This is a genomic window from Virgibacillus sp. Bac332 (assembly GCF_003667785.1).
GTDB classification, from domain to species: Bacteria; Bacillota; Bacilli; order Bacillales; family Amphibacillaceae; genus Virgibacillus; species Virgibacillus salarius.
The window spans coordinates 4497302-4554972 of the sequence record NZ_CP033046.1; the positions used below are offsets into that span (position 1 = coordinate 4497302).

The 57671-nt window shown below is 37.7% G+C and carries 50 protein-coding genes and 1 pseudogene (2 of these 51 running past the window's edge); 14 read left to right on the plus strand and 37 right to left on the minus strand.

Translation table 11 applies throughout. From position 1 onward, the window contains the following. The 8 genes from D9782_RS21960 to D9782_RS21995 all read right to left on the minus strand — a co-directional run. Window positions 1-496: the 5' portion of an ATP-binding protein gene (locus D9782_RS21960; RefSeq protein ID WP_121605743.1), read on the minus strand. Its footprint begins 1091 nt before the window's first position; only the first 496 of its 1587 coding nucleotides appear in the window; it begins with the start codon at window positions 494-496; the stop codon falls past the left edge of the window. A 474-nt stretch (window positions 497-970) separates the two neighbouring features. Then, a complete protein-coding gene (locus D9782_RS21965) occupies window positions 971-1921 on the minus strand; it encodes a threonine ammonia-lyase (RefSeq protein WP_121605744.1) in 951 nt (316 codons plus the stop codon). A gap of 147 nt (window positions 1922-2068) precedes the next feature. Continuing rightward, window positions 2069-2449: a dihydroxyacetone kinase phosphoryl donor subunit DhaM gene (gene dhaM / locus D9782_RS21970; protein WP_026680087.1), complete on the minus strand. Its 381-nt coding sequence runs from the start codon at window positions 2447-2449 to the stop codon at window positions 2069-2071. Beyond that, the gene (dhaL, locus tag D9782_RS21975; RefSeq protein ID WP_121605745.1) at window positions 2449-3072 is read right to left on the minus strand and encodes a dihydroxyacetone kinase subunit DhaL; all 624 of its coding nucleotides are present in this window, start codon (window positions 3070-3072) and stop codon (window positions 2449-2451) included. The genes dhaM and dhaL overlap by 1 nt, the downstream gene beginning before the upstream one ends. 12 nt (window positions 3073-3084) lie before the next feature. After that, window positions 3085-4080, minus strand: coding sequence for a dihydroxyacetone kinase subunit DhaK (gene dhaK, locus D9782_RS21980; RefSeq protein ID WP_121605746.1), 996 nt, complete (start codon window positions 4078-4080; stop codon window positions 3085-3087). Window positions 4081-4223: 143 nt separating this feature from the next. Beyond that, on the minus strand, window positions 4224-5717 hold the full coding sequence (gene glpK, locus D9782_RS21985) for a glycerol kinase GlpK (protein ID WP_121605747.1): 1494 nt from the start codon (window positions 5715-5717) through the stop codon (window positions 4224-4226). A gap of 12 nt (window positions 5718-5729) precedes the next feature. Next, window positions 5730-6560 (minus strand): MIP/aquaporin family protein, encoded by an 831-nt coding sequence (locus D9782_RS21990; protein WP_026680091.1) that lies wholly within the window; start codon window positions 6558-6560, stop codon window positions 5730-5732. Between the two features lie 587 nt (window positions 6561-7147). Continuing rightward, on the minus strand, window positions 7148-9511 hold the full coding sequence (locus D9782_RS21995) for a penicillin acylase family protein (protein ID WP_121605949.1): 2364 nt from the start codon (window positions 9509-9511) through the stop codon (window positions 7148-7150). 231 nt (window positions 9512-9742) lie between these two features. On the opposite strand from D9782_RS21995, the gene D9782_RS22000 reads away from it, so the two are divergent. After that, the gene (locus D9782_RS22000) at window positions 9743-10552 is read left to right on the plus strand and encodes a MurR/RpiR family transcriptional regulator (protein ID WP_026680093.1); all 810 of its coding nucleotides are present in this window, start codon (window positions 9743-9745) and stop codon (window positions 10550-10552) included. A gap of 29 nt (window positions 10553-10581) precedes the next feature. Here D9782_RS22000 and D9782_RS22005 read toward each other — a convergent pair whose 3' ends face one another. Then, complete coding sequence (locus D9782_RS22005; protein WP_026680094.1) at window positions 10582-11271, minus strand: N-acetylmannosamine-6-phosphate 2-epimerase; 690 nt, start codon at window positions 11269-11271, stop codon at window positions 10582-10584. Further along, window positions 11271-12812 (minus strand): PTS transporter subunit EIIC, encoded by a 1542-nt coding sequence (locus D9782_RS22010; protein ID WP_026680095.1) that lies wholly within the window; start codon window positions 12810-12812, stop codon window positions 11271-11273. The genes D9782_RS22005 and D9782_RS22010 overlap by 1 nt, the downstream gene beginning before the upstream one ends. Window positions 12813-12987: 175 nt before the next feature. On the opposite strand from D9782_RS22010, the gene D9782_RS22015 reads away from it, so the two are divergent. Beyond that, window positions 12988-13458 (plus strand): PTS sugar transporter subunit IIA, encoded by a 471-nt coding sequence (locus D9782_RS22015; protein WP_121605748.1) that lies wholly within the window; start codon window positions 12988-12990, stop codon window positions 13456-13458. Between the two features lie 498 nt (window positions 13459-13956). Here D9782_RS22015 and asnB read toward each other — a convergent pair whose 3' ends face one another. The 6 genes from asnB to D9782_RS22045 all read right to left on the minus strand — a co-directional run bounded on the left by asnB (window position 13957) and on the right by D9782_RS22045 (window position 21599). Further along, window positions 13957-15804, minus strand: a complete 1848-nt coding sequence (gene asnB, locus D9782_RS22020) for an asparagine synthase (glutamine-hydrolyzing) (protein ID WP_121605749.1) — start codon at window positions 15802-15804, stop codon at window positions 13957-13959. Window positions 15805-15915: 111 nt separating this feature from the next. Further along, entirely contained in the window at window positions 15916-16809 is an 894-nt protein-coding gene (gene opp4C / locus D9782_RS22025; protein ID WP_026680098.1) for an oligopeptide ABC transporter permease, read from the minus strand. Window positions 16810-16824: 15 nt separating this feature from the next. Continuing rightward, entirely contained in the window at window positions 16825-17790 is a 966-nt protein-coding gene (gene opp4B, locus D9782_RS22030) for an oligopeptide ABC transporter permease (RefSeq protein WP_121605750.1), read from the minus strand. Window positions 17791-17832: 42 nt separating this feature from the next. Continuing rightward, window positions 17833-19554 carry an oligopeptide ABC transporter substrate-binding protein gene (gene opp4A / locus D9782_RS22035; protein WP_226983547.1) on the minus strand — a complete coding sequence of 574 codons (1722 nt, stop codon included), beginning with the start codon at window positions 19552-19554 and terminating at the stop codon, window positions 17833-17835. A 27-nt stretch (window positions 19555-19581) separates the two neighbouring features. Next, complete coding sequence (locus tag D9782_RS22040; RefSeq protein ID WP_121605751.1) at window positions 19582-20577, minus strand: ABC transporter ATP-binding protein; 996 nt, start codon at window positions 20575-20577, stop codon at window positions 19582-19584. Beyond that, window positions 20574-21599: an ABC transporter ATP-binding protein gene (locus D9782_RS22045; RefSeq protein ID WP_121605951.1), complete on the minus strand. Its 1026-nt coding sequence runs from the start codon at window positions 21597-21599 to the stop codon at window positions 20574-20576. Before D9782_RS22045 ends, D9782_RS22040 begins: the two co-directional genes overlap by 4 nt. A gap of 314 nt (window positions 21600-21913) precedes the next feature. On the opposite strand from D9782_RS22045, the gene D9782_RS22050 reads away from it, so the two are divergent. The 8 genes from D9782_RS22050 (at window position 21914) to D9782_RS22085 (ending at window position 30315) form a co-directional block, all read left to right on the plus strand. Then, the gene (locus tag D9782_RS22050; protein ID WP_121605752.1) at window positions 21914-23077 is read left to right on the plus strand and encodes an acyl-CoA dehydrogenase family protein; all 1164 of its coding nucleotides are present in this window, start codon (window positions 21914-21916) and stop codon (window positions 23075-23077) included. A gap of 485 nt (window positions 23078-23562) precedes the next feature. Next, window positions 23563-24489 carry a glucose-1-phosphate thymidylyltransferase RfbA gene (gene rfbA / locus D9782_RS22055; RefSeq protein ID WP_121605753.1) on the plus strand — a complete coding sequence of 309 codons (927 nt, stop codon included), beginning with the start codon at window positions 23563-23565 and terminating at the stop codon, window positions 24487-24489. After that, entirely contained in the window at window positions 24489-25526 is a 1038-nt protein-coding gene (gene rfbB / locus D9782_RS22060; RefSeq protein WP_026680105.1) for a dTDP-glucose 4,6-dehydratase, read from the plus strand. Before rfbA ends, rfbB begins: the two co-directional genes overlap by 1 nt. Next, complete coding sequence (locus D9782_RS22065; RefSeq protein ID WP_121605754.1) at window positions 25487-26467, plus strand: glycosyltransferase family 2 protein; 981 nt, start codon at window positions 25487-25489, stop codon at window positions 26465-26467. Before rfbB ends, D9782_RS22065 begins: the two co-directional genes overlap by 40 nt. A 4-nt stretch (window positions 26468-26471) precedes the next feature. Next, window positions 26472-27161 carry a GNAT family N-acetyltransferase gene (locus D9782_RS22070; protein WP_121605952.1) on the plus strand — a complete coding sequence of 230 codons (690 nt, stop codon included), beginning with the start codon at window positions 26472-26474 and terminating at the stop codon, window positions 27159-27161. Window positions 27162-27163: 2 nt separating this feature from the next. After that, complete coding sequence (locus tag D9782_RS22075) at window positions 27164-27520, plus strand: EamA family transporter (protein WP_121605755.1); 357 nt, start codon at window positions 27164-27166, stop codon at window positions 27518-27520. Window positions 27521-27524: 4 nt separating this feature from the next. Beyond that, window positions 27525-28655, plus strand: a complete 1131-nt coding sequence (gene rffA / locus D9782_RS22080; RefSeq protein WP_121605756.1) for a dTDP-4-amino-4,6-dideoxygalactose transaminase — start codon at window positions 27525-27527, stop codon at window positions 28653-28655. Further along, window positions 28615-30315 carry a DUF6044 family protein gene (locus D9782_RS22085; RefSeq protein WP_371413978.1) on the plus strand — a complete coding sequence of 567 codons (1701 nt, stop codon included), beginning with the start codon at window positions 28615-28617 and terminating at the stop codon, window positions 30313-30315. Before rffA ends, D9782_RS22085 begins: the two co-directional genes overlap by 41 nt. Window positions 30316-30416: 101 nt before the next feature. Here the strand turns inward: D9782_RS22085 and D9782_RS22090 are convergent, their stop codons facing one another. The 3 genes from D9782_RS22090 to D9782_RS22100 all read right to left on the minus strand — a co-directional run bounded on the left by D9782_RS22090 (window position 30417) and on the right by D9782_RS22100 (window position 33477). Continuing rightward, a complete protein-coding gene (locus D9782_RS22090) occupies window positions 30417-30872 on the minus strand; it encodes a hypothetical protein (protein WP_121605758.1) in 456 nt (151 codons plus the stop codon). Between the two features lie 354 nt (window positions 30873-31226). Continuing rightward, window positions 31227-32807 (minus strand): esterase/lipase family protein, encoded by a 1581-nt coding sequence (locus D9782_RS22095; protein ID WP_121605759.1) that lies wholly within the window; start codon window positions 32805-32807, stop codon window positions 31227-31229. A 220-nt stretch (window positions 32808-33027) separates the two neighbouring features. Next, window positions 33028-33477, minus strand: coding sequence for a hypothetical protein (locus tag D9782_RS22100; RefSeq protein ID WP_162986488.1), 450 nt, complete (start codon window positions 33475-33477; stop codon window positions 33028-33030). Window positions 33478-33601: 124 nt separating this feature from the next. Here D9782_RS22100 and D9782_RS23850 point away from each other — a divergent pair, with 124 nt between their 5' ends. Continuing rightward, window positions 33602-33736, plus strand: coding sequence for a hypothetical protein (locus D9782_RS23850; RefSeq protein WP_256365760.1), 135 nt, complete (start codon window positions 33602-33604; stop codon window positions 33734-33736). Here the strand turns inward: D9782_RS23850 and D9782_RS22105 are convergent. The 9 genes and pseudogenes from D9782_RS22105 to D9782_RS22140 form a co-directional block, all read right to left on the minus strand. Further along, a complete protein-coding gene (locus tag D9782_RS22105; RefSeq protein WP_121604194.1) occupies window positions 33726-33923 on the minus strand; it encodes a hypothetical protein in 198 nt (65 codons plus the stop codon). The two genes, D9782_RS23850 and D9782_RS22105, sit on opposite strands and share 11 nt — an antisense overlap. Window positions 33924-34188: 265 nt before the next feature. Next, window positions 34189-35007 (minus strand): hypothetical protein, encoded by an 819-nt coding sequence (locus D9782_RS22110; protein ID WP_121605761.1) that lies wholly within the window; start codon window positions 35005-35007, stop codon window positions 34189-34191. Between the two features lie 375 nt (window positions 35008-35382). Next, complete coding sequence (locus D9782_RS22115; protein WP_121605762.1) at window positions 35383-36282, minus strand: ROK family protein; 900 nt, start codon at window positions 36280-36282, stop codon at window positions 35383-35385. A 207-nt stretch (window positions 36283-36489) separates the two neighbouring features. Further along, window positions 36490-36687: a hypothetical protein gene (locus tag D9782_RS22120; RefSeq protein WP_121603995.1), complete on the minus strand. Its 198-nt coding sequence runs from the start codon at window positions 36685-36687 to the stop codon at window positions 36490-36492. A 545-nt stretch (window positions 36688-37232) separates the two neighbouring features. After that, complete coding sequence (locus tag D9782_RS23255; protein ID WP_162986489.1) at window positions 37233-37400, minus strand: DUF6903 family protein; 168 nt, start codon at window positions 37398-37400, stop codon at window positions 37233-37235. Continuing rightward, entirely contained in the window at window positions 37390-39561 is a 2172-nt protein-coding gene (gene gnpA / locus D9782_RS22125) for a 1,3-beta-galactosyl-N-acetylhexosamine phosphorylase (protein WP_121605953.1), read from the minus strand. Before gnpA ends, D9782_RS23255 begins: the two co-directional genes overlap by 11 nt. Window positions 39562-39570: 9 nt before the next feature. Next, window positions 39571-40452, minus strand: coding sequence for a carbohydrate ABC transporter permease (locus D9782_RS22130; RefSeq protein ID WP_026679853.1), 882 nt, complete (start codon window positions 40450-40452; stop codon window positions 39571-39573). Between the two features lie 17 nt (window positions 40453-40469). After that, window positions 40470-41296, minus strand: a pseudogene (locus D9782_RS22135) (carbohydrate ABC transporter permease). A 430-nt stretch (window positions 41297-41726) separates the two neighbouring features. After that, the gene (locus tag D9782_RS22140; RefSeq protein ID WP_121605763.1) at window positions 41727-43076 is read right to left on the minus strand and encodes a carbohydrate ABC transporter substrate-binding protein; all 1350 of its coding nucleotides are present in this window, start codon (window positions 43074-43076) and stop codon (window positions 41727-41729) included. 168 nt (window positions 43077-43244) lie between these two features. Between D9782_RS22140 and D9782_RS22145 the strand changes: the two genes are divergently transcribed. The 3 genes from D9782_RS22145 (at window position 43245) to D9782_RS22155 (ending at window position 46172) form a co-directional block, all read left to right on the plus strand. Further along, entirely contained in the window at window positions 43245-44090 is an 846-nt protein-coding gene (locus D9782_RS22145) for an AraC family transcriptional regulator (RefSeq protein ID WP_026679850.1), read from the plus strand. A gap of 89 nt (window positions 44091-44179) precedes the next feature. Further along, window positions 44180-44686, plus strand: a complete 507-nt coding sequence (locus tag D9782_RS22150) for an SRPBCC family protein (protein ID WP_162986490.1) — start codon at window positions 44180-44182, stop codon at window positions 44684-44686. A 613-nt stretch (window positions 44687-45299) separates the two neighbouring features. Beyond that, window positions 45300-46172: a YitT family protein gene (locus tag D9782_RS22155; RefSeq protein WP_121605765.1), complete on the plus strand. Its 873-nt coding sequence runs from the start codon at window positions 45300-45302 to the stop codon at window positions 46170-46172. Between the two features lie 823 nt (window positions 46173-46995). On the opposite strand, the gene ilvA is transcribed toward D9782_RS22155, so the two are convergent. The 9 genes from ilvA to ilvD form a co-directional block, all read right to left on the minus strand. Next, window positions 46996-47955, minus strand: a complete 960-nt coding sequence (gene ilvA, locus D9782_RS22160) for a threonine ammonia-lyase (RefSeq protein WP_121605766.1) — start codon at window positions 47953-47955, stop codon at window positions 46996-46998. A 75-nt stretch (window positions 47956-48030) separates the two neighbouring features. Beyond that, window positions 48031-48612 carry a 3-isopropylmalate dehydratase small subunit gene (leuD, locus tag D9782_RS22165; protein WP_121605767.1) on the minus strand — a complete coding sequence of 194 codons (582 nt, stop codon included), beginning with the start codon at window positions 48610-48612 and terminating at the stop codon, window positions 48031-48033. A gap of 12 nt (window positions 48613-48624) precedes the next feature. Next, a complete protein-coding gene (gene leuC, locus D9782_RS22170; protein ID WP_121605768.1) occupies window positions 48625-50031 on the minus strand; it encodes a 3-isopropylmalate dehydratase large subunit in 1407 nt (468 codons plus the stop codon). Between the two features lie 17 nt (window positions 50032-50048). After that, complete coding sequence (leuB, locus tag D9782_RS22175) at window positions 50049-51155, minus strand: 3-isopropylmalate dehydrogenase (RefSeq protein WP_121605769.1); 1107 nt, start codon at window positions 51153-51155, stop codon at window positions 50049-50051. Between the two features lie 27 nt (window positions 51156-51182). Then, window positions 51183-52727: a 2-isopropylmalate synthase gene (locus D9782_RS22180; protein ID WP_026679843.1), complete on the minus strand. Its 1545-nt coding sequence runs from the start codon at window positions 52725-52727 to the stop codon at window positions 51183-51185. Continuing rightward, window positions 52714-53757 carry a ketol-acid reductoisomerase gene (gene ilvC, locus D9782_RS22185; protein ID WP_026679842.1) on the minus strand — a complete coding sequence of 348 codons (1044 nt, stop codon included), beginning with the start codon at window positions 53755-53757 and terminating at the stop codon, window positions 52714-52716. The genes D9782_RS22180 and ilvC overlap by 14 nt, the downstream gene beginning before the upstream one ends. 18 nt (window positions 53758-53775) lie before the next feature. Next, entirely contained in the window at window positions 53776-54294 is a 519-nt protein-coding gene (ilvN, locus tag D9782_RS22190; protein ID WP_121605770.1) for an acetolactate synthase small subunit, read from the minus strand. Further along, window positions 54291-56012 carry an acetolactate synthase large subunit gene (gene ilvB / locus D9782_RS22195; RefSeq protein WP_121605771.1) on the minus strand — a complete coding sequence of 574 codons (1722 nt, stop codon included), beginning with the start codon at window positions 56010-56012 and terminating at the stop codon, window positions 54291-54293. Before ilvB ends, ilvN begins: the two co-directional genes overlap by 4 nt. 1280 nt (window positions 56013-57292) lie before the next feature. Beyond that, window positions 57293-57671: the end of a dihydroxy-acid dehydratase gene (gene ilvD, locus D9782_RS22200; RefSeq protein ID WP_121605772.1), read on the minus strand. Its footprint extends 1307 nt past the window's final position; the window shows 379 of its 1686 coding nt (coding positions 1308-1686); its start codon lies beyond the right edge, outside the window; it ends in the stop codon at window positions 57293-57295.

Consider the following 57671-nt stretch of genomic DNA (forward strand, 5'->3'; position numbering starts at 1 on the left):
CAATCGACTTAATATCTTCAACCATAAACCCAACAGAAACGATCCCAATTATGTCACCATCTTTATTAAAAATAGGCGCTTTTCCACGTAACGAATAGCCTAGGCTTCCTACAGCTTTTGATGTATAATATTCACCATGTTTTAATGCTCTATCATTATCTCCCCCAACCATATGTTTTCCGATTTTCTTTGTATCAGGATGAGCTACACGTATACTATCCTTATTTCCTACTACAATAAATTCTGCACCAATGTATTCTCGAACCTCCTCAGCAATTGGTTGAATCGTTTTTTCTGGATGTGCCTCATCAAAAGCACTCCTTACCGAAGGCATATGAGAAAATGTAATAGCTACATTTAAAGCTCTTTCCCCTATTTGTTTTTCAATATCTTGCGATTCAAAATAAGCATTTATCCCAGTCAGTAGTATAGTTATACAAATAATTAATCCACAGATTAGGACAAGTATCTTTGTTTGTAATGAAACACGAAGCATATCTCCCCTCCTTAAACACAGAACACAACGGAATGAATGGGATAGTACTATTAGCTGCCTTTAGGAAGAGCATAAATAATTGCAAATAATAAAAGTGAAACTTCAATCAGTTGGGGGTTTTTGTTTAGCCCCACGGATGGTTAGTACCACTAAGGGTATGACCTAAAGGCCCTCGAACCAATCGGACATTTATTGCAGTCGCCCCCACTCATTCCAGAACGGTTCACTTTATTGCCGGAGTGGGGACTTACTGCAAAATTATATGCGGAATCAATCGAAGTGGTAGAGAAACGTAATTTTTATATTAACAGACGGTACAAATAATTAAAAATATCAAATTATTGTAACATAAAAGAATGGATAGATTTATTAATTTATGGAGGAATTGGATAATAGATTAAAAACATCCATCGATCCTTTTACGACGAAGAAATCGATGGATAAATAGATTTTTATCTATACATATATAGGTGACTACTGGACAATGAATGCATTCAACAGCTGGATGTCAACATTCCCTCCAGATAATACACAGACCACATTTTTATCATAGACACCAAGTTTATCAAACATAGCTGCTGCAACCGTTACAGCACTAGAAGGCTCGATCAACTGCTTCATACGCTGTAAAACAAAGGTCATCGCCTGTTTAATTTGTACTTCACTTACAAGAACAATATCATCTATAAATCGCTTCACAATGGGGAAGGTAAGGGTTCCTGGGTGCGTTGTACGTAAGCCATCCGCTATTGTTATCGTTGGTGGTATACTCGTTATTTTTCCTTCCTGTAAGGAAATAAAAGTATCTTTAGCAGTTTCAGGCTCCACTCCAATAACTTTAATCGATGGCTTCGTTTCTTTAATAGCAGTTAGTATCCCGGAAATTAATCCACCACCACCAATTGGTACTACGACAACGTCAACATGATCTATTTGTTCTAATATCTCTAATCCAACTGTACCTTGGCCAGCAATGATTAATGGATCATCATAAGGAGGAATAATCATACCATTATTTTCTTTTGCGACTTCCACTGCACGTGGAAGCCGTTCAGAGGAAGTCATTCCACATTTTTCAATTTTCCCCTTATATGAACGAATTGCATTTACCTTACTTTCATTAGCATCCTCAGGAACGACAATCGTAGCTGGTATTCCTAACTGATTTGCAATATAGGCTACTGCCTGGCCGTGATTTCCTGATGATGCTGCCGTAACAAATGATGACCCTTCTTGAGCCGCACGTTTAACCTTGTTCGTGGCACCTCTAATCTTAAAAGACCCTGTTTGTTGTAGGTGCTCAGCTTTAAAAAACATTTGATTCTTACAGATAGAAGATAGCTGTGTAGATTCTAAAATGGGCGTATTATTTATTGTATCTGTAATAGTTTCTCTCGCATTGTAAATATCATTTACCGTAATCATATAAATCCTCCCATCATGCCTTGTACTTTCAAGTATAACAGACAGCATAGCAATAGTTTCCTCTACTTTGCTGATAATCCAAGTTATATACTAACACCAGATTGAAAAAACCCTTTACGGAGTATTTCAAACCGTAAAGGGTTTTTTCTATTTATGTTCGAAAGCTTGTATTACCGAGTCGTATACATCTTCTAAATTTTTGCCCATACCAGCTTCTACTGCTGCTACATAAGCACCTTCTACAATAGGAGCTTCTACTAACTTTATCGCTTTAAGATCTGTCATTTCGATTGCCATTTCAGCGTTCATCTTTGCACTACCTAAATCATAAAATAACAACACACCATTACCTTGATTAGCTTGCTCAATGGCAGCATTAATCTTTTCTATACTTGTTCCAATCTCTAAATCCTCTGTACCTCCAGCTGTTTCAATTGGTACGTCCTTTATTACTTGTCGGATAAGCTCCTTTGCTCCTTCAGCGATTTTTGAGCTATGGGAAATAAGTACAATACCTACATAAGCCATTACTTAGATGCTCCTTTCCATACTTCAGCCAATGCTTCAAAAATATAGTATGATGACACAGCTCCTGGATCCAAATGTCCAATCGACTTTTCTTTAAAATAGGAGGCCCGTCCTTTTGTGGCCATCATATCTTTTACTTTTTCTAAAGCATTGCTTGCAGTCTGTAAAATGGAAGAATGATCGACTTCCTCATTTGTCTGAAATAAATCAGCAATGGGGGACCATACATCAACCATTGTTTTCTCTCCCTCTGTTGCTTTACCACGTTGCTTTAATCCACTAACAGCTTCATTTAATCCTATTGCAAACTGCTTCTGATTAATAATTTGTTCACCCTTTAAAGCATTCGTTAATTTCAAGAAGACTGTTGCAAATAAAGGACCAGATGCACCACCTACCTTTGACATGATGGTCATCGCTACATCCTTTAAAACGTCAGATACCTCTTGATAATCCTCTTCATCCAACTTAGTTACCACAGCTTGAAATCCTCTAGCCATATTAATTCCATGGTCACCATCGCCAATAGGTTGATCCAGTGTAGTTAAGTAATCTTTATTCATTTGTATTTTTTCATTTGCAAGTTTTATCCATTTTATAGTACGTGATACATCCAATTCCATATTAAATCCCTCCTAGCTGCGAAAAGCGGGTGCTTCTGATCCAGCATCTAATAATGTCTTTAGTTCATCATCTAATTTCAATAAAGTTATGGAAATACCAGCCATCTCCAATGATGTCATATATTCTCCGACAAATGTTCGATATACATGAATGCCATTATCATGAAGTATTCCCTGAACTTTCTCGTTTACTATATACAATTCCATTTCTGGAGTAGCTCCTAAACCATTAATCATTACAACAATATTATTTCCTTTTGATATTTCGATATCTTCGAGAATTCTATTTGTTAATTCTGTTGCAATTTCATCAGCAGAAGTAATTGGCTTCCTCTCAATTCCCGGTTCTCCATGAATTCCGATCCCAATCTCCATCTCATCCTCTTTCAATGTAAAGCTTGGCTTTCCAGCAGCTGGTACTGTACATGAGGTGAGTGCCATTCCCATCGAGCGTACATTTGCTACAACCTTGTCCGCTACTTGCTTGATTTCCTTCAGTGATCCACCGCTTTCTGCCTTAGCTCCAGCTATTTTGTGAACCAATACTGTCCCAGCTATCCCTCTTCGACCAGTAGTGAAGGAGCTATCTTCAACTGCAACATCGTCATTAACAATTACCTTTTCGACTTGGATACCTTCAGCTTCAGCCATTTCTGCAGCCATTTCAAAGTTTAATACATCACCCGTATAGTTTTTAATGATTAAAAAAACCCCTTCACCTCCATCTACAGCTTTTATCGCTTCGAGCACTTGATCTGGAGTTGGTGAAGTAAATACTTCACCAGCAACTGCTGCATCAAGCATACCTTTTCCAACATATCCTGCATGAGCAGGCTCATGTCCACTACCACCACCACTTACTAATCCTACTTTACCTTTAATTGGCGCTTCCTTTCTTGCTAACACTAACGTATTAGGTATTAACCTAACTTTCTCAGGGTAAGCAGCAATATACCCATTCACCATATCTTGAACAACTTGATCTGGATCGTTAATAATTTTTTTCATTTTACTACCCCTTTCATCTTCTTATTATAAAAATACCCTGTTTATAGCCTAATCACACAAATAAATACTATTTCTTAGAAATTTTTTATAAAAAAGGGCCATTCTTATCCTTAGATAGTCATGACCCCTTTCTTGCTAAAGCTTTATTTAAATGCTCGAGTTGCTTCAACAGCTTTCTTCCAGCCGCCATATAGAGCTTTACGCTTCTCTTCCTCCATATTATCCGTAAATGTTTTCTCTATATTCCACTGTTTTGCAATTTCATCCTTATCCTTCCAGTAACCAACGGCTAACCCAGCTAGATATGCAGATCCTAAAGCAGTTGTTTCTTGAACAACTGGTCTCTCTACAGGGACACCGATGATGTCACTTTGAAATTGCATTAAGAAATTATTTTTGACTGCACCACCGTCCACACGTAATGTCTTTAGATCTATTTTTGAATCCGCAATCATTGCATTTAAAACATCTTTTGTTTGATATGCTAATGATTCTAGTGTAGCCCGGATAAAGTGACCCTTTGTTGTACCACGGGTAAGTCCAAATACAGCACCTCTTGCCTCACTATCCCAATACGGTGTGCCTAAACCGACAAACGCAGGTACCATGTATACACCATCTGTGCCCTCTACTTTTGTTGCATAGCTCTCACTTTCTGGAGCAGTTTCTATTAATCTTAAGCCATCTCGTAACCATTGGATAGCAGAGCCTGCTACGAAAATACTTCCTTCTAATGCATATTCAACTTTACCATCGACTCCCCATGCGAGTGTTGTTAATAATCCATGCTCAGAGGCAACTCCTTCTTCACCTGTATTCATTAACATAAAACATCCAGTACCATAAGTATTTTTCGCCATACCCTTCTCAAAGCAAGCTTGCCCAAATAACGCTGCTTGTTGGTCCCCAGCAATACCGGCAATTGGTACTTCTTCTCCAAAGAAATGATAAGAAACCGTATGAGCATAAACCTCTGAGGATTGTTTTACTTCTGGTAGCATGCTTTTCGGAATAGTTAGTATATCTAATAACTCGTCATCCCATTTTAAATCGTAAATATTAAACATTAATGTTCGAGAAGCATTGGAATAATCAGTAATATGCGTTTTACCACCAGACAGACGGTATACTAGCCAACTATCTATTGTGCCAAACATTAAGTCACCGTTGTCTGCTTTTTCTCTTGCACCTTCCACATTATCCAAAATCCATTTAACCTTCGTACCAGAGAAATAAGGGTCAAGCAGCAATCCTGTCTTCTCTCTAAATAGTTCATTGTAGCCAGCTTCTCTTAGCTCTTTACAAATAGCCTCCGTTTGTCTAGACTGCCAGACAATCGCTTTGTATACTGGTTTCCCCGTATTTCTATCCCATACTACCGTTGTTTCCCGTTGATTTGTAATACCAATACCAGCAATTTGATTTGGTTCTAGATCAGCCTTGCGTAATACCTCTGCAATACAAGCTAGAACGGAGGTCCAAATTTCATTGGCATCATGTTCAACCCAACCAGGCTGTGGAAAGAATTGTTCAAACTCTTTTTGCGCTGTCTGGACAATTTCTCCTTTGTGGTTAAAAATAATCGCTCGAGAACTTGTAGTACCTTGATCAATAGATAAAATAAATTGGTTATTCATCATCCATTCCTCCTATATAGCTTTATTTTCCATTTTATCAGCAAGCGTTTCCTTTTTCTTTAATTCCGCACTAACTGCACCTATTATGATGACAGCCATCATTACACTCATAATCCAAAAACCAGTCGAGAAACTACCTGTGAAGAAAGCATTGTAGAATAACGCACCATAAATTCCACCGATAATTGGGCCAAGCACTGGAATCCAGGAATATCCCCAGTCAGATCCACCTTTGCCTGGTATAGGAAGTAAAGCGTGTGCAATTCTTGGACCTAAATCACGCGCAGGATTAATTGCATATCCAGTTGCTCCACCAAGCGACATACCGATAGCAATAATTAAAGCGCCAACAATAATAGGGTTTAAGCCTTCTGTGAATTCGTTTGCACCTATAAATAAAAGTCCCATTACAAGAACAAAAGTACCAACAATTTCACTTAACAAGTTAGAAAAAGGACTACGTATGGCAGGGTCAGTAGCAAAAACACCTAACTTAGCACCTTGATCTTTTGTTTCTTTCCAATGTGGTAAATAATTTAAAAATACAATTACTGCTCCAATAATTGCTCCAATCATCTGTGCCGTTATATACAAAGGAACCTTGGACCATGGAAATTCGCCAATCGCAGCAAATCCTAATGTAACTGCTGGGTTAATATGTGCTCCGGAAAAGTTACCAACTGCGTATACCCCCATTGCTACAGCAAGTCCCCAGCCGATCGTAATGACTACCCAGCCAGCACCTTCAGCTTTGGTTTGTTTTAGAACAACGCCTCCAACAACACCGCCACCAAAGATAATTAATATCATTGTTCCAATAAGTTCTGCTAAAAATTCAGACATGTATAACACCCCTTATTCTATTATTCTATAAGTTAATCATGGAAAACCGAAGATTTGGCCAACTGATGCTGATTCAACCTCTCCCATCAAAATAACTAGCAATTCATCAATAGCTAAACCACATGGTATGCAGATTGAGAAATAAAAGAAAGCAATTGACACGAAAAGATCCACACTTTAATAGACATACTTTCCCCAAGGAAGTTGCAATTAAAGTGTGGATCTCCTATTCTCCGCCACATAATTAACTTGTAGTTTTATTCTACTTTAGTATGGAAACGCTGTCAACAACATTTTAAAATTGTCTCTGAATATACTGTGGTTTCTCCAGTTAACCAATTCATGGTAATATTACCCATTTACCATATAGCTTTATCCCGTATACAACTGGCAGTGAAGGTCCAGTTGGTTCTAGGGCCTTTAAATCATACCCTTGTGGTACTAACAATCAGTGAGGGATCATCACCTCTCCACTGATTGAAGTTTCACTTTATTGCGTTTACATTTTATCGTATTGATCACAGTAATTCTTATTTATTTCCCGGGTAATAAATTTGTCCTATTTTATCGAATTATGTTTATAAAACTCAGTCATTTTTGACCGACTGCAGTATTAGTGTTTTACCTTTTACATCATCTAACTGCGTTTTGTGATAATTTCCTGTCACCCAGTCATCCACCTGATCATGATACCAATCGCTTTTGAAATGTCCAGATTGTCCAGGGCCAACAATATGATACCCGGATTTCGGGGATGCCATATCGATGACAAATCTCCATGATGCTCCATGATCAACTAGGCCGTTTTCTTCATAACTAGCTGCCATTGGAGTTACTGCACTTCCATCCACAGGGACAGGATCTTGATTATTAAAGAAAAATTCTAAGACGGGATGAATTCCTGATAATGGATGAACAAATTGTACTTGATGATAATCTCCCCACTGCCAATTTTTCATATCACTTCCATAATCCTCATTTAATTTTTTCAACGTTTTACGTAAGGATTCTTGTAATAAACGCTCCATTCCACCTTGTTCATCAATCCAAAAAGTAGACTCACCATGTAAAGCTTTTCTAAGCAATTGATCAGTCGTTTGGCCACGTGAGCCAAACAAATCCATCATTTCTTCAGGAATATCCTGATAAATGATTGCTTCGATTTTATCCATCCAATAATGAAATAGTAGCGGTTGTGCGGCAGTAGAATCATCCTGATAATCCCAATTACGAAGTATTTCTAAAGCTTTTTCCTCTTGCGTAGTTAATTCTAATTGGTTTAAAGCCTCTAAAAAAAGAGGTAAAAATTCTTTTGCTTGCAAATTCATATCATCCATTTGCAGCCCTTTCATATCTTCCACTGTCAGTGAATGACTAGCATCTAGTACTTCTGCAATTCGTTCATAACGATAAGGTTGTGCCCACACATTACTAATATGATACGGATAGTCATCTGTAGTTATTTTATTATTAGCTGTTGCTATATAGCCCTTTTTGGGGTTGATCATAATTGGAAGCTCATCAAATGGAATATAGCCCTTCCATTCATAAGATTCCTTCCATCCAGGTAGAGGTAATAAAGCATCATTGCCATTCTGATAAATTGGTATATTACCATTTGCTTTATAAGCTATTGTTCCATCCGTTGAGGCAAACACAAAATTCTGAGCTGGAACAAGAAATTTTTCTAAGCCCTGTTCAAAGGATTTCCAATCATTTGCACGGTTTATTTCAAGGATTGCTTCTAATTCTGTCGTAGGCTCTAAAGCAGTCCATTTTAATGATAATACGTTATCTTTTCCACTATCTTTAGCAAACTCTGAAACTACTGGACCATGCCTTGTTTCAATTACTTGATAATCGATCGTTTCACCATCTTTTACTTTAATTGGTTCATCAATAATTTTAGCTTGCTCCCATTCCTCCTCATATAAAAATTCTGTAGTATCTTCAGGGTTTCTTTTTTCAAGATATAGTTGTTGGACATCTGGACCTGTATTAGTAACCCCCCATGCAATCTGATCGTTATGACCTAATATGATACCGGGTACACCAGCAAAAATGACGCCACTAACATTCTGACTTTCCGTTTCTAAATGCATTTGCAACCAAATAGACGGTGTTGCTAATCCTAAATGAGGATCATCAGCTAATAATGGTAATCCTGATTCTGTTTTTTCACCGCTTACAACCCAATTATTACTACCATTAAACGCATGAGGTATAATTGCATTCTCGAAACTATCGATAACAGAAACAGGTTGTTCATTCATAATAACTGGTTTTCCAGATGGATAGCTTGGAAATAATTCATATGCTTCTTCTTTATTATAATTCTGTAATAAATAATAATTAAACGCTTGCCGCTCCCAATGTCCTCCTAAGTCAAAAGCCATATATTTACCTATTGTAAGTGAATCTATCGGCGTCCATTTTTCCGGTTTAAAGCCCATTAATGTAAATTCAATAGGCAAACTGTTCGTTTCTATCGCTTCTGTCAAATACGCGTTGACCCCAGCAGCAAATGCATCAAGTACCTGCTTGGCCTCAGTACTATATACATCATAAGACTTAGTAGCTGCTCTTCGCAGACCTAAAGTACGAAAATATTTATCATGATCTATTGCTGACTCTCCAGCTACTTCACTTAATGTACCAGATGCTTGTCTTCTCGACATCTCCATTTGGAATAAACGATGCTGTGCTTGTACATAACCCTGTGCCATGTATAAATCATGCTCATTAGCAGCTTGAATATGCGGAACTCCGTTATCATCCGTACGTACAAGAACATCCTTTTTCAGCATTGGCAACTCAATCTTCCCCTCCACCAGAGCCAATGACCGATTTATGTATGCGTTTACAAACAAAAATAAAAATATACTCACTATTAATAGCACACTAAAACTAAATAAGACAATTTTCTTCTTATTCCTTTTTTTTCTTTTCATTGGTTGTTCTTTAGGTATTCTTTCTTCCACTATTAACCACCTTCCTTTATGTAATACTATTCGCCAAGCATGGATTATTATCCTCTCTCCAAATAATTACAGCCACTCTTTTTACGGGAGGAATATCGAAAAACACCTTTCCCAAGCATTGTTATATTTTCATTTATTTATTTCTTCTATATAATAAAATTAGTATATATTAGAAGTGGGGAAAAATGCTGGAGGTAGAAAATGAGGTCAATTTTAGATGAAATTCAACTAAAGTACCAAACACTAAGTAAAACAGAAAAGAAAATAGCTGATTATATAATACACCATAGTGAAACATTATTAAATATACATATACAGGAATTAGCCGATAGAATCAATGTGTCCATCGCTACTATTACCCGTTTTTGTAAAAAAATAGGTGCAACTAGCTTTGTTGAATTTAAAATCTTACTTAGAGACGCCGTAGAGGAAACTTTAGAAACTCATAATGCGGTTGAGAAAGTAGATCAAATTTATCACTCCGTCATTAAATCTACAAACTCTCTTACATCTATACAGAAGTATGAAACGGCTTGTGATTGGATTGTTTCTTCAAAAGCTATCCATATCTATGGACTAGGGAGCTCAGGATTATCAGCACAGGAATTAAAGCTTCGGCTGGCGAGAATGGGTTTTACAGTAGATACACACACGGACTCACATGATATGATTATTAATGCTTCTATTCTTACAAGTGAGGATCTAGTCATTGCGATTTCCAGTTCAGGAAAAACGCAGGAAGTTATTGATGGTGTAAAGCTCGCCCAAAAAAACAATGCAAAAATTATAGCTGTTACAAATTTTTCCAAAACAAAATTAGCAAACAGTTCCGACCTTATATTATATACTTCAAACTTAAAAACATATCAGGAAATTGGTTTTATGAATAGCCAACTATCCATTCTACTCTCATTAGATATATTAAGCATGCTACTTCTCTTACATAAAGAAGATGCACAAGAAAAACATGACTTAACATTACATGCCTTAAATGAGTATAAAAAAATATAGGGCCGGCGATTACCGGTCCTATGTCTTGATTAACCTTTTTTTAAAGCATCTGTGAAAGTCTTGGTAATTATTTGTGGCCTTGTAATCGCACTTCCCACCACAACAAAATGGGCGCCATTTTCCAATGCTTTTACCGCCTTCAATGGCGTATCGACCTTTCCTTCAGCAATTACAGGGATTGAAACTGACCGAATCATTTGCTTTAATAACGCAAAATTATCATCGGCAATATTCGCTCCTTGAGTGGCCTCGGTATACCCTACTAGTGTTGTCGATATACAATCGAATCCTAGCTTTTCAGCTTGAATTGCCTCTGCAACTGTAGAAATATCTGCCATGAGAGTTACATTTGCAGATTGAGACTTCACCAGTTGTATAATATCAGCTAGCTTTTCATTCTTTGGTCTTTTACGATTTGTTGCATCCATTGCAATAATGTCTACTCCCGCTGCCAATAATGCCTCTGCTTCCTTTCGTGTAGGAGTAATATAGACGTTACTATCTGCATACTCCTGCTTAATAATCCCTATAACTGGAAGGTCTACCAGACTTTTAATTTCTAAGATATCCGCTACGGAATTAGCACGTATCCCTTTAGCACCTCCTTCTAGAGCAGCGATAGCCATCTTTCCCATGATTTTTGAAGAATGAAGTGGCTCTTCCTCTAAAGCTTGACATGATACAATTAATTGTTTTTCTAGTTGGTTTAAAACATTCATTACTCAATTTCTCCTAACGCTTCTTCTACTTGATTTTTAATGGTGGATACTTCAGGGCCATAAATAACTTGCACACCATTTCCGCTAGCTACGACACCTTTGGCACCAGTTTTCATTAAGTCGTCTTTCTTCACTAAATCCGCTTTAAATACACTAACTCTTAAGCGAGTAGCACAATTATCTACATCTTTAATATTTGCTTCGCCACCTAATCCTGAAATAATAGCCTCTGCTCTTTCACTTTTTGTATAAGTCTGTGTTTCTGTATTTTCATCTTCACGTCCAGGTGTTTTATAATTAAATTTTTTAATCATAAACTTAAACGTAAAGTAATATAGGAAGAACCAAACTATACCAATGATAGGAACGATAATCCAGTTTGTTTTTTCATTTCCTTGCAGCACTCCAAATAATAGGAAATCAATAAAACCTCCCGAGAATGTTTGGCCAATCGTTATTTCAAAAATATGTGCTAGCATAAATGCTAGTCCATCAAAAAACGCATGGATAACATATAAAACTGGAGCTATAAATAAAAATGAAAATTCTATCGGTTCGGTTATACCGGTTAAGAAAGAAGTTAACCCCGCTGATAGCATTAGACCAAGGACTTTCTTCTTGTTCTTCGGTTTTGCAGTATGATAAATTGCTAAACATGCTCCAATAAGTCCAAACATCATAGTAATATGTCTACCAGCCATAAATCGAGCTGTTCCAATAAAAAATTGTTCGACATCCGGTTGTGCGAGCTGTGCAAAGAAAATCCGCTGTGTTCCTTCTACCAGTGAACCATCTATAACCATTGATCCACCTAAACTCGTTGTCCAAAATGGAATGTAAAATATATGGTGTAACCCAAAAGGTCCAAGTAGTCTAAGAATGAATCCGTATATAAATGTACCTATATATCCTGTTACTTCTACAAGTCCACCGAGAGAGAAAATTCCTGATTGGATAACTGGCCAACCATAAAATAAGATGACACCTAATATAATTGACATAAATGCAGTGATAATTGGAATAAATCGTGATCCTCCAAAAAATCCGAGAAATTTTGGTAATTCTACCTTATTATATTTTTGATGCAACCAATACGTCATCAAGCCTAAAATTACACCACCAAATACACCCGTTTCCAATGATTGAATACCAAGCACCATTCCTTGCCCTACTTCTGCAAGGTTTTCCTCAGCTAGCTTTCCAGTAATCGTTAACATTGCGTTAATCGTTGCATTCATTACTAAATAACCTAATACTGCAGCTAGGCCAGCTGTACCTTTATCAGATCTAGCCAGTCCAATAGCTACCCCTACCGCAAAAATTAATGCTAAGTTGGCAAAAACTATATTTCCAGCAGAGCTCATAATTGTAAAAATTGCTTGTAGCCATGCATGATTAAGAATTGGATATGCTTGAATGGTTGCAGGATTACTAAATGCCCCACCTATTCCAAGTAGCAGCCCAGCAGCTGGAAGAACGGCAATTGGTAGCATGAATGACTTACCAAACCGTTGTGCCTTTTCAAAAAAAGCATTCTTCATACGATCCACCTCATTTCTTTGATATGAAAATAATTTACATTTTAATTTTAATTGTGTAAACTATTTTTATCAAGTGTTTTTTACCGCTTACAGACAGCTTTTTCAAAAAAGTTAGCTAATTTTGTGGTTGAATTTTTATAGAAGGTAGGGAATTATATGTTTCAAAAACTTTTTAATGAGTAGCCAATTGAAATTAGTTGCTCCAACTGATGGTAATTTAATAAAGTTAGCAGATGTTCCAGATCCTGTATTTTCTGAGAAGATGATAGGAGATGGTGTCGCTATTAAGCCAAGTAACGGGATATTAGTTTCACCAGTGGATGCGAAGGTTATACAGGTTTTTCCTACTAAACATGCAATTGGTCTTAAAAGCGTGAATAATATAGAAATCCTCATACATATAGGTCTTGAGACTGTTAGCTTAAAAGGAGAAGGCTTTAAGGTTTTTGTCAAAGAAGGAGATAACGTGCAATTAGGAGAGAAATTAATTTCCTTTGATGTCGACTTAATTAAAGAAAAAGCCGCAAGTGCCATTACTCCAATTATTATTACGAATACCGCTGATATGCAGCGAATTTCGCAAATGGAATCACGATTTGTTTCCGCAGGTAAAGATGAAATTCTATCCATAGAGAAACAAGGATAATGTTTGACAATTGGCTTGATTGACTTTAACTAGACAACAAGCTGAACTTGACTTGAAGAGAAAGTAAATAAATTGGGGAAACCATTCGATGGCACGAATAATGGAAGATCCTATAAGGCAAAGTTTTGGTTCCTAATAGAAAAAGCGTTAACCACAGTAGCAAAGCCTCTAATTTAATAAAATAATTGTTAATACGAAGCGCAGCCAAAATACGTAGACTCCTTGAAAAAGAAGAACGCTTTTTCTGCGTATGATGTATCGTTGCCGAAGCTTTCCTTATCCTACGGCAAAAAGTTCGACCTGAAGATGTGCCCAGACGTGCCCGCGGAAAGCGAAGCATGTTGACTAAGCGATGAATGAACTACCTATCTCCAAAATAATAACCCAAACCTATCTAAAATATTTCAGATAAGGTTTGGGTTTTACATTGCTAAAAATTCTTTTGTCCCAGTCTCTAGAAAGCTGTTTTCCATTAACAAAGCCTTATATCTCTATTACTTATTCACTTACCGTTATATCGTATGTTCGCAACCAATAATCAATTTGACAAAGATGAGCGATTAATTGTGGTCCTTTCATTAATTGACCATACCACGGGGCCTTGAATTCACGCCCTTCGCTTTGTAAAATAGCTTCTACTTTATCACGATTTAAAAATTCAAATAAACGGGCATCTTTATCTGATAATATTTGCTCCATCCATGCTTTTACTGCCTTCGTATATTCTGGTTGAAACGTTTTAGGATACGGACTTTTCTTTCGGTATAGCACTTCATCAGGAAGAATCCCTTCCATTGCCTTCCTAAGAATACCTTTTTCTCTTCCTTCAAGCATTTTCATATCCCATGGAATATTCCATACATATTCTACTAATTTATGGTCTGCATAGGGTACACGAACTTCTAAACTTGCTCCCATGCTCATTCGATCCTTACGATCGAGGAGTTGTGCCATAAACCAATGCATATTTAAATAGAATAACTCTCTTCTACGTGCATCAATTTCTGATTCACCGTCCAATCGAGGTGTTTCTTCAATCGTTTCCTGATATTGTTGGAAAACATAATCCTTTAGATTTAATTTTTCTTGCCACTCAGGATGGAGAAGGTCAATACGTGAATCTAATGAACGCATCCATGGAAACCCTGCTCCACTGGCTGTAGTCGGATCATGGAACCAAGGATACCCACCAAAAATTTCATCCGCACATTCTCCAGAAAGACTTACCGTTGTACGCTTCTTTATTCGCCTACAAAACCATAGCATGGAGGAGTCAATATCTGCCATCCCCGGCTGATCACGTAAATAAACAGACTCCTTGAGATGATCAGCAAGTTCTCGGCCAGAAATCACCTCATCATGATGGTCTGTTTTAAACGTAGCCGCCATTTTATCGATCCACGGCTGATCCATCGCAGGTTGAAATTTACTTGCTTCAAAATAGTCTGCATTTCCTTCATAATCAATAGAAAACGTTGTTAACGGTGCTTTTCCTTGCTTTGTAAAATGGTTCGAAGCAATAGCGGTAATTGCACTTGAGTCTAGACCACCAGATAAAAACGTGGATACAGGTACATCTGCAACAAGCTGTCGTTCTACCGCATCAACAAATAATTCCCTTACCTTCTGTGTCGTTTCTTCAATAGAATCTGTATGTTCTTGACTTTTTACATTCCAGTATCTCCATATGTTTAAACCATTCGTTGAGAAGGTAAGCGCATGCGCGGAACGTAATTCCTTCATATTTTTAAATATGCCATGCCCAGGTGTTCGAGACGGACCTAATCCAAAAACTTCCGCCAAACCTGATAGATCAACCTCTGATTTCACATCGTTATGTGCTAGTATCGCTTTTAACTCTGAACCAAAAATAAACTGACCTTCGGATTCATAAAAAAACAATGGCTTAACCCCAAGTCGATCTCTTGCCATGTATAACTGTTCCTTTTTTCCATCCCATATGCCAAAAGCATAAATTCCATTCAAGTAATCAACACAAGCTTCTTCCCATTCGATATAAGCTGTAAGCAAAACCTCCGTATCGGACATCGTACGGAACACATATCCTTTTTTCCGTAATTCCTGCCGTAATTCCTCCGTATTATATAACTCGCCATTATAAACAATTGTGTAAGAATAGTTATCTTTAGCTTTTTGCATCGGCTGTTTCCCCCCTATGAGGTCAACAACGGAAAGCCGCTTATGTCCAAAGGCAACGTGCTGATCCAACCATATGTTTGACTCATCTGGTCCACGTAATGACAATGTTTCCGTCATATTCTTAAGCATTTCGCTATCTTCTCTAACGTCTTTTTGCCAATCGATATAACCTGTAATTCCACACAAAATAATGTCCCCCTCTCTTGATGCTTTACATTTACCTAGCCATTATATGCAAATTCATAATTGGCAATTACAAAACTTCCGTTATGGATAAGTTTTTCTCAAGAAAAACAATCACCTCGTGGACTTTGGATTTAGTGCGTCCTTTAATCCTTCTCCAATAAAATTAATGGATAAAATCGTAACTATTAACGCAAGTGCAGGTGGGATCCAAATCCATGGTTTTCCTTGTAGTACATCTGGTTCATTAGCTGATGAAAGCATATTCCCCCAGCTAGGAACTGTTTGTGGCACTCCAAAATTTAAGTAGCTCAAGGCAGCCTCAACGGCAATCATGCCTGCAAATAATAATGTTGCTTGCACAATGATTGCCGAAATAACATTTGGTAATAAATGTCGAATGATAACCTTTGCAGATGAAGTTCCGATTGATTGAGCTGCTATAATATATTCATTTTCTTTCTCAGCAAGAATTTTACTTCGCACAATTCTTGCTGTTCCTCCCCAGCTTAGAAGGCTAATAACAATAATTAACACCCATACGCCAGAAACTGTACCAAATAATATTGCATTTAATACAATAACGAATACTAGAAAAGGAAAATTCAGGACAAAATCTGTAAAGCGCATAAGTAGATTATCAACAACACCACCGAAGTAGCCTGCAATAGATCCAATTAAAGAACCAAAACTTATAACAATGAAAGTAACGGATATGCCTACCATTAAAGAAACCCTTCCACCGTAAAGTAAACGTGTGTATACATCTCTTCCACTCTTATCAGTACCTAACCAGTGATCGGAGGAGGGTGGTAACGAAGTTTCACCAATATTAACTCTAGTTATATCCGTAGTAGTTATATAAGGTGCAAGAAAAGAAATAACAATCACAAACAATAAGAAGCATGTGCTTACCATAGCAAGTTTATTTTTCATAAATTTCTTTCTTGCCATTGCCCATGGTGACATTTTCTTACTATATTTCAAATGCTTTGGAGAATTGATCATGACAAACTCCCCCTCCTAATCTAATCGAATTCTTGGATCGACGACTCCATATAGAATATCTGCTACTAAATTACCAACTAAAACTAAACATGAAAACATCATTGTTAATGCCATTAATACCGCATAGTCATTCGTTTGAACAGATTGTACAAATAGTTGTCCTATTCCAGGATAGGTAAAAATAGTTTCGGTTATGATAGCACCACTAACTAAGGAAACAATATCAAAACCTAAAAACGTGATGAGCGGAATAATAGAATTCCTCAAAATATGTACATGATAGATTTTTCTATTACTTGTTCCCTTAGCACGCGCGGTCCGTACAAAATCCTTTCGGCTATTTTCAATAATGTCATTTCGTAAAAATTGTGTATAGCTCGCAGTACTCAATAATCCTAAAACGAGTGCAGGTAAAATAACATGATGTAGTTTACTAAGCCAGTATTCCATTGTTCCATTTTGTAAGGTTATGTCAACAGAACCATTGGAAGGAAATATACCTAAATGAAAAGAAAAGAAATAAATAGCAAACACTCCGGCAACAAACGATGGAATTGCCATTCCAAAATAATTAGCAGCACCAATAATATGATCACCTATTGTATAAGGTTTCCTACCAGCGAAAATCCCCATCGTAAAGGATAGGAAATACGTAATAATTAATGCGCTTATTCCTAAAAAAATAGTATTTTCTAATTTTTCACCTATTAAATCTGATACCGGCATTTTATAACGTACTGAACGACCAAAGTCACCCTGAATAAAATCAGAAATCCAACGACCATATTGGATATGATACGGATCATTATACCCAAGCTTTTCTCTCATATCTTCAATATAAACTGGATCTGTATTAAGCGGATCTATTTCTCCAGAGAGGGCATCCCCTGGCATCATTTTTGCCAGGGTAAATACCACAATGGAGATAAGGAACAACATTGGAATCATACCTAATATTCTTCTTAAGCAATACTTCCACATAGTGCCATACTCCTTATCTATTACAGATTAAAAATCTAGCCTTTAGTTAGGTTTAATCCACCATTCATGGGAACTATTTAATCCTGATACATCCATCTCAACACCTTGTACTCTTGTATTAACAGCCATTACCTCTTCCAATTCAGCAATCGTTATCATTGGAACTTCTTCACTTACATTTTTTTGCCATTCCATATAGATTTGCTTTCTTTTCTCTTGATCTTGACCCACTACATTGATATCAATTGCATCTGCAAGCAATTGATCATTTTTTTCGTTTACCCAACGTGGGTAATTCCATAATTGGTCACTGCCCCATAAGGCTGTCGGATCTGGATCTGTCCCCGTACTCCATCCTCCAAAGAATACTTCCATAGATTCATCTGCTTCTTCAAGTTGCTCATAATAAAGGTTCGCTTCTGGCATTTCTAACTTTGTAGCTAATCCGACATCATTCCAATATTGTGTTAGTGCTTTTGCACGAGCTTCAAACGTCGGATTCTGTGTAGCATAATGACTGAACTTGACTTTAAATTCTTCACCATTTGGATCTTCTCGAATACCATCGTCATTTACATCCACATATCCTGCCTCATCTAATAATTCCTTTGCCTTTTCAGGGTCATAATTGTACACTGTTACATCAGAATCATCCGCTGAAATCCAGTGAGCAGTTGGAATTGGTCGATTTACAGGCTGACCTAAACCAAAGAAAAATTCGTTAATCCACGACTCCCGATCAATAGCATAAGCCATCGCCTTCCGAAGTTGCTTATCATGATACTTCTCATAATCCATGACATTTTTTTCTCCATCCCACGTTCCTAATCGAAACCCAACATAGTAATAAGAGAGTCCTGGTGCTCTTATTACATCCGTATTATCAAGTGCTTGAATAGACTCAAAATTACTTGGGTGAAAAGCTGTCATATCCAATTGATTATTCTCCAGCTCGCCAACTACTAAGCTTGGGTCAATAACTTTTAACACGATACTATCTAAATGAGGCTTCCCTTGCCAATAATCGTCAAACGACTCAAACTGAATAGATTCACCAGGAATAATCTCTTTTACTTTAAAAGGTCCAATTCCGATAGGTTTTTGACGCACTTGCGGAGATTCCGACATTTCGGCTACTGGAATACCCTCAAATTCCTTTCTAGAGAGAGGATATGTCCACAAGTTTTCTAGGTTATTAACACGAGCTTTATCAAATGTAATCTCGATTTCATAATCATTGACTACATGTATTCCCTCGATTTCATCAGCTTCTCCGGCTTTAAATTCTGGTACACCCTTTATGGTTTGGACATTAGTATATCGTGGTCCATCATAATCAGGGTGTGCTAGTGTTTCTATCGCAAAAACCCAATCATGTACAGTTAATTCTTCGCCGTTATGCCACTTCACCCCTTTTTGGAAGGTAAATGTATAATGCTGATTATCTTCTGTTTTCCAATCCGCCACATTTGGTTGTGGTTTTAGTTCCTCATCATACGTAATTAATCCATCATCTAAAAAATCGATCACCTCGGCATCAACTGCTATTCCATAGAAATTAATGTTGAATAATCCCTCAGGAGCCGAATCAAGTGCATAAACTAATGTCCCACCATCAACTGGACCTGTAGCTTCTTCCTTATCCCCTTCCTCCGATTGCGTCTCATTATTTTCCTTTTCCTTATCGCCCTCCTCTTCTGAACAAGCCACTAATAACATTGTTAACATAAGCAATAACATGAATGAAAACCAATATTTCTTCAAATTAGCTCCCCCCTAAAATAAGAAAGTCTATCTATCATATAAAAGACATGCGACCTGATGATTCGGCCTCACCTCCTTCAATTCAGGAACTACCTTTTTGCAGGCCTCCATCGCCATTGGACAACGTGTATGGAAAACACAACCACTTGGCGGATGTTGGGGGCTAGGTACATCTCCTTTTAAGATAATTCGCTCCTTTCTACGAAGTGGATTCGGATTAGGTATAGCTGACGTTAACGCTTGTGTATAGGGATGCATTGGATTTTTATACATGTCTTGTTTTGTAGCTACTTCTACTAAATTCCCTAAATACATAACACCGATTCGATCACTCATATGTTTCACAACACTTAGATCATGCGCAATAAAAAGATAAGTTAGATCAAATACTTCTTGGATATCCTTTAATAAATTTAAAACCTGTGATTGAATGGAAACGTCCAATGCACTGACTGGTTCATCTGCTACAATTAATTTTGGATTTAAAGCCAATGCTCTAGCAATACCTATTCGCTGTCTTTGGCCTCCAGAAAACTCATGGGGATATTTATAATAATCTTCTTCCCGAAGGCCAACCTTATTTAAAAGTTGTTTCACTTTTGGCCGTATGTCACGGTGATTGTTCGAACTATAGTTCCGTATTGGCTCATCAACAATATGACCAACCATCATTTTGGGATTTAGGGATGCATAAGGGTCCTGAAAAACCATTTGAAAATGCCGACGAACTTCTCTAAGCTTTCTACCTCTTAACCTTGTAATATCTTGGTTATCAAAAATAATTTCGCCGTCTGTTGCATTTGTCAAACGTAGTATGGTCCTACCAGCAGTTGATTTTCCGCAGCCTGATTCACCTACAAGCCCAAAAGTCTCGCCTTTCTTTAATGTTAAGGAGATTCTGTCAACCGCTTTTACATCACCAATCTTCCGTTTAAAGAATCCTCCATGAATTGGATAATATTTTTTTAGATTCTTGACTCGCAGTAGTTCATGGTCCTCTTCTATTTTTTTTAGCTCCTTCATTTTTCAACTCCCTCCTCTGCTGTTCTATGCTGCTTTGGATAGCATGAATGATAAAGGAGACATCTGGCCAAATGACCATCACCTACAGGAGCGAGCTTTGGTGTTATAGACCTACAATCCGCAAAAGCCTTTGGACATCTGTCACGAAATCGACAGCCGACTTGCGGCATACTCGTTAACGAAGGCACTATTCCTCCAATTGTATGGAGACGTTCAACATCTTCTTCCATTTTAGGAATGCTATGTAATAAGGCTTCTGTATAAGGGTGTTTTGGGCTAGAAAATAATTCTACTGTAGTACTCGTTTCTACAATCTGCCCTGCATACATAACCATTACGCTATCTGCCATCTCAGCTACAACTCCTAAATCATGTGTAATTAACATAATTGCTGTATTCGCTTCTTGCTGAATGGATGTAAGCAATTCTAATATTTGTGCTTGAACAGTTACATCTAGCGCAGTTGTAGGTTCATCAGCTATCAATAATTTCGGATTTAAAGCAATGGCGATCGCTATCATCACACGCTGTCTCATTCCCCCAGATAATTGATGGGGATATTCATCTACTACCTTCTCTGGTCTAGAAATTCCAACCTGCTTCATCAATGCAATCGATTTTTTACGTGCTGCTTGTTTAGAGATATCTAAGTGATTATGTAGTACCTCTTGTATTTGTGAACCAATTGTAAAAACCGGATTAAGCGCTGTCATAGGCTCTTGGAAGATCATACTTATTTCTTTTCCGCGGACGTTATTCATCTCTTTATCCGTTTTATTTGTTAATGGCATCCCATTAAACCTTATTTCTCCTTTTGTAATTTTTGCATTTTCTTGCGGAAGTAATTGCATAATGGATAAGGACATCACACTCTTTCCACAGCCAGATTCACCAACAACACAAATAACTTCCTTCTCTTGAATCTCAAAGCTCACATCATCAACAGCATGATATATTTGTCCATTATTTGAAAAACCAGTATGTAAATTTTTTATTTCTAGTAGTGTTTTATTATTTTTCATCAATGATATTGCCCCCTTTTTGCTGTTATGGAAATGTAACGTAATTGTAATAGTTGACTATGATATATATTATTTAAAAATTTAAATAATATTACCTTTCTTTATTTTCGTTTATATCTAATAGTAAATGGAAGCTTCCTTTCTAAATCCTTACTATTCTGATTGCTTTACAGGATGTTTTGATTAATGGAATAATAAAGATAAGCACAAAAATCAACCATTGAATGCTAATAAGTGAAAATAGCCCATGAATTTTAACGGAACTATACAATGTAAAGGCAGTTCCAGGCAACAAAACATGAGGAGGCATTATAATGAAGCTTGCAGATTTTAAAACGGCAGAGGAAAGGGTAGCAATCTTACAAGATAAGGTAAGCGTGTTTGCTGAGCGTGCATACCAACTGGATAAGGATGATGTATTTCCTTTCGAAAACTTCCGCGATTTAAAAGAAATTGGCTACCCTTCACTAACCATTCCAAAAAAGTATGGAGGATTAGGCATTTCACTAACTGAAATGCTCAAGATGCAAGAAATCATTGCTAAAATGGATGGCTCAACGGCTTTAGGAATAGGTTGGCATATGGGAATTACGAAGCATTTAGGAGAAACAGACGCTTGGGAACCTCAAAAGTATGAATCCGTTATGAAAGATGTATTGACAAATAGTGCATTATTAAATAATGCAGCGTCTGAACGAGCCACTGGTAGTCCTACTAGGGGTGGGCGACCAGAAACTACAGCAGAACGAACCAATGACGGCTGGCTTGTTAATGGAAGAAAAACATTTACAACATTAGCACCAGTGCTTTCATATTTTATAGTAAGTGCTTCTATAAAGGGAACGGATAAGACAGGGAATTTTTTAGTAGAACGCGAACGTGACGGTGTATCTATTGATGAGACTTGGGACTCTATTGCGATGAAAGGTACAGGAAGTCACGACTTAGTTTTAGATCAAGTGAAATTGGACGACAGCGATTTTGTCGAGGAGCTTTCATCAGAGAAAAAACCAGCAGCTGGTTGGCTGCTCCATATTCCTGCATGTTATTTAGGTATTGCTAGAGCAGCCCAGGAAACTGCCCTACAATTTGCTTCTAGCTACTCTCCAAATAGCATTAAGGGGACCATCTCCGACATACCAAACGTACAGCAAAAACTAGGAGAAATGGAACTTCTATTAATGGAAAGCGAATACTTTCTCTATGGTGTATCAGAAAAATGGGACCATGCTACGATAGATCAGCGCTCAGAAATGAAACCTCTGTTAGGCGCAGTAAAACTATCCGTTGTTAATAAAGCCATTGAAGTAGTTGATTTAGCGATGCGAATTAACGGAGCGCGTAGCCTATCTAGCAGTAACCCACTTCAACGATACTATAGAGATGTTCGTGCTGGATTGCATAATCCACCAATGGATGATATGACCATTATACAATTAGCATCAAAAAGTATAAGCGAATTTAGAAACAACCTATAATTATTTTAAAAGTCATTCGTACACTAGCAAAGAACATGTTTATTTTACGATTCTTTCAGAGCTTCTGTTTTTCTATTTTTAGATAAACTATTTCTATGCCACGCTTATAGCAATTTACGAGATACATGAAAAGATTGCCCCTCTCTTGACCTTCTAGGCTAGATGAGAGGCAATCTTTTCTAGTTTTCAACGACTTCATAACAGACTACTACGTATAGAAAATGAACCATTTAAAACAATTTAGCTTTCACTTGTAGATATGTGATACTAGTTTGTTGTTCGAAATAAAAACTTAAAATCTAGCTAATTATCAAATGATATACTTATTTCTCTACTTCTTCAACTCCTTCATTCCCCCTTTTTTATCTTTGACATACTTTTGAAATAAAAATGTAAGATTAGAATGAAGACATTTGAGGTAATACTATATAAGATACTATTGTTAAAATATGGATGCATTGATATCGAGATAAGGGGTGTCGTACATGAAGGGAATCATTTTAGCTGGGGGAAGTGGTTCAAGACTTTCTCCTAGCACAGACAGTATCAATAAGCACTTGCTAGCAGTCTATGACAAGCCAATGATCTACTATCCATTATCTGTTCTCATGCTTGGGGGTATTAAGGAAATCATGATTATTAGTACACCCGAAGCTAAGCCAAGATTTGAAGAACTGCTCGGAGATGGTTCATCACTAGGTATTACCTTGAAGTATAGTGAACAAAAACAACCTAATGGCATTCCAGAAGCTTTAACACTTTCTAAACATTTTTTAAAGAATGACGCTGTCACGTTAATTCTAGGAGATAATATATTCTACGGACAAGGGTTTACAACACTACTTCGCCATGCGCTTAGAAATCATAAGCATGCAACTATTTTTGGTTACCGTGTAAAGGACCCAGGTCGTTTCGGTGTCGTAGAATTTGACCATCGACAAAAGGCAATATCACTCGAAGAAAAACCGGAGGAGCCAAGATCTGACTTTGCCGTGACTGGACTTTATATATACGACAATCAAGCTGTGAAACTAGCAAATACATTAAAACCATCAGCAAGAGGAGAACTCGAAATCACAGATTTAAATAAAGCATATTTAAGACGAGGGCAGCTAGATGTAGAACTGCTTGGCAGAGGATTTGCTTGGATGGATGCTGGAACCCATGAATCACTGTTTGACGCATCGGAATTTGTTAAAATTACTCAACAACGTCAAGGGTTTAAGTTAGCTTGTCTCGAGGAAATCGCCTATTACCTAGGGTATATTTCTAGGGAGCAATTATATAAAAAAGGAAAAGCGATGAAAAAAAACGATTATGGAGCCTATCTATTAGAAATCGCTGACCGTAAACACACACAACAATATTGGGATACTATTGATCGTAATCCAATGCTAGGGCTGGTTGAATAATGAAAACAAATAAATCTACTATCTTAATTACTGGCGGCGCAGGGTTTATCGGTGCTAATTTCATTCCATATTTCATGAAAAAACACCCAGACTATACTATTATCAATCTCGATAAACTGACGTATGCAGGTAATCTATTACATTTAACCGAGGTAAGTGATTCACCTAACTACCATTTTATTCATGGAGATATTACGGATGAACAACTTGTTACAACTATATTCAATCGCTATGATATCGGTGGTGTTATTCATTTTGCAGCTGAATCACATGTAGATAGATCTATTGAAGATGCTAACCATTTTATTCAAACAAATGTGCTTGGAACCATGGTGTTACTACAAATTGCCAAAAATGATTGGCAAAGAAAGCGGCAATTACAACACAGACGATTCCATCATATCTCTACAGATGAAGTTTACGGTTCATTAGGTGAAAAAGGGAAATTTACGGAGACAACACCTTATAATCCTCGAAATCCCTATAGTGCATCAAAAGCTGGGGCAAATATGCTCGTTAAAAGCTTTGGATACACGTACGGAATGGATGTAGTGGTGACGAGTAGTTCAAATAATTACGGTCCAAAACAGCATGATGAAAAATTAATTCCAACCATTATTCGAAAAGCACTAAAAGGGGAAGCAATTCCTATTTATGGTGACGGATCTAATATTCGTGATTGGTTATATGTGTCAGACCACTGTGGTGCACTCGATCTTGTTTTTCATCATGGGAAATCTTTGGAAAAATATAATATTGGTGGTTCCAATGAACAGACAAACATAGCAATTGCTAAGAAGGTTTGTCACATTTTAGATGAGCTAACTCCTGAGTCTAAAAGGGAAAATGGCCTTTCTTCGCATGGGGAGCTTATCACGTATACAAAAGATCGCCCTGGACATGATCAACGTTATGCCGTTGACGATCAAAAAATACGAACAGAATTGGGCTGGAAACCGGTAGAGGACTTTCATACCGGCCTTCAGAAGACTATAAAATGGTATATAAGGCAATGGGCGAAAAGCAAAGTCCATTAATTTCTGTCGTTATTCCGGTCTACGGCTGTACACAATGCCTCCGTGAATTATGCAGTCGAATCAAAACTACGATAGAAGAGATTCCAGCCCAATACGAAATCATTCTAGTTAATGATGCTAGTCCGGATAATGCTTGGCAGACCATTAAAGATTTGAATAATAAAGATAAACAAATTAGAGGATTGAACTTAGCTCGAAATTTTGGACAACACCATGCAATAACGGCAGGACTTGATTACACAAACGGAGACTGGGTTGTCGTCATGGATTGTGATTTACAAGATCGACCAGAAGAAATAAAAAAATTGTATGAAAAGAGTCAAGAAGGTTATGAGGTGGTTTTCGGAAAACGTATGGAACGCAGAGATAATTGGTTGAAGAAGAAGTCATCACAATTTTTCTACCGCATCTATGATTATTTTTCTGGTGGGACATCTGATTATACAATTGCCAATTACAGTATCGTATCTCAAAAAGTAGTAGTAGGCTATCGACAAATGCGAGAACAAAATCGTTTTTTTCCCTTGTTTTTGCATTGGATGGGATATGAAAGCACCTCTATTCCAATTGAACATGACGCACGAAAAGAAGGGAAATCTTCCTATAATCTAAAGAAATTAATTACGTTAGCAACGGATGCGATTATTTCCCAATCTAATAAGCCATTGAGGCTATCCATTCAATTCGGATTTCTTATTTCTTCTGTATCCTTTATTTACGGTATGTACTTATTTGGTAGATATTTTTTCCTTGCTGAACCTGTACAAGATTGGACAAGTGTCATGGTTTCTATCTATTTCATTGGTGGATTGATTTTCTTTAATTTTGGAATTCTAGGATTATATATCGGAAAGGTATTTAATGAAACAAAAGATCGGCCGCTTTATTTGATAAGAGAAACAACAGACAGTAAAGAATATGAAACAAACAAACGGAGCTGATAGCATGGACACATACTTAAAACCAACCCCTTGGGATAAACGGAATTTTCATATTAATACGTATGAGCTCACCAGCGCTTCAGAGGAAGCCTTACAGGAAACGAATCAAATAGAAGGACATTTCACTCTAAAGATTGATCCAACTATCAATACAGAGAAGTTGTATAAATACGGCTTTTATTATACAGATACGTTAATAGAACCAGTATGCCAAAAAAGCAAATTGAAATTATTCAAACAAGATGGTATGGAGCTTTCTAGAGATTATGATAAAGCACATATTTTAGAAATCGCTGGTGAAGTCTTTACAAATGGACGATTTCATCGTGACTTTAATATTCCTAATTTCATGGCTGATCATCGCTATAAAAACTGGGTAAATGATTTAATTCAAGCAGATAAAATTGTTGCGCTAATCTACGGAAATCATTTAGCTGGCTTCTTTGCTTATGATTCTAATAAAGTCCTTCTACTAGCGATGGATAAATCCTATCGCGGGAGAGGTCTTGCAAAATCGTTTACCAGCCATTGTGTTGATGAATTGTTTCGTATTGGCAATTATGAGGAAGTCAGAACATCGATTTCTCCTTCGAATCCGGCATCATTAAATGTTTTTATTTCATTAGGCTTCCGATTAAATGGTACTGTAGATGTCTATCATAAATTAAATGGCTCTTTACCAGTTGGGGTGTAACAATGGGATATCTGTATATTCTTGGGACCATTGGGTTCACAGTTTATGGCCAATTAATTCTAAAATGGAAAATTGATCAATATGGAAGTTTACCAAATGCATTTATGGGGAAAATCAATTTCCTACTACAGTTATTACTAAATCCATGGATTCTATCTGGCTTGTTTTCTGCTTTTCTAGCAGCGCTATGCTGGATGGCAGCGATGACTAAGTTTGATATTAGCTATGCATATCCTTTTATGAGTCTTTCTTTTGTACTTGTATTTATACTTTCTGCTGTACTATTTGGGGAACCAGTATCTCCTCCAAAAATAGTCGGATTTTCCCTTGTAATTGCAGGTATTATTATAATGAGGTGATTCTATGATTCCGTTTAATAAACCTTGTGTGATTGGTTCAGAGATGACCGCTATCCAACAAGCTATCACGTCCAACAAAATTTCGGGTAATGGTTCATTTGGAAAAAAATGTACGAACTGGTTAGAGAACCAGTTAACTTGTGATAAAGCATTACTGACCCCTTCCTGTACCGCAGCATTAGAGATGACCGCTTTATTATTGAATGTTCAACCAGATGATGAAGTTATTATGCCTTCTTATACATTTGTTTCTACTGCCAATGCCTATGCATTACGCGGTGCTTCGATTCGATTTGTTGATATTGATCCAGGCACCATGAATATTGATCCAAAGGAAGTGGCACGGGCGATTACCGATCAAACCAAAGCCATTGTGGTCGTTCACTATGCTGGTGTAAGCTGTGATATGGATGAAATATTAACGTTAGCAAACAGCCATAATTTATGGGTTATTGAAGATGCCGCACAAGGCTTAATGAGTACATATAAAGGAAAAGCACTTGGTTCGATTGGACACATGGGAACACTTAGCTTTCATGATACTAAGAATTATACGTGTGGTGAGGGCGGTGCATTACTCATTAACGATCCTTCCCTTAGCGAACGGGCAGAGATGATCCAGGAAAAAGGAACGAATCGTTCTCAATTTATTCGTGGAGAGATCGACAAATATACATGGAGAGATGTTGGTTCATCCTATTTATTAAGTGAAATTAATGCTGCCTATTTATCCGTACAGCTTGAACACGCTAGTAAGATCCATCACGATCGTCTACATAGTTGGAACCAATACAATCACGGTTTACTAAACTTACAGCTGGCTGGAAAGATTGATTTACCAACCGTTCCCAATCCATGTGAACATAATGCACATATGTATTATATTAAAATGAAAAACCAGTCAGAAAGATATCAATTGCAACAGTTTTTAGACGAACATGAGATTGTGACAGCTACTCATTATGTTCCCTTACATAGCGCACATGCTGGGAAACAATTCGGTGCATTTATTGGTGAGGATACGCATACAACAACGGAAAGTAATCGCTTATTACGCTTACCGCTTTACTATGGGATAGGAGAAGAGGCAATTAATGATGTGGTCAACAAAATACAACTGTTTTTCCAACCATAAGCTTCTGGTAGGCATTGCTTGTCTAGTTATCGTTGCCTACCTGATGCCGTATTACATTCTAGGTGAAGACACACATATTCGTGTACACGATAATTTAGACTCCAATATCGTATGGTATCACTTGCTTGTAGAAAGTGGCCAAATTTTTAGCTTAACGGATACGATATTTCCCAACATCATTAATGGGTTACCAAGAAGTTCCCTACCTTCTGGATTAGATGCAATGGTATGGCTATATACCATGTTTGAACCCATGACAGCGTACAGCATTGGGCAAACTATCATGCGGTTCGTGGCTTTTTTCGGTATGTATCTATTATTAAAGCATTTCACTTCGTTTGGTAGGAAGATACCAATCATTACTGTTGGTTCCTCGTTAGGGTTTGCTTTATTACCCTATTGGCCATCAGGTATGCTATCGATTGCTGGATTACCACTAGCCTTGTTCTTATTTTTATCCATTCGGAAATATGGGAAAGCAACACCTTGGTATTATTGGCTAACCCTATTGCTTATCCCATTTCTGTCTAGTTTTGTGCTAACCTTTGTTTTCTTTTTAACCATCATGGGTCTAATTTGGCTTATCGATTGGATTCGCTTGAAGCAGTTTCATTGGCCGTTTTTTGGGGCAATTGCAGCAATGACAAGTATTTATGTACTAAAAAATTACCTATTAATCACGTCCATGTTTTTTAGTTCGGGATTCACTTCTCATCGCGACGCATTAAATTTAGGGCATAATTCCTTGCAACGAAGTGTAGAGTTATCATTTGAAAATTTCCTCTATGGTCATACCCATGATATGGCACAGCATTACTGGATTATTATACCGGTAATTGGGTTTGCCTTTATCATTGCAGGCTATCGGTCTATTAAACCAACATGGTTATTAGGATTATTTTTTATTAATTTTTCCCTTTCCATCTGGTATGCATTTTGGTATTGGGACGGATGGCGTGTAGTGAAGGATAATTTTATGATTGCCAACACCTTCAATTTTGCCCGGATTCACTTTTTCGATCCAGCTATTTGGTACATCTGCTTTGCTTTAGCATTGGCAATTATTTGGAAACACCTTCGCTTTGGTAGATTCATTGCTGTTATTTTAATTATTGCTCAATGCGGGCTGGTTTTATTTCCATTAAATGAGGAAAGTAAATATAATTCTATTGGCACACCGACATTTAAAGAATTTTATTCTGAAGAATTGTTTACAGAAATTCAGTTATATATTGGTAAGAATCTCGAAGATTACCGAGTGGTAAGTATTGGAATGCATCCAACTATCGCACAGTACAATGGGTTTTATACGCTGGATACATACAATAACAGTTTTCCTTTGGGTTATAAACAAGCGTTTAGGAGAATTATTGCGGACGAACTTGAAAAAAATCCAGTGTTAGAGAATTATTTTGATACGTGGGGCGGTAGATTATATATGTATGTAGCTGAACACGGTGAAAATTATCTCTATACCAAAAATCGGAATGACCCAATTGAAGATCTGGATATAAATACGAAGGCATTGAAAGATCTGGGAGGAGAGTATATCTTAGCAGCTGTACCTATTAATAATGCAGAGGAACTTCATCTCACACTAGAGAAGACATTCGAACACCCTAATGCTGCATGGAAGATTTGGCTTTATCATGTAGATTAGTGGAATCGTGCAAGCTCAACGGCAGAGCTGCGCGACCTTTTATGAAATGTGTGATTTCTAGTGAGCAGTATATATACAGGACTATTCTCCATTTCCATGCATTAACTATCCATATTTTGATAATCCCATAGCAACTTCCATTCTCCATCAACCTCTGCCATATAAACATCCTGTATTAAGGTAGAATTACCGTATTTCCCGTTAAAATGTTGAGAGACGGTGATTCGATAAACGGTCGGAATTGGTTCTCCCTCTACTGTAGGAAGCCAATTCTTCATTTCCTCGATATCTCCAAAGCTATATGTGAAATGGAGTACTCCAAAATAATTCATAATGACATCTGATCGATCCTGAATATACGTTCCTTTTGGAAATTTTTCTTTCATCATTGGATGCAACATTTCCCAGGACTTAGAAAAAGCTCCTCTTTGCTCATAGGCGTAAAATTCCTCGGCAGCCTCCTCTGCTTGATGCTCTGGTGATGATGCAACAACAAAATATATGGTGCCCGCAACAGCAATAGCAAGTATAAAAAGCAATAGTAATAGTTTATGCAAAGTTTCATCTCCTTTTTATGCTTGCTACCATATTATTCATAGCTACAACAAATTATTATTAGAACGACTAGTAACATTCATCTTCAACTAATTCATTAGCTTAACTCGAAAAATATTACAGAAAACCGAGAAAGATACACCTCTTAAATAAACAATTTATAGGGACTGGTATAGAAAAGGCTATGGGAGAAGAAAATTTTGTGAAGCCCCAGGAGTCAGTATGCTTTACTAGAGACAAAACCTCGCCCGCGGAAATCATAGTATTTTAATGGTGCGACGATAGAACCTATTTTAAGTAATGAAACCGTTCGGGTTAGGATCTGGATAAAATTCGTCTCTCCCAGCCTCCTTGCATCAATCCTCAATATATACAGAATCGATAATGGTTCGTTCGAAAGTAGAACCTTTCTTTGTTTTTCCACTAATGTCTACGGTAATATTATAAGCTTGATTTTTCTTTGGAAATGTTAGATTTGTAGACATATCTACATTTCCTTTCGTTGAAAATGACTTTACTTCGTTCATCGTTCCAGACTCCACTATTTTATAGCTGGCTTTTAAGCTATCTTCTTGAATGAAGGAATCATCAGTCTTTAATTGATAATAAAATGATTTATTTTTACTATTCTTATTCATATTCGATACTAGATTCCACTTCCTTGGAGTATCATAATTGACAACAAGCAAATAGGCACTATCCTGTTTACTCCCTAGTTCAACCATCCATTCTCCAGAGACAGGATTTTTTACTGGAATTGTATATGCAGTAGCTCCTGTAAATATCCCTCCGGATTCTTGAGTTGTTGCTTGCGTAGCTATATACGATTTGCCCGATGGATCTATTAATGCAAGCTGATGTAATTCATGAGCCGCATAAACTTGCACTGTTATCTCGTCTACACCATCTTCAATCGGTAGAGAAAGCTGATCGCTCTTATTTTGAACTAGCGAATTACCACGTACTAAATGGTCTGAGGTGGGTAATGGCATTCTATAGGAGCTTGGTGAGAAGCTTCTTCCAGGCACCGATTCATCCGCTATGAAGCTCTCAAAGACAGGAAATATGACTTCACTGCGAACTGAAGTATGATTCCAGTCTCCTATAGCAATTTCTTGACCACCCGGTAAATTACTACTAACAGCTGTTACTACACCATCATTATCTCCATAACTAGAGAGATAGACGCCACCATACCAAGTAGCAGAGAATATGGACCCCCAATCCGTTCCTCCAAGCGTATAAATATCGTTGTAGTATGCATATGGTTCAGAATCAGTGATGGAGCGAAAATGCTCCATATATCCTGTCTCCACTGCAGTAGTGCCTTCCCCTTGCATACCGAGTAAATCTGCCAGCCAACCAGCCCAGGAGCTATTTGCCAAATCTGCTAGCTGTGAGCCATGATGTGGACTAGAAAGCGTAATAATATTATCTACATATTGCCATGCATCATAATATGTTACTGCAGCCTGAGCATCAACTCCTCCTTTACTATAGGCAACTAATGTAATTGGCTGGCCATTAAAATGCGCGGCTATTTCTTCAATTTTGTCAGCAAGTAGTCTTCCGTTATCCCACATATCAGCCGAAGCCCCACCAGCATCGTATAGCTGAACAAATGCCGTATGATAGCCTGCCTCATAGGCTGCCTCATACAAACCATTGTCTTCCCAAAAGATCTGAGCCACATTATTTAATCCTGGGACAAATAGTAAGACAGGTGCTCCCTCTTGTGGATGTTCAGGTGTCTCCCCAACAAACCATTCTCCTGGTGTTTCATCGTTACCGTTATTTCCTTTTCCAAATACCGTTATGTCGTCACCCTTGCCTACAAGTCGTGGACTAGCTATACCTTTTGCTTGTGCTGCTACATAACACGGAATGGATATTACAAGTAAACCGAAAAGAAACATAACGAGCAGTCGAATCGTCATCTCTTCTCCCCCATTCAGAATATTAGTGGTAGTTACTATATAAACATCATTGTAAAATGATGGAACTGAAAAGGGCTTTTACTCCTTTATATTTATGAAAAACAGGGCTTCTTTAATAACTAACTAAAGTAAAGAAGTTATAAAGCGATGATTATTTAAAACACTACAGCCTTTTATTTTAAAAACTGCTGAATTCGTAGCCAACGAATTCAGCAGTTGTTCACCATAGATGTATCATCGTTTGTACATAAATCTGTACCATAATATAAAATACGATTGCATATTTAAAATTAAAGCGAATCCCATTTTTAAAACCATTTAAACCGTTCGAGGCACTTAAAATAATTACTGGCATTATCAGAGGTGAAATTAAAATAGAGATGACGCTACCAGATGTGACTGCTAATACAATTAACTCAGGAGGATATGGTAGAGCGATATTTTCTAATATTCCTGCTACTAAAACCATCACGGTTAATGGTCCCATTCCAATAAACCCAAGGAAAATCACAATAAATGGAAGAAGATATAGGATATTAATAAATGGTAGCATCTCTTGCAACGCATAAACACCATCCACTACATAATTACCAAAATTTGTTTGATTTAACGCATAAATTAATACTCCTGCACCGAACATAATGCTAAGCTGATATGATTGATTTGTCATATTTTGCTGAAAGTAAATTTTCGCTTCTTCTACAAATTTTTTCGGTTTCTTTTTGACCACGTAATAGAAGCAAGTCCAGATTATCACTGTTAGAGGAATTACCATCATTAGATCCGCGGAAAAAATGGCATGGATAATAAAGATTGATCCAAATAAACTAATTAAGAAAAACGGAGCAAAATTCGCTCAGTCCTTATCACTACATGCTCCGATTTACGCTTCCTCTAGTAGCTATTATGAAATAATAGCTACTGCTTGACCACCACTCCGGCTGCCCACTTCCCTTTCCGTGGGGTTTGTCCTTCAGCTAACTTTTTTAGCAAAACCCGCTCAAAAAAGTGGATCTTCAGGTCAAACATTTCCCACAGGAGTTGAAGTAGCCGGCCTTCGCTATTATCAGGCTCTACAACGCTAGCATGAAGTAACACAGCTGCTTTTATACTCACGGATAGCGATTTTCACTTTACCCATTGTAAAAAAAGTCAACCTATTACTTATGACAAGAATTGTTGCACCTTCTCATAGCGGAGACTAATTATGTAGACTCCTCCGGGATTAGCGCGAGCCGAAAATCCACTTTGCAACGTGTTCTTCTTTGCAAAGTTAGTTGAGGTCGAGCCCGCGGAAAGCGAAGTAATTAGTCGGAGCATTGCCAATATACATCTAACATTCAAAATAACTACTTGGCTTAACGCAGTCATTGCACTGATTTTATACTTTCTTAACTTGAAATAAAAAAATAAATTCGATCACTTTTTTCTTTCTTTCCTCAATTGGATCAGCATGAAGTAATATTTCAGCAATCTCATCCTGTAGCCCGTATGTCAAATTTACACCATAATGCTTTTCTTGAAAATACGAAAATAGTACCGCAATCATTGTCCCACAAACGGAAATACCAAATCCTTGTAAAATACAAATCCACAGCGAGGCATTCATCGTTTCCACTGCAAAAATGAAGCTAGGAATACTCACTACCCACATCGTAGATAAAGCAAAAGACCGTAAGAGGGCTGTTCCTTTATAGTTTTCCCATGCTTCAGTTTTTTTCTTATACAGGATTTGATTAATGAATTGATACATCATCGGTATTGCACCGAATAAAAGAAAATAAGAAAAAACCTGCGTTAATGACATCATCCCTAGATAAAACTTTCTACTTGTATTCAAAGATTTATGCGCCATTCCCATGATGTCCTCGATATAAGGCTCTTCACGAAGTACCCAACTGATCATTGGTACAATGACTAAAAGTCCAACGATGCTTCGCATTTGCAATAGTCCACTATATAGTCCCTCCCCAATAGAGACTTTAGAAAATAGGAGGATAATAAAGCCGGTGATAAATAGGAAAAAGGGGAGTTTAAATTGTCTTAACGTCTTTGATAAACTAGCAAATATTAGTATAAATAAACCACAACATGCTAAAGCATACAGCAATAATCTCTTTTCAAAAAAGTAAGTTACAAGGTGTAGAAACGTATAGGATACAATGGAAATTCTTAATCCCCACGTTATGACAGACTGCATACATTCCATCTCCCATGTCATAGTTGTTTGTTTACCTTTAATAGCATAGCTGGAATGTTAAGGTTACACAAGTGCCCATTCTTATGTAGTCTAGAATTATATGGAGGATTCAGGTTGACTGGTAAAGCGAATTTGTCTAGCTTCATTTGAATAGATCGTGTTAACGTTATATCACCCTAGCTATAGGTTGGAGGCTTCCCTTTCTATCCCAAATAAAATGCACTCTACCCAAAAAGTGCATCTCTATTCTAATCAAGCTGATTGTGAACCTTACTATGTATCTACTGTATGGATCAAGTATTCCATTCCCATTACTTTTCTACTTATTTATGCTTAGTCCACTAAAATGTACAACCTCTTTTTCTATAAATTTCCTTACCTGAATGCACGTAAACCTGCACCGATAATTCCTTGACCATTATTCAAATTACTTATTTCCATGTTTTGAAGAATATGTAGTTGTTCTTCAATCAAGTAATTTTTTAACTTATCCTTTAGTAAAGGTAATATATAGGGATTATATGTTGCAACACTCCCACCAAAAACAATCTTGTGCGGATCTAATATACTATTAATCATGTAAACACCTTGGGTTAATGCATGAATCATTTCGTCCACCAATCTACTTGCATTGCTCTCTCCTCGAGTAAAATGAATAAAAATATCTTTCGTTACTAATGCTTCATTGACATAAATGGACCTTGCCTTTGCTTGCATAGCTGGGCCAGATGCAGCATGTTCTAATCTTTCCATGCTATGATCAGCTGTGTGTGTAAAAACGGGTATCAATCCCAGCTCCCCAGCAAAGCCTGCTCCCCTTATAAAGTTTCCCCCTTGAATAATGGAGCAAGAAATCCCTGTACTAATCGTAATATAAACAAATAGTTCATCCTCAAGCATTTTTGCCTCTTTCCATTCCGCAAATGCTGCCATATATACATCATTATCAATTACAATATTATCGATTCCTAGCGCTTCCCGTAGACGATGAACTATTGGAAAATTAGACCATGGAAGGTTATTCTGAAAGACCGCTACCCCATTTCTACGATCTATTTTTCCAGGAATACCAGCACCAATCCCGTATATCTCATCCTCTGGAATACTAGAATGATTTAGGAGTTGGTTTACACATTGAATAACTTGTAGAAACATTTTCTCTTTATTTGAGGGGTCACTTTGGACTGACTCCTTTTGAATTAAGTCTCCTTTCTCGTTGACGATACCAGCTTCCACTGTCGTACCGCCAATATCAATTCCGATAGCATACCTCATTAGCACTCCTCACTTTCCTTACAACACATTCCTTAACCATGCTTATTTTCCAATAAATGCGATAGAAGCATTACATCTGTTTAACCTTTTCAAAGTACAATTTCCACCTGTTTCCCATGAATAAGAAAAACTGAGCAAAATTCGCTCATTCCTTATCACTAAATGCTCAGATTTACGCTTCCTCTAGTAGCTATTATGGAATAATAGCTACTGCTTGACCACCACTCCGGCTGCCCACTTCCCTTTCCGTGGGGTTTGTCCTTCAGCTAACTTTTTTAGCAAAACCCGCTCAAAAAAGTGGATCTTCAGGTCAAACATTTCCCACAGGAGTTGAAGTGGCAAGCCTTCGCTATTATCAGGCTCTACAACGCTAGCATGAAGTAACACAGCTGCTTTTATACTCACGGATAGCGATTTTCACTTTACCCATTGTAAAAAAAGTCAACCTATTACTTATGACAAGAATTGTTGCACCTTCTCATAGCGGAGACGAATTACGTAGACTCCTGCGGGAATAGCGCGAGCCAAAAATCCACTTTGCAACGTGTTCTTCTTTGCAAAGTTAGTTGAGGCCGTGCCCACGGAAAGCGAAGTAATTAGTCGGAGCATTGCCAATATACATCAAACATTTCAAAATAACTACTTGGCTTAACGCAGTCATTGCACTGATTTTATACTTTCTTAACTTAGAACAAAAGCGCAAGCGCCCAATTAGAGACGTAGCGACTGAAGTGAATCAACGGAGATAAAGGAATCATGGTGGGCTTGTGAGCCGATAATGACTTAGATTAGGACAATTCGTGAAGTCGCCTCGTTTCTGGGTGCTAGAGCTGGACAAAGCTCAACACGCGCTTATTTATCACATGGGCAAATTTTATAATTTCCTAGATTATAAACAATACCTTGAGGAAATATATCCTAAAGGTTTTGCTGGCTTTTTAGCGCCGTGCTTAAGTGAATTTACGATTATAATTCCAAAGCAACAACAATAAACCTGATAGCCCGATTAATTGCGTAAACAATTCCCAATGACCTACTGTTCGCTGACCATTAAGAATCAGATACATACAAAAGAGAAAGAAAACTACCTTTAAGATGCGAAAGACTCTATCTTTCATTTGTGTAATCCTCCCATTTAATCTCACTTGCTTCTAATCGTACTTGATATTTTTCACCATTTTCTATATATACATCTGTAACTTGCTGTACATTTGAGTTATTGACAACGGCAAATTTTTTAATTTCAGGGTATACATGTATTTCACAATGGACATTGGAAGTATGCCATTTGTATAAAGCCATCTCCTTATGAGCTGCGTAATACATCGCCCTTAGTAATAGTCTTGTATTCTCATGACTATAGGGAAGACCTGCAATGTACACACTACGCCCTTTACCGAAGGCTGTACTAGCGAGTTGCAACCCCTCATTCGTATGTTCAATAATATCCGTAACTTCCCTTAAGGCATACACATTTTTCATACCTTCTCCGAAATCAAATGCCTGTATATCCTGGGAAATAAAATGTGATTCGTTCTTTTCCGTAAAATATTTATTTGTCGATAAGCTAAAGCCTAATTCCTTTTCTACACCTAATACATCTGCTAGTTGAAAGTAGCGTCCTTCACGATGATAAGCAGTCGGTTCTCCAATACCGATAAATCCTCCTCCATGATAAACCCATTCTCTTATAACAGAAAGTAAGTCCTCTTCTTTCCATCGTTCTCCACCAGAGAATGCTGTACCAGCATCTCCGGCATTAATAAGGACATCAACATCTTTAGGCACACCATGCTGTATGACATCGTCAAAACTAATAAAATCTACGTCTACCGCTGAACCACTAAGAGCCTCTAAAACCCCCTGATATGAATAGGCCTGTTTATACCACTTTCCATGTGCTACCATATAGGTCTGCCATGTACGAATCCTTCCCCATGCATTTAAAATTGCCACCTTTAATCCAGTATAAGGCTTCACGCCATTTATAGTATCGTAAATTTCACGAAATTCGTCTGTAATCTTTTCTACACAAGCTACAAAATCGGGGAATTTATATGCCAAGCTTAGATATCCGCCATAGCCAATTCTGTCCAAAGGTTTACGCATTAGAGCTCTTCTCGCTGTCAGCCAATTGTTATTTGCTTCAATTACTGGGTTATTCTTATCATGAAACGTATCGGGAAAGAAGTAAGGTAGAAAACGACCTTCCGTATACTTCACATCTGGGATATCAGAAATCATTCGTAATGTTGCCCCATCTCCAACACTTCCAACTACAGCATCCATACCTGTCTCTTTGAAATAGGCTCCGTAAGGCTCTGTCCCTATCCAATTATCTCCCAAAAACATCATCGACTCCTTACCACTTGCATGTACAATTTCAACTAATTCTTTTACTTCCTTAGCAACAAATCGTTGAATAAAATCCATATAATCTAAGTAAGCTCTGGAGGGAATTCGAAAGGTAGAATTATAATAGCCTTTATCGACAATATCTTCTGGTCGCAGACGATATCCTTTTTCTTTTTCAAATGCTTCTAAAGCAGCTACAGATACACTAGCACCGTAACCGAACCAGTCAACAAATTTTTCTTTACCTAGATTGTTAAATACTAAGGTAAAGTGATAAAAAAACGTCGTAAAGCGAACAACATCAGTTGCTGGATTTTCTGCTAGCCAGGTTTTTAAATAATTGCGCATAAATTGTTTAGAATGAGGCTGCCGAACATCGAATGGAATTTCATGTGGCTTATCTCTCCAATCGTTCGTTATATGATTATACATTTGTGTCGGATCCCATTTCATAAATGCTAAGAATGAAACCGTATATTCATGCCATGGTTTGGCTTTAAATATAAGTAAGCTATTTGTCTCCTTTTTTACTATCCAATGATTTGCTGGCACAACCTCACCAGTAGTCCTATCGATTACTTCCCACCACTTTTTAGGGTCATGCAAATAATCTGGTTGAATCTGCTCTTCAAAATATCCTGTCAAGAAAGACACTTCCAGCTCAGTGTCTATTGCTGTATTATATTGTGACATTAAATATAGCTGTTGCATTTCCTCTGGATGCTGTTTAGCAAAGTCATTATGACTACGTGCTACAAAGTAAGTCGTATAGATTTTCGCATCTAATTGTTTGATTTCTTCATCTAATTTTGTCCCATCACTATCTCGAAGCGCATCTGCTCCCCAGCGATCCATTAATTCTTTTGTTTCCTCCAAAAAATTCTGTTGACTCGGTAGCGTAACTCTTCCGGTTAACTTTTTCAATTGTGACACCTACCCTTTCACTCCTCCTACAGTCATTCCTTGTGTTAAGCGCTTTTGCACGATAATATATAAAATTAATGTCGGTAACATAACAATTACCATTCCCGCATACATTGGACCATAGTTAACAGCTGATCGTTCAGCAGCCATTAAGTTTAACAAACCAACTGGCAGCGTTTGATTCCCTCCTGGCATTAGTGTAAGTGCCATAATATATTCATTCCAAAATAACAAGAAATTAAAAAGAATGACGATAACAATACTTGGCATTGCCATCGGCAACATAATGGAAAACATGGTGCGATAATATCCTGCACCATCAATACTAGCGGCTTCTTCAAAATCAGAAGGCAATGTCTGAAAATAGCTTGATAGAAGATAAATCGTAAATGGTAAAGCAGTTGCGGCATAAACGAGTGCAAGTACAGCACGATTGTTTAATAAAAATCCATTATCTATTAAACTCTTTAATCCCATATCCAAATCTAAGAGCATTAAGAAAATTGGCACAGTAATATAGCTGACATTAATGAATAACCCTGCTTTAACAATCATGTTTAATAATTTATTCCCTCTAAAACTAAACCTGGATAAGACATACGCCGCTGGTAAGGCTATTACTAGCAAAATGAATAAAGCTAATACGGTAACCATTATTGAATTAAACAGATATTCTCCCATTCGCGCTTCCTGAAATGCTTCTATAAAATTTTGAAAATGAAAACCATGTGGTAAGCTCCATGGGCTTCCATAAAACTCGACGTTTTCTTTAATAGCAGCAAGGAATACCCAGGCAACTGGTATAACAATTGAAACCGCTAAGGTAATTAAAGCTACATAGATAAATAGTTTATATAGAGCATCGGTACTCCGTTCCTTTGAATCTTTCATGAGATATTAGCACCCCCTTAATACTCTAAGACGTCACGTTTCGTGATGTGACTTACAATCGCTGCTAAGGTAAAAGAAAAAATAAACACTACTACACCAATTGCCATTCCATAGCCAAAGGTAGAATTACCATAGGCTTGGTCATACATATAGGATAGGAATACTTCTGTTGATCCGTCAGGTCCTCCACCTGTCAATGCCTTAACTAACAAGAAGCTTAGATTAATCGTGCTGATGATATAAAATGTTAATGTTGTTCGAATATTATTCCATATCAATGGTAATGTAATGCTGGTAAATTGTTTTAATTTACTTGCTCCCTCCAATGACGCCGCCTCATAGAAGCTAGCTGGTATACTAGCCATACTTGACATATACATAACCATATAATAACCAATGGCTTGCCAGACTAGAGCACCCGCAAGACTATAGATAACTATTTTCTGATCACCTAGCCACATTTGCTGAAATGTATCTAATTGAAACATTCCTAAAACACTATTTAACAATCCATTGGAAGGATCATATATGGCTGAAAATATACCAGCTATAACTACAATGGATAGTATATTTGGAATATAAAAGATGACTCGAAAAAAGTTTCCTCCTCTGACCTTCTCTTTTGTTAGAATAGCTGCAAAAAACACTGCAAAAATAAATGTAAGAATTGCTACTACAACTATTAAGAGAATAGAATTCTGAAATGATCGAATGAAATTCATATCATTCCATAGAAGTCTAAAATTATCCAAACCGACAAATTGTTGTGTATTTGAAAATCCCCCCAGCGGTACAAAGACATCCGAAAAACCTCAAATGTTGGTATAAACATAAAAATAACCATCAAAATGAGAGCTGGTATTACACATACTCCGATAAATATATTTCGTGATTTCGTTTTACTCAAAAATGTTCACCTCTTTTTGGTCCCAACAAAGTGAAATTCATTCAGGCTAAACATCTAAAAAATAATAAAGGGAAACTTCAATTAATGGGATTTTGTCTATCCCTCACTGATTGTTAATAACATAAGGGTATAACCTAAAGGCCCTTGAACCAATCGGACATTTACTGGTAGTTGATCCTCCCCTCACCAATATTTCGCTTTATTACTTGAAGTGGGATCTTACTGCCAGTTACATGCGGGGTAAACTATTTCTTACATCCATTTCTCATGATGGATTCATCTAATAAAAACGGTAAGAAATCAAACAAGCTTACCGTTCTATTATCATCAACTAATAAGCGATCAGAACCCCCTATATAGCTTTGGATTAGTTCATAGCCGGTCTTAGCTTATCACTTACTTCTTCCATTTCGGCTTGCCACTCTTCGAAAGAAGTTTCACCACTCATTACACTGTCAATTGTTCCGTACAGTGTATCCCCCATGCTCGCTCCTGGTACAGGTTCTGTAGAAGCAAATGTCCCCATTGCTGGAAGCGCTCCTTCCTCTTCATAAATGCTATAAAATGTTTGTTTCTGTCCCTCTAGCTTTTTCGTAATACCATTAATTGGTTGTACTGCACCAGCATCAAGGAAGATAGATGCTGCTTCATCAGAATACATATATGTTATAAATTCCTTCGCTTCATCCTTATGTTTAGCTGCAGCTGGAATCCAAATTTGTTCAAAGAATGTGAATGCATAACGATCACCACTTTTCTCAAATGCGGGTATAGATGTCATCCCCCATTGGAAATTTTTTGAACGTGGAGCTTCTTTCATTTCATCTACAACCCAATTACCGTTCGGCATAAATAATGCTTTGTTATCTAGGATGAATTGCTGGTTTTTTGTGAAATCATTCGGATTTGCATTTGCAACAGTGTCCGAATGCGTATACTCTGCTAATTTTTCTATCGTTTGTAATACTTGAGATGCCTCTTCTGTTTCCCAAATTCCGTCCTCATAAGTCATTGCAGCATTGTAAAACTCCGGACCACCTGCAGCATAAAGCATGGAGCCAACTAAAGTATCAAAATACCCTGTTGTAGGATACGTAAACAAAGAGATACCTTCTTTTTTCGCTTTTTCACCTAGCTCCCACATTTCATCCCATGTTTCAGGAACTTTCCAGCCTTTTTCTTCAAATAGTCCAGCATTAAAGAATAATCCAGTTGGACTATAGAACATTGGAGCTAGATAGGTCTCACCATTAGCATATGGATTAGTTGCAAGCGTATCGGTAAATCCATCTAAAAGTTTTTTATTAACTGTCACTTTTTCGGTTGGTATGTTCATATTCAATACATCGCTTATATTTTCTAGACCATTTTCTTTAATTAATGTTTCCGTCAATGCCTCTGGTCTATTGGTAGCCAGTAATAATACGTCTGGATACTCACCTGCCTGCATATTAGGTCGAATTACTTCCTCTAGATTCTTTTCAATTGTTAATTCAATATTAATATTTTTATTAGCTGCCTCATACGATTCAGCAATCTGGTCCCACATTTCAGTTCCATAAGCTGACTCTAAGGCAGCAACATGTAAGGTTGTTTCTTTGCCACCTCCACTCTCCTCTGATTCCTTTGAATTAACATCCTCTCCTCCTGAGCAAGCCGCTAAGATAAGTCCTACAAATAGAAAAGAGATTAATATTATCGATTTCTTGTTTTTCACGATACGTAAACCCCCTTATTTAATAATAATATATCTTTATCGTACCTATATTAAAACGCTTACACAATCAACATCTTGTTGACTTTTTTATAAATATTGCTTTTTAAGCTTTACTCCTATAAAATTAATAATTGATAGAAATTTCAAATAATAGTAAGGGGTGGAGCAATGTCCTACGAAGTTTATAAAGTGAAGGAATTTGCTACAAGAAATGTGCCATTTAAATTACTTTATATCACACATTCAGAATACGACCGAGGCTGGCATAGTACAAAGCACACCCATCACTTTACAGAATTATTTTATATCGTTAAAGGTAAAGGATCATTTCTGCTTTCCAATCATGAAATTCCAGTTAAAGAAAATGATTTAGTAATAATAAATCCAAATGTTGAACATACCGAAAAATCCAATCTGTACGACTCACTTGAATATATTGCTCTAGGAATTGAAGGACTAACCTTTGCTCATGTTAAAGAAAATAGTTCGCAAATGGGCTTATATACTTATCAGGGCGATCGTGAGAATATTCTCTTCTACCTGCATAGTTTACTTAACGAAGTGCAGCAAGGGAATGAAGAGTATGAAGTTATCTGCCAAAATATCATTGAAATCTTGATGGTAAAGCTTCGAAGAGGCAAAATGTTAGAAATTCAAAAAACAGAACCCAAAAATATCAACAAAGCCGCCGCATTTATTATGTACTATATAAATCAGAATTACAGAGAACCAATCACCCTTGATACATTGGCAGAAATCGGGCATATCAATAAATATTATTTGGCACATACATTTAAAAAAGATATGGGAATATCACCAATTGAATATCTAAATCAAGTACGAATACGAGAAGCAAAAATACTATTAGATACAACAGACTATCACATTGGTAATATTGCTGAATTCACCGGCTTCTCTTCTCAATCGTTTTTCACACAAGCATTTAAACGGGCTACAAATCAAACACCATCCGCTTATCGTAGACAGAGGAAAGAAACGTTGGTCGTTAAATAGCAAGCAAAATATCAGGTGATCTGTAATACGAATATTTGGATTCACTAAAATGGAAGCTTTTATTCTAATTAAGGAGTTATTGCATATACTTGAAAGGGTGTATCATCACTTTAGGTTTATGGGGAGGTAATGTTGCTTTGCCAAGCAGTATTTGTGAACGAAAGGTAGATATTCCTATTGAAGAAATATGGGACTTTGTTAACGATATCAATAATTGGGCTAGTCTCGTTCCAGGATATCAGCAACATACGATGGTAAATGCTAAACAATCGATTTGGATATGCAAAGGAGATATTGGCTTTATGGAAAAAAGTGTTCGATTATCATTATCCGTCACGGAATGGCAAAGTCCGAATAAAATAGCATTCACTTTAGCTAGTACGAACAACCATGTCAAAGGAAGCGGCTATTTTCAAGCCCATAAACTAGCAGAAAATCAAACGAAAATGACAGGTTCACTCTCTATAACAGCTAAGGGCATTGCTGGTTCGATGATTAACTCTTGCTTAAGACCATTTTTATCCAAAGTAACGGCTGATTTCACAGATAATGTCATCGAACATATTCAGACAAGAAGGTCCGCGGTTATGCAATAATAGTTATTATTCCACTGCTTTTTATCGTGAGCTTGCAGGAGTTTAGATTTACGAACGGGCGATGAAAAGTATACCCGAATTCCGTCAAAGACTGGGAATCGCTAAAGAACAGTAGAGAAGCAGGAAGCCTTCTCAAAAATGATCTAGGCATTTTCTTCGTGCCATGTCTAGCAGAGCGGTCTTCCTCGCCCTGCTGGAAAAGCAATAGCGAAACTCCGTGAGAAGCCATGTTTGTTCTAAACGTGTATATCCACTTTTACCAGGGGTGAAAAATAATTAAAACTTTGTTAAATATGTAAAAGAAATTTCCAACGTGAGAGTACTCCTATAAAGTGAAAGCTTCAATAAGTTTGGGGGTTTTGTTTATCCCCACGGATGGTTAGTACCACAAGGGTATGACCTAAAGGCCTTTGAACCAATTGGACTTTACTGGCAGTTAATCTCCCACTTACCAATAGTACTTTCACTTTCTTGCTTGAATTGGGTGGTATTACCGCCAATTAAAGGTGTGATAAATACTTAACAGACTATTTTCTATGTCAAAGTTCGACAGTATAGATCCTTCATGATAGAATAAATCCGTTACTAGGCTATCAGGAAAGGATCTTTTGTTATGTCAGGAATTACAAAACACATAAATAAAACCGTATTATCTTATGCGCAAATTATTTTTGGAGCTACACTTGTTGCTCTATCCTATAATTTATTTTTGCTACCCTCAAAGTTAGCTGCAGGTGGTATTTCTGGGATTAGCACAATTCTCTTTGAAATGTATTCCTTAAGCCCAGCTTATACGCAGCTTCTAATAAATATCCCTATCTTTATTATCGGCTGGCTAACACTTGGAAAAGATTTCAGTTGGAAGACATTAGTAGGAACATTTTGGGTACCGTTTATAATATGGGCAAGTGCAAATATTCCGTATACGATAACAAACCCAATTCTAGGAGCTATCTATGGAGGAATTATTCTCGGAATAGGTCTAGGCATTGTTTATAAAGGTAATGGTTCTACTGGGGGTACAGCAGCAATTGCTCAAATTGTAAAGAAATTCACAGGCCTATCAAGCGGTTATTCACAACTCATTGTTGACGGTTTTGTTGTTATCTCATCCATTATTGTATTTAACCTAGAATTAACCCTATTTGCGCTCATGTGTATTTACATTACAAGCAAAACGATCGATATTGTGCAGCTACAAACTTCAGCTACCAAACTAATATTAATTATTACGGAAAAAGAGGAACATATTCAGTCACTAATCCGTGACGAAATTGATCGTGGGTTGACAAAGGTTCGTTCAGTTGGAGGGTATTCACATAGCGATAAAACAATGATACTTTGTGTAGCTGAACAACAGGAAGCCTTTCATTTAAAGAAAATTTTACAAAGAGACGAACCGGATTCCTTTGTCATCTTTATTAATGCATCGGAGATTTTAGGTAGAGGCTTTTCTTTGGATAAGTATTATGGTCAAAAGCTTTAACGATACCTTCAATAAAGGAATCATGATAAATCTTCAGGTTGTCAAAACGTCTCGATGGCCAGCTTCTATTTAAATTACAGGGATTACATGTTTCTATCAAAAAAGACATCGTATAAAATGTAACATGTAACGATAAAGTGAAACTTCAATCGGTTGAGGGTTTTGATTATCTCCACAGATGGTTAATACCACAAGAGGATGACCTAAAGGCCTTTGAACCAATCGAACATATACTGGCAGCTATCCTCCTACTACCAACATTCGTTTCACTTTACTGCTTGAAATGGAGGTCTTACTGCCATTTATAGGTGGGATAAAAGAAATTACAGCAAAAGAAACACTTACTTATTGAGCTTAACCACTACATCAATTTTTCGTATAACCCTGAAAAAGCTTGAGGCTAGGACAAAAGAATCTTTAGGAACAAAAGTGCAAGCGCCCGATTTGAAACGTGTGACTGGAGCGAGTCAACGAACATAAAGGAATCATGGTGAGCTTGCGAGCCGATGATGACTTAGATTAGAGCGATTTATGAAGTCGCCTCGTTTCTGGGTGCTTGTGCTGGACGACGCGGCTCAACACGCTTCTATTTATTCACATGGGCAAATTTTATCATTTCCTAGACTAAGATAAAAAACCCAAACCTTATCTGAAATCATTTAGATAAAGTTTGGGTTTTTGTTTTAGAGATAGATAGTTCATTCATCGCTTAGTCAAAATGCTTCGCTTTCCTGCGGGATCTTCAGCTCGTACTTTTGCCGCGGATTTTTTTCGAACAAGGAAAAAATCCCAGAATATATCTACCTCACCCAACGATTTATAATTAAGAATTTACTAATACCGGATGGTGTAAACGATTGGCCAGCTGCTGAATGTTGGCCATTGCACCAATATCCATATTCCCACCACTAACAATTAGCCCACAGTGTCGTGATTTGATTTGATTATTATGGGCAAACAATGCTGCTAATGTTGCTGCTCCCGCTCCTTCCATTAACGTCTTGTTACGCTCAAGCATATAGACAATTGCTGCAGCAATTTCTTCGTCCGAAACAGTCACAAGATCATCAACATACTTCTTAATAAGTGGCAAGGTTCGTTTACCAGGCTTTTTCACAGCAATTCCCTCTGCAATGGTATCCACCGATTTTAAATTTTGTATTCGATCTGAATGAAAACTATCATATATGGCAGCTGCCCCGCTAGCTTGCACCCCAATAATTTTGATATTGCGATTCACATACTTAGCAGCGATTGCTATTCCACTTATTAAGCCTCCACCGCCGACTGGTACAAGAATGGTATCCATTCGATCTTCTTGCCTGAGCATTTCCATGGCGATAGTTCCTTGACCTGCCATTACATCATAATCATCAAAAGGATGAATATAAACCGACCCAGTCTGCATTTGTTTTTTTAATGAAGCTTCATATGCCTCCTGAAAGGTTTCTCCCGTTAGAACCACTTGAGCACCATAGTTGCGTGTTGCATTAACTTTGGCTAAAGGTGTTTTCTCCGCCATGTAAATGGTAGCCTTCGTTCCAAGTTTAGCCGCTGCATACGCAACGCCTTGCGCGTGATTCCCTGCTGACGCAGTAATAACTCCTCTTTTTAATTGTTCCTTTGTCAGTTGCATCAACTTAAACGTAGCTCCTCTAAACTTAAAGGCGCCCGTTTTCTGTTGATTCTCCATCTTGAAATAGACATGTTTACCAACGAAATTATTTGTTGTTTGCGAAGTTAATAGTGGTGTCCGATGCACGATTGGAGTCAGTCGCTGCATGGCGGTGTGAACCTTTTCACCTGTTAAGCAATTCCCAATTCCTTCACTCTCCTTGTATGTTTGCTCGTTGTATGATCAATTATTGCTATTCTCATAGATTTCAATCTTTTCTTCATGCAGAAGCGTTAAGGCGATATCATCCCAACCATTTAATAGTTTCTCCTTATGATATGCGGGTATCTGGAAATGATATTCCTTATTTCCCTCAAATATTTTTTGATCTTCCAAATCTATTGATAACGATAGATTCCCAATGTCTGCTTCTTCAAGCCATTGCTTTACCTGCTCTTCTTCTATCTTAATTAAGATAATTCCGTTCTTTAAAGCATTATTATAAAATATATCTGCAAAGCTTGGAGCGATAATTACTCGAAAACCATAGTCTAGCAATGCCCATGGAGCGTGCTCTCTAGAAGATCCACAACCAAAATTTTCTCCTGCCACTAAAATCGATGCATGTTGATAACGCTCCTTATTAAGACTAAAGTCTTGGCGTTTATTTCCTTCGTTATCAAATCGCCAATGATAGAATAAAAACTGACCGAATCCTGTGCGCTCAATTCGTTTTAAAAACTGCTTTGGAATAATTTGATCAGTATCAATATTTGTTCGATTCAATGGATACACAAGTCCTGTATGGTTTTTGATCGCTTTCAACTTTTTCCCTCCTTACAACGCCACACCTGCATAATTGCGAACGTCTACAAAATGTCCTTCAATAGCTGCTGCCGCTGCCATTTCTGGACTTACAAGATGTGTACGTGCACCATTTCCCTGTCTTCCTTCAAAATTACGATTTGATGTAGAGGCACATCTCCCCTCCGGAGGAACGATATCATCATTCATCGCAAGGCACATGCTACATCCAGCTTCTCGCCATTCAAATCCAGCATCCTGAAAGATTTTATCTAATCCTTCCTGTTCTGCCTGCCTCTTTATGCTAAATGAACCTGGCACAACAATAGCTCTAACATTAGCGTGAACATGTTTTCCTTTAACAATTTCCGCAGCCCTTCGCAAATCACTTAAGCGCGAATTTGTACAAGAACCGATAAATACATGATCAATATGAATAGAGGAAATTGGTTGATTTTCGTTTAATCCCATGTAATGTAGGGCACGTTCAACATCTTGCTTATATTCCACGTCATTCAAATTTGGAGTTGTTCCACTAACCGGTACACACATTCCTGGATTCGTTCCCCAAGTTACCTGCGGCTCCACTTCGTCACCGCGGATTGTTACTGTCTTGTCATAAACCGCTCCATCATCTGTTGCTAAAGCTAACCAGTCCTGAGCTATAGTTGTGAAGGCTTCATCCTTCGGTACATGAACCCTTCCTCGTAAAAATTCAACTGTAGTTTCATCAGGACTGATCAAGCCAGCCCTTGCACCTGCTTCAATTGACATATTACATACTGTCATTCTTCCTTCCATAGAAAGGTTACGAATTGCTTCGCCTGTATACTCCATCACGTATCCAGTACCAAAACGAACACCAAATTTCGCAATAATTGCAAGAATTAAATCCTTTGCTGTTACTCCTGCACCAAGATCACCTTCTACATGCACATTTAACGTTTTTGGACGTTCTTGCCAAATCGTTTGTGTTGCTAAAACATGCTCTACTTCACTTGTTCCAATTCCAAAAGCTAACGCCCCAAAAGCACCGTGTGTAGAAGTATGACTATCACCACAGACAATGGTTTTACCAGGCTGCGTTAGACCTAGTTCAGGTCCAATAACATGGACTATACCTTGATCTGGATGAAACATATCTGCTAATGGAATATTATTTTCCTGACAATTTTCCTTTAATGTTTCCATCTGTTTACGGGATATCTCATCTTTTATTACATCTCGATTTCTCGTCGGTACATTATGATCCATCGTTGCAAAAGTCAAGTCAGGTCTTCGTACCTTTCGTTTGTTTATCCGCAGACCTTCAAAAGCCTGTGGAGAAGTCACTTCATGAATTAAATGCAAGTCGATATAAAGAAGATCTGGTTTTTCTTGCTCTTGATAAATCACATGTTTTTCCCAAATTTTTTCAATAATTGTTTTTGACCGGCCCATCATTTTACACCTCCATCTCAGGCATAGGAATTACAAATACAATTAGAAACACTATTCGTAGACAGGTTTCCAATCACGATATCAGTCATTTCCTTTGTGCTAACTACTATCCCATCCTCAATGGCCAAATCAGCTGTATAATACCCTTGATCTAGACTAGTCTGTACAGCTCTTTCAATTTCATCTGCCTCTTCGTGCATGTCAAACGAATGGCGTAGCATAAGGGCCGTAGATAAAATCATTCCTAATGGGTTGGCAATTCCTTTACCAGCAATGTCTGGCGCTGATCCATGAACTGGCTCATAAAGTCCAATACCATCCGTACGAATACTCGCTGATGGTAGCATCCCTAAAGAACCAGTTAGCACAGAAGCTTCGTCACTAAGAATATCACCAAATAGGTTTTCTGTGACTATCACATCAAATTGATTCGGTTGGGTGATTAATTTCATTGCTGCTGCATCAACTAATAAATGCTCAACCGCGACATCTGGATATTCTTTACGTTTTGCTTCAACGATTTCTCGCCAAAAACGACTTGACTCTAGAACATTGGCTTTATCGACAGATGTCAATTTTTTGTTCCTATGCTGTGCACTTTGAAAAGCTTTATCAATAATCCGTTCCATCTCAGTTCGGTGATAATATAACGTATCTACCACAGCATTCCCTTTTTCGATTCGTCCCTTTGGCTCACCAAAATAAAGTCCACCCGTTAATTCTCGAATGATTAGAATATCACTACCCTTTATTACCTCCTCCTTTAATGGAGAAGCATGAAGTAATGGTAAAAACCCCTTTATAGGTCTTAGATTGGCAAATAAGCCTAGTGCTTTACGTATTCCTAATAGTCCTTTTTCAGGTCGTTGATCTCCAGGTAATGAATCCCACTTTTCACCACCAACAGCTCCTAATAAAATGGCATCCGCTTCCTCACAAGCTTTTACCGTTGTGTCTGGTAATGGTGTCTGAAATTGGTCAATTGCACTACCGCCAATGGCATGCTCTGCAAAAGTAAACTGATGACCGAACTCTGTTGCAATGGTTTGCAAGACGATTTTTGCAGATCCCATTATTTCTTTACCAATTCCATCACCAGGTAACATAACAATATGTCTCTTCATCATTACGCCTCCTTCCTGTTTAAAAATTTATTTTACTACCTCTGCTTTATTGGAATTTTGATGCTGGATGATAAATCGATTGACCGCATTCAAGTATGCTTGCACCGATGCTTCCATTACATCCTGTGCAGAACCTCTGCCGTTAACCGTTTCTCCATTCACAAGTAACTGTACCCGTGATTCTGCTAATGCATCCTTTCCTCCACCTACAGAATTTAGCTGATAATCAATTAATCTCGTATTTTCTTCTGTTAACGTGTCTAATGTTTTATATAAAGCTTCCACACTCCCCTGACCAGTACATGCTGTTTTAACCGTTTTGCCTGTAGGGGTTATTAACTCAACAGCAGCTGTTGGGATATTATTGGAGCCATATTGTAATTGAAATAATTTTAGCTGGTATTTATCGACTGATGCTGTGTCTGTTTGCACTTCTGTGACAATGGTAAAAATATCATCATCCGTGACTTCTTTTTTGTGATCAGTAAGCTGTTTAAATAAATCAAACGCCTTTTTAATATTTTCTTCAGATACATTTATTCCAAGCTCTTTGATTTTATCCTTAAAAGCATGGCGACCAGAATGTTTCCCTAAAAATAGCGTGTTAGCATTAACACCTACGAGCTCAGGTGTAATAATTTCATAGGTGGATGCGTGTTTTAAAACACCATCTTGATGAATACCTGATTCATGTGCGAACGCATTCCTTCCTACAACCGCTTTATTCGCTTGAATATACATTCCCGTTAGCTTAGCAACCATATCACTAGTACGCTTAATCTCTTGTAAATTTAGATTCGTAGCATACGGATAATAGTCTGAGCGAATCTTCAATGCTACAGCAATTTCTTCCAGAGATGCATTTCCTGCTCGCTCACCGATCCCATTAATCGTGCCTTCCACCTGTGTTGCACCATTTTCGACAGCAGCAATTGAGTTAGCAACTGCCATACCGAGGTCATTATGACAGTGACAGGATAATGTTACTCGATCGATATTAGGCACAGAAGAACGGATAAATTGAAACATGCTGCCATATTCTTTCGGTGTCGTATAACCAACTGTATCTGGTAAGTTAATTACGGTTGCTCCCGCATCAATCACCCTTTCGATTATCTGAGCCAAAAAGCTCCAATCTGATCGGGATGCATCCTCAGCTGACCATTCTACTTGTGGAAACTTCTTCCTTGCATAGGAGACCATATTTACCGCTGTTTCAATTACATCATCTGGCGTTTTCTTTAATTTGTATGTCATATGAATTGGTGAAGTAGCAAGAAAGATATGCAGACATGGTTCATCCGCACCTTTTAATGCCTCCCAAGCGATATCAATATCCGACTGCACAGTTCTAGCTAAGCCTGTTACGGACGTATGCTTGATGGTATCGGCAATTGCCTTAACAGCTTGAAAATCTCCTTTGGAAGAGGCGGGAAAACCAGCCTCCATTCGATCTACACCAAATCGTTCTAACTGCTTTGCAATTTCCAGCTTTTCAAGTTGATTTAGATTGACACCCGGTGATTGTTCTCCATCTCTCAATGTCGTATCGAAAATTTTAATTTGTGACATGAACCTTCACATCCTTTTGTTTCTTTTGGTCGGTTTGCAATGGCTGTTTAACAAAAGGCATTAACTCTCGTAACTCCTTCCCTACTTTTTCTATTGGATGCTGATTTTCTTTAGCGTTTATTGCTGTAAATTGTGGACGATTTGCTTGATTCTCCGAGATCCAGCCTTTGGCAAACGCTCCAGATTGTACTTCTGATAAAATTTCTTTCATACGTTGCTTTGTCTCATCATTAATAATTCTTGGTCCAGAAACGAAGTCACCCCATTGTGCAGTATCTGAAATAGAATAACGCATATTTTCTAATCCACCTTCATAAAGAAGATCAACGATAAGCTTCATTTCATGTAAGCATTCAAAATAAGCTACTTCTGGCTGATAACCAGCTTCCGTTAATGTTTCAAACCCTGCTTTTACAAGACTTGTCAGTCCACCACATAACACAGCCTGCTCACCGAAAAGATCTGTTTCTGTTTCTTCTTGGAACGATGTTTCCAAAATCCCTGCTCTCGCTGCTCCAATCCCCTGTGCATAAGCAAGTGCTAATTCAGTGGCTTCCCCTGATACATCTTGAAAAACACCGTATAATGCAGGTACTCCTGCTCCTTCCTCATACGTACGACGTACCAAATGCCCTGGACCCTTTGGTGCTACTAGAAATACATCCACATTAGACGGAGGAACGATTTGATTAAAATGAATATTAAAACCATGCGCGAATGCTATTGCATTACCAGCCTCTAAGTTTTCTTCTATGCTTTCTTTATATACAGCGGTTTGCAACTCATCAGGAAGTAAAATCATGACAACATCAGATTGTTTAACAGCTTCTGCAACAGAAAGTACAGTAAACCCATCTTTTTCAGCCTTAACCTGTGAGTTCCCAGGACGCAAGCCAACGACTACTTCATATCCACTCTCTCGTAGATTAAGAGCGTGAGCATGACCTTGTGACCCATACCCAATTATGGCAATTTTTTTCTCCTTCAAAACCTCTGTTTTTACATCTTTTTCATAAAGCACTTTTGACATTTTCATTTCCTCCTCAAATTAAATAGTAAATGAATTTATTTCAGCAACTTGCGAGGGCTGTTGCCCTCTTAAGAAGGCAGTTACACCAGTTTTTGTTAGTTCCTTAATTCCATATGGTCGAAGCAGTGCGATTAATGCTTCTACCTTATCCGGTCTTCCGGTAACTTGAATTGTTAGACTATCTTTACTTACGTCAATGACGGAAGCACGGAATGGTGTAATAATACCTTGGATCTCCGCGCGGAGTTGACCACTTCCACCAACCTTTATCAGGGCTAATTCTCTAGCAACGATGGCCCTCTCCGTTATATCGGAAACTTTTAATACATCGATTTGTTTATTCAATTGTTTCGTTAGCTGTTCAAGCTTTTGATGGTCTTTTACGTCAACAACAAAGGTCATTTTTGAAATTCCTTCTGTTTCTGAGCTGCCTACAGAAATACTTTCGATATTGAATTGTCGCTTATGAAGCATACCTGTTATTCGATTCAGTACGCCACCTCGATTTTGTACTGTTGCAATGATAATACGCCTCATTTGCTCACCCCAATCATTTCATGAATTCCTTTTCCTGGTGCGATCATAGGATATACACACTCCTGCTGCACTACTCGACAATCTACTAGTACTGGGCCATTAAAAGAGAAAGCCTTTTTTAATACGTCTATGACTTCTGTTTCTTTATCAACACTCATCCCATGAATTCCATAACTCTCAGCAAGCTTTATAAAATCGGGATTCTCCATAAACAATGATTCAGAATACCTTTCCTCATAAAAGCTTTCTTGCCATTGTCTTACCATTCCTAGTGCTTGATTATTTACAATTATTATTTTGATTGGTAATTTCCGCTCTTTTACAACTGCTAATTCCTGAGCAGTCATTTGAAAGCCACCATCACCTACAATAGAAACCACTAATTGATTTGGTTCCCCCAGCTGTGCACCAATCGCGGCAGGGAACCCGAATCCCATCGTGCCAAGTCCTCCAGATGTTACCCAACGGTTCGGTTTTTCAAACGAATAATATTGAGCCGCCCACATTTGATGCTGCCCTACATCTGTGGTTACGATGGCTTCTCCTTGAGTTAAACGATGAACCGTTTCTAGCAGCCATTGTGGTGATATTTCTTTATCCGACCGCTCATACCAAAGCGGATAGTCCTGTTTATAACGTGTTAGTTTTACTTTCCAATCTTGATGATCAGGAAAAGTAATTGAACGAAGCAACAATGCCTGCAACGCTTCTTTTGCATCAGCTACCACCGGTATTTCTGTCTGCACATTCTTCCCAATTTCGGCTGGATCGATATCAATATGAGCTATTCTAGCTTTTGGAGCAAAGTGCTCTAAGTTTCCTGTTAAGCGGTCATCGAACCGAGCACCAATATTTATTAATAAGTCACATTCGTACATTCCCATATTTGCTGCATAGGTCCCATGCATCCCACCCATTCCTAAGAACAGTTCATGTGAACCTGGAAACCCTCCTAGCCCAAGTAACGTATTAATAACTGGAAGCTGATACCTTTCCGCTAATTCCTTTAATTCCTCTGTAGCTTCAGCAAAGAGGATACCAGCACCGGCTAAAACAAGTGGCCGCTTAGCACGACTCAATGCATCGGCAAGTTTAATAATCTGCAATGGATTTGGCGTTTTATTTGGTTGGTAACCTGGTAGTTCAAATGTTGCCTCATGTACAGCCGATGAAAGCTCTGCCGAAACATCTTTTGGTATGTCGACAACAACAGGGCCAGGCCTACCTGTAGATGCTATATGAAATGCTTCCTTCACAACCTTTGGCAGCTCTGATAGTTCTTTAACTTGATAGTTGTACTTCGTAATAGGAGTTGTAATTCCCATTACGTCTGCTTCTTGAAATGCATCTGTACCAATAACATTACTTGCCACTTGACCAGTGAAAATAACAATTGGCAAAGAATCCATCATTGCATCCGTAATTCCAGTTATTAAATTCGTTGCGCCTGGTCCCGATGTAGCTATTACTACCCCTGGCTTACCCGTAACTCGTGCATACCCTTCGGCTGCATGAATCGATCCTTGCTCATGCCGGGAAAGTACATGTTCGAAACTTGCTTCGCTCCGATAGATAGCATCGTAGATAGGTAACACAGCTCCACCAGGATAACCAAAAATCGTATCTACTCCAGCATCGACTAATGCATGAATTAACACATCAGCACCCGTTAATGTTTTTTTTGTACTTCCCACATCATGCTTTGCCTGAACTTTCACTGCTGCATGCCTCCTTTTAATAACTAATTTATAAAGAAATCCTGCCCATCCATACTGGCCAAGGTATTCTTATTGCCTTTTAACCTACTTAAACAAATCTAATAAAGTGAAACTTCAATCAGTAGGGGGTTTGTTTATCATCCACTGATTGTTAGTACACAAGGGTATGACCTGAAGGCCCTTGAACCAATCGGATATTTACTGGCAGTTATTCCCCCTCTTATCCATATTGTCTTCACTTTGTTGCTTGAATTGGGGGGCTTATTGCCAGTTATATGCGGGATAAAAAAAAGACGCCTTGAATCCCCATAACTGCATACATGTTTACAGATTATATGGGGAGAAAAGCGTCTTCTTTTCACGGTACCACCCAGATTCTTAGTACTCTTGCGAATACCAACTCATGGGGACCAATATATTGGACCCCTTAGATAACAGGTACAGATATTGCACCTGGCCGGCCTATTAAGTAACCCCGTTCAGTCCGGCACTCAGAGATGATGTCAGAATATAGTGTACTTCCAGGCTCGCAGCAACCCTGGATCTCTGTGAATACACAGGTTATATTCCTTTTTTCCCGTCATAGTGTTAACAATATTTTATTTTTGGCTGCCCCTTTATTTATCGTGTTTGTTAGGTTTGAAATTTTTATAAGTTAATATTGCCGTTAATAATATACCGTTTTAAACAAAGAGTCAACAGATATTTTAAAGTTTTTTGATATTTTTGATTAGTGAATTTTCTTGTATACGCTTACAAACCTTTCACTTCTGTTTTCTCTGAAATGTTACAAAATGATTACATTCTAATATATTGCATAATACGCCTAAAAATTAACTTTTTATTTTCATAAATCTAAATTAATATATCAGAATGTATTAATTTGCCTTAAATTGCTTTTTTTCCAAATCTATATTAACTAATATATTGATAGGTTATTCACATTTTTACAGAACATCGAATGATTCATATTTGTAGAAGTTTTTTCCATGAGGAAGTCTCGAGGAAAGTGTGTAATATCGTATTCAGGTGATAGATCAAAAAGCTTGTAGAAAACTAAAGAGCATTCGATACGTTGGGTTATGACAGAATTTTTAGTTAAAATGAAGAGGGGGGAACGAACAATAATTGTTCCTATCATTGTTCGCTTTTTGCCTCTTAATTACGTTTGTCGAAGCCTCTTTCTGCTGTAAACTTTGTTAGATTTCAAAAAATCTATTGTTTGTCTATACAGGCAAGTGTTTACGCTAAGTCCTATCCACTTTATGCTTCATGTCTTGCTACTCCGTTAAATAGTCCGTTACGGCACCAAGCGAGGAGCAAGAGACATTATGTGCATATTTACCTAACACACCCTTTTTATACAATGGGGGTGCTAACCACTCTTTCTTTCTTGCCTCCAATTCGCTCTCTGTAACCTTAAATGAAATCTCCTTTTTCTCAGAATCTATTGTTACCATATCGCCCTCTGCTAAGAAGGCAATTGGCCCCCCATCTTGCGCTTCTGGTGCGATATGTCCTACCACTAGCCCATGTGTTCCTCCAGAAAATCTCCCATCTGTTAGTAAAGCTACCTTTTCGCCCAAACCTTTTCCTACTAAAATTGCAGAGATTGATAGCATTTCTGGCATGCCTGGGCCACCCTTTGGACCAACGTAA

Bases quoted from the DNA above. Each gene is read 5' to 3' on its own strand.
- D9782_RS21965 (WP_121605744.1), bottom strand. From the start codon at position 1,921: ATGATTACGGTAAATGATATTTACAATGCGAGAGAAACTATTACAGAT.
- dhaM (WP_026680087.1), bottom strand. From the start codon at position 2,449: ATGGCTTATGTAGGTATTGTACTTATTTCCCATAGCTCAAAAATCGCT.
- dhaL (WP_121605745.1), bottom strand. From the start codon at position 3,072: ATGGAATTGGATGTATCACGTACTATAAAATGGATAAAACTTGCAAAT.
- dhaK (WP_121605746.1), bottom strand. From the start codon at position 4,080: ATGAAAAAAATTATTAACGATCCAGATCAAGTTGTTCAAGATATGGTG.
- glpK (WP_121605747.1), bottom strand. From the start codon at position 5,717: ATGAATAACCAATTTATTTTATCTATTGATCAAGGTACTACAAGTTCT.
- D9782_RS21990 (WP_026680091.1), bottom strand. From the start codon at position 6,560: ATGTCTGAATTTTTAGCAGAACTTATTGGAACAATGATATTAATTATC.
- D9782_RS21995 (WP_121605949.1), bottom strand. From the start codon at position 9,511: ATGAAAAGAAAAAAAAGGAATAAGAAGAAAATTGTCTTATTTAGTTTT.
- D9782_RS22000 (WP_026680093.1), top strand. From the start codon at position 9,743: ATGAGGTCAATTTTAGATGAAATTCAACTAAAGTACCAAACACTAAGT.
- D9782_RS22005 (WP_026680094.1), bottom strand. From the start codon at position 11,271: ATGAATGTTTTAAACCAACTAGAAAAACAATTAATTGTATCATGTCAA.
- D9782_RS22010 (WP_026680095.1), bottom strand. From the start codon at position 12,812: ATGAAGAATGCTTTTTTTGAAAAGGCACAACGGTTTGGTAAGTCATTC.
- D9782_RS22015 (WP_121605748.1), top strand. From the start codon at position 12,988: ATGAGTAGCCAATTGAAATTAGTTGCTCCAACTGATGGTAATTTAATA.
- opp4C (WP_026680098.1), bottom strand. From the start codon at position 16,809: ATGATCAATTCTCCAAAGCATTTGAAATATAGTAAGAAAATGTCACCA.
- opp4B (WP_121605750.1), bottom strand. From the start codon at position 17,790: ATGTGGAAGTATTGCTTAAGAAGAATATTAGGTATGATTCCAATGTTG.
- D9782_RS22040 (WP_121605751.1), bottom strand. From the start codon at position 20,577: ATGAAGGAGCTAAAAAAAATAGAAGAGGACCATGAACTACTGCGAGTC.
- D9782_RS22045 (WP_121605951.1), bottom strand. From the start codon at position 21,599: ATGAAAAATAATAAAACACTACTAGAAATAAAAAATTTACATACTGGT.
- D9782_RS22050 (WP_121605752.1), top strand. From the start codon at position 21,914: ATGAAGCTTGCAGATTTTAAAACGGCAGAGGAAAGGGTAGCAATCTTA.
- rfbA (WP_121605753.1), top strand. From the start codon at position 23,563: ATGAAGGGAATCATTTTAGCTGGGGGAAGTGGTTCAAGACTTTCTCCT.
- rfbB (WP_026680105.1), top strand. From the start codon at position 24,489: ATGAAAACAAATAAATCTACTATCTTAATTACTGGCGGCGCAGGGTTT.
- D9782_RS22065 (WP_121605754.1), top strand. From the start codon at position 25,487: ATGGTATATAAGGCAATGGGCGAAAAGCAAAGTCCATTAATTTCTGTC.
- D9782_RS22070 (WP_121605952.1), top strand. From the start codon at position 26,472: ATGGACACATACTTAAAACCAACCCCTTGGGATAAACGGAATTTTCAT.
- D9782_RS22075 (WP_121605755.1), top strand. From the start codon at position 27,164: ATGGGATATCTGTATATTCTTGGGACCATTGGGTTCACAGTTTATGGC.
- rffA (WP_121605756.1), top strand. From the start codon at position 27,525: ATGATTCCGTTTAATAAACCTTGTGTGATTGGTTCAGAGATGACCGCT.
- D9782_RS22085 (WP_371413978.1), top strand. From the start codon at position 28,615: ATGATGTGGTCAACAAAATACAACTGTTTTTCCAACCATAAGCTTCTG.
- D9782_RS22095 (WP_121605759.1), bottom strand. From the start codon at position 32,807: ATGACGATTCGACTGCTCGTTATGTTTCTTTTCGGTTTACTTGTAATA.
- D9782_RS22100 (WP_162986488.1), bottom strand. From the start codon at position 33,477: ATGACAAATCAATCATATCAGCTTAGCATTATGTTCGGTGCAGGAGTA.
- D9782_RS23850 (WP_256365760.1), top strand. From the start codon at position 33,602: ATGGCATGGATAATAAAGATTGATCCAAATAAACTAATTAAGAAAAAC.
- D9782_RS22110 (WP_121605761.1), bottom strand. From the start codon at position 35,007: ATGCAGTCTGTCATAACGTGGGGATTAAGAATTTCCATTGTATCCTAT.
- D9782_RS22115 (WP_121605762.1), bottom strand. From the start codon at position 36,282: ATGAGGTATGCTATCGGAATTGATATTGGCGGTACGACAGTGGAAGCT.
- D9782_RS23255 (WP_162986489.1), bottom strand. From the start codon at position 37,400: ATGAAAGATAGAGTCTTTCGCATCTTAAAGGTAGTTTTCTTTCTCTTT.
- D9782_RS22130 (WP_026679853.1), bottom strand. From the start codon at position 40,452: ATGAAAGATTCAAAGGAACGGAGTACCGATGCTCTATATAAACTATTT.
- D9782_RS22145 (WP_026679850.1), top strand. From the start codon at position 43,245: ATGTCCTACGAAGTTTATAAAGTGAAGGAATTTGCTACAAGAAATGTG.
- D9782_RS22155 (WP_121605765.1), top strand. From the start codon at position 45,300: ATGTCAGGAATTACAAAACACATAAATAAAACCGTATTATCTTATGCG.
- ilvA (WP_121605766.1), bottom strand. From the start codon at position 47,955: ATGCAGCGACTGACTCCAATCGTGCATCGGACACCACTATTAACTTCG.
- leuC (WP_121605768.1), bottom strand. From the start codon at position 50,031: ATGGGCCGGTCAAAAACAATTATTGAAAAAATTTGGGAAAAACATGTG.
- leuB (WP_121605769.1), bottom strand. From the start codon at position 51,155: ATGAAGAGACATATTGTTATGTTACCTGGTGATGGAATTGGTAAAGAA.
- D9782_RS22180 (WP_026679843.1), bottom strand. From the start codon at position 52,727: ATGTCACAAATTAAAATTTTCGATACGACATTGAGAGATGGAGAACAA.
- ilvC (WP_026679842.1), bottom strand. From the start codon at position 53,757: ATGTCAAAAGTGCTTTATGAAAAAGATGTAAAAACAGAGGTTTTGAAG.
- ilvN (WP_121605770.1), bottom strand. From the start codon at position 54,294: ATGAGGCGTATTATCATTGCAACAGTACAAAATCGAGGTGGCGTACTG.